The 57,671-nt window shown below is 47.0% G+C and carries 45 protein-coding genes (1 of these 45 cut by a window edge); 26 read left to right on the forward strand and 19 right to left on the reverse strand.

Annotated features, from left to right (window positions below; all coding sequences use genetic code 11):
• Positions 1-35: 35 nt before the first annotated feature.
• From SPI9445_RS0122220 to SPI9445_RS0122240, 4 genes are all read right to left on the reverse strand, one after another.
• Positions 36-272 carry a hypothetical protein gene (locus tag SPI9445_RS0122220; RefSeq protein WP_164674577.1) on the reverse strand — a complete coding sequence of 79 codons (237 nt, stop codon included), beginning with the start codon at positions 270-272 and terminating at the stop codon, positions 36-38.
• A 7-nt stretch (positions 273-279) separates the two neighbouring features.
• Positions 280-1,740, reverse strand: coding sequence for a PP2C family protein-serine/threonine phosphatase (locus SPI9445_RS0122225; protein WP_017306998.1), 1,461 nt, complete (start codon positions 1,738-1,740; stop codon positions 280-282).
• Positions 1,741-2,228: 488 nt separating this feature from the next.
• A complete protein-coding gene (rph, locus tag SPI9445_RS0122235) occupies positions 2,229-2,948 on the reverse strand; it encodes a ribonuclease PH (protein WP_017307000.1) in 720 nt (239 codons plus the stop codon).
• A 49-nt stretch (positions 2,949-2,997) separates the two neighbouring features.
• Complete coding sequence (locus SPI9445_RS0122240; RefSeq protein WP_017307001.1) at positions 2,998-3,570, reverse strand: adenylate kinase family protein; 573 nt, start codon at positions 3,568-3,570, stop codon at positions 2,998-3,000.
• 282 nt (positions 3,571-3,852) lie between these two features.
• Between SPI9445_RS0122240 and SPI9445_RS0122245 the strand changes: the two genes are divergently transcribed.
• From SPI9445_RS0122245 to ruvX, 3 genes are all read left to right on the forward strand, one after another.
• Positions 3,853-4,620 (forward strand): DsbA family protein, encoded by a 768-nt coding sequence (locus tag SPI9445_RS0122245; RefSeq protein ID WP_017307002.1) that lies wholly within the window; start codon positions 3,853-3,855, stop codon positions 4,618-4,620.
• A 107-nt stretch (positions 4,621-4,727) separates the two neighbouring features.
• Positions 4,728-4,961 carry a type II toxin-antitoxin system HicB family antitoxin gene (locus SPI9445_RS26625; protein ID WP_052646649.1) on the forward strand — a complete coding sequence of 78 codons (234 nt, stop codon included), beginning with the start codon at positions 4,728-4,730 and terminating at the stop codon, positions 4,959-4,961.
• 365 nt (positions 4,962-5,326) lie between these two features.
• Positions 5,327-5,746, forward strand: a complete 420-nt coding sequence (ruvX, locus tag SPI9445_RS0122260; RefSeq protein ID WP_017307005.1) for a Holliday junction resolvase RuvX — start codon at positions 5,327-5,329, stop codon at positions 5,744-5,746.
• A 15-nt stretch (positions 5,747-5,761) separates the two neighbouring features.
• Here ruvX and menB read toward each other — a convergent pair whose 3' ends face one another.
• A complete protein-coding gene (gene menB / locus SPI9445_RS0122265; RefSeq protein ID WP_017307006.1) occupies positions 5,762-6,595 on the reverse strand; it encodes a 1,4-dihydroxy-2-naphthoyl-CoA synthase in 834 nt (277 codons plus the stop codon).
• A 427-nt stretch (positions 6,596-7,022) separates the two neighbouring features.
• Here menB and SPI9445_RS0122275 point away from each other — a divergent pair, with 427 nt between their 5' ends.
• The 3 genes from SPI9445_RS0122275 (at position 7,023) to SPI9445_RS0122285 (ending at position 10,484) form a co-directional block, all read left to right on the forward strand.
• The gene (locus SPI9445_RS0122275) at positions 7,023-7,220 is read left to right on the forward strand and encodes a hypothetical protein (protein ID WP_017307008.1); all 198 of its coding nucleotides are present in this window, start codon (positions 7,023-7,025) and stop codon (positions 7,218-7,220) included.
• A gap of 241 nt (positions 7,221-7,461) precedes the next feature.
• A complete protein-coding gene (locus SPI9445_RS0122280; protein WP_017307009.1) occupies positions 7,462-9,768 on the forward strand; it encodes a CHASE2 domain-containing protein in 2,307 nt (768 codons plus the stop codon).
• A gap of 11 nt (positions 9,769-9,779) precedes the next feature.
• Positions 9,780-10,484: a DUF928 domain-containing protein gene (locus SPI9445_RS0122285; RefSeq protein WP_017307010.1), complete on the forward strand. Its 705-nt coding sequence runs from the start codon at positions 9,780-9,782 to the stop codon at positions 10,482-10,484.
• A 200-nt stretch (positions 10,485-10,684) separates the two neighbouring features.
• On the opposite strand, the gene SPI9445_RS26630 is transcribed toward SPI9445_RS0122285, so the two are convergent.
• Positions 10,685-13,231, reverse strand: coding sequence for a CHAT domain-containing protein (locus tag SPI9445_RS26630; protein ID WP_237747999.1), 2,547 nt, complete (start codon positions 13,229-13,231; stop codon positions 10,685-10,687).
• A 235-nt stretch (positions 13,232-13,466) separates the two neighbouring features.
• Between SPI9445_RS26630 and deoC the strand changes: the two genes are divergently transcribed.
• The 6 genes from deoC (at position 13,467) to SPI9445_RS0122320 (ending at position 25,081) form a co-directional block, all read left to right on the forward strand.
• A complete protein-coding gene (gene deoC, locus SPI9445_RS0122295) occupies positions 13,467-14,147 on the forward strand; it encodes a deoxyribose-phosphate aldolase (protein WP_017307012.1) in 681 nt (226 codons plus the stop codon).
• Positions 14,148-14,149: 2 nt separating this feature from the next.
• Positions 14,150-14,977 (forward strand): DNA repair protein RecO, encoded by an 828-nt coding sequence (gene recO, locus SPI9445_RS0122300; protein WP_017307013.1) that lies wholly within the window; start codon positions 14,150-14,152, stop codon positions 14,975-14,977.
• Positions 14,978-15,056: 79 nt separating this feature from the next.
• The gene (locus tag SPI9445_RS0122305) at positions 15,057-16,469 is read left to right on the forward strand and encodes an MFS transporter (protein ID WP_017307014.1); all 1,413 of its coding nucleotides are present in this window, start codon (positions 15,057-15,059) and stop codon (positions 16,467-16,469) included.
• Between the two features lie 68 nt (positions 16,470-16,537).
• Positions 16,538-17,698: a glycosyltransferase family 4 protein gene (locus SPI9445_RS0122310; protein WP_017307015.1), complete on the forward strand. Its 1,161-nt coding sequence runs from the start codon at positions 16,538-16,540 to the stop codon at positions 17,696-17,698.
• Positions 17,699-17,705: 7 nt separating this feature from the next.
• Positions 17,706-19,073, forward strand: a complete 1,368-nt coding sequence (locus SPI9445_RS0122315) for a pyridoxal phosphate-dependent decarboxylase family protein (RefSeq protein ID WP_017307016.1) — start codon at positions 17,706-17,708, stop codon at positions 19,071-19,073.
• Between the two features lie 593 nt (positions 19,074-19,666).
• Entirely contained in the window at positions 19,667-25,081 is a 5,415-nt protein-coding gene (locus SPI9445_RS0122320) for a trifunctional serine/threonine-protein kinase/ATP-binding protein/sensor histidine kinase (protein WP_017307017.1), read from the forward strand.
• 98 nt (positions 25,082-25,179) lie between these two features.
• Here SPI9445_RS0122320 and SPI9445_RS26635 read toward each other — a convergent pair whose 3' ends face one another.
• Positions 25,180-27,462 carry a PAS domain-containing sensor histidine kinase gene (locus SPI9445_RS26635; RefSeq protein ID WP_017307018.1) on the reverse strand — a complete coding sequence of 761 codons (2,283 nt, stop codon included), beginning with the start codon at positions 27,460-27,462 and terminating at the stop codon, positions 25,180-25,182.
• 84 nt (positions 27,463-27,546) lie between these two features.
• Here SPI9445_RS26635 and SPI9445_RS26640 point away from each other — a divergent pair, with 84 nt between their 5' ends.
• Both SPI9445_RS26640 and SPI9445_RS0122335 read left to right on the forward strand, forming a co-directional pair.
• Positions 27,547-28,653, forward strand: coding sequence for a patatin-like phospholipase family protein (locus tag SPI9445_RS26640; RefSeq protein WP_017307019.1), 1,107 nt, complete (start codon positions 27,547-27,549; stop codon positions 28,651-28,653).
• A gap of 17 nt (positions 28,654-28,670) precedes the next feature.
• Complete coding sequence (locus SPI9445_RS0122335; protein ID WP_017307020.1) at positions 28,671-30,821, forward strand: DNA phosphorothioation-associated putative methyltransferase; 2,151 nt, start codon at positions 28,671-28,673, stop codon at positions 30,819-30,821.
• A gap of 353 nt (positions 30,822-31,174) precedes the next feature.
• On the opposite strand, the gene ylqF is transcribed toward SPI9445_RS0122335, so the two are convergent.
• Complete coding sequence (ylqF, locus tag SPI9445_RS0122340) at positions 31,175-32,035, reverse strand: ribosome biogenesis GTPase YlqF (protein WP_017307021.1); 861 nt, start codon at positions 32,033-32,035, stop codon at positions 31,175-31,177.
• Positions 32,036-32,475: 440 nt separating this feature from the next.
• Here ylqF and SPI9445_RS0122345 point away from each other — a divergent pair, with 440 nt between their 5' ends.
• The 5 genes from SPI9445_RS0122345 (at position 32,476) to SPI9445_RS0122365 (ending at position 39,869) form a co-directional block, all read left to right on the forward strand.
• Positions 32,476-33,966, forward strand: coding sequence for an MBOAT family O-acyltransferase (locus SPI9445_RS0122345; RefSeq protein ID WP_017307022.1), 1,491 nt, complete (start codon positions 32,476-32,478; stop codon positions 33,964-33,966).
• A gap of 11 nt (positions 33,967-33,977) precedes the next feature.
• A complete protein-coding gene (locus tag SPI9445_RS0122350) occupies positions 33,978-34,940 on the forward strand; it encodes a hypothetical protein (RefSeq protein WP_017307023.1) in 963 nt (320 codons plus the stop codon).
• Between the two features lie 80 nt (positions 34,941-35,020).
• Complete coding sequence (gene proS / locus SPI9445_RS0122355; protein WP_026080014.1) at positions 35,021-36,832, forward strand: proline--tRNA ligase; 1,812 nt, start codon at positions 35,021-35,023, stop codon at positions 36,830-36,832.
• A gap of 244 nt (positions 36,833-37,076) precedes the next feature.
• Positions 37,077-39,005: a serine/threonine phosphatase gene (locus SPI9445_RS0122360; RefSeq protein WP_017307025.1), complete on the forward strand. Its 1,929-nt coding sequence runs from the start codon at positions 37,077-37,079 to the stop codon at positions 39,003-39,005.
• Between the two features lie 144 nt (positions 39,006-39,149).
• On the forward strand, positions 39,150-39,869 hold the full coding sequence (locus tag SPI9445_RS0122365; protein ID WP_017307026.1) for a Uma2 family endonuclease: 720 nt from the start codon (positions 39,150-39,152) through the stop codon (positions 39,867-39,869).
• 56 nt (positions 39,870-39,925) lie between these two features.
• Here SPI9445_RS0122365 and SPI9445_RS0122370 read toward each other — a convergent pair whose 3' ends face one another.
• Entirely contained in the window at positions 39,926-40,564 is a 639-nt protein-coding gene (locus SPI9445_RS0122370) for a beta-carboxysome protein CcmP (RefSeq protein WP_017307027.1), read from the reverse strand.
• Between the two features lie 162 nt (positions 40,565-40,726).
• Here SPI9445_RS0122370 and SPI9445_RS0122375 point away from each other — a divergent pair, with 162 nt between their 5' ends.
• Positions 40,727-42,931: a sensor histidine kinase gene (locus SPI9445_RS0122375; protein ID WP_017307028.1), complete on the forward strand. Its 2,205-nt coding sequence runs from the start codon at positions 40,727-40,729 to the stop codon at positions 42,929-42,931.
• Positions 42,932-43,364: 433 nt separating this feature from the next.
• Here SPI9445_RS0122375 and SPI9445_RS0122380 read toward each other — a convergent pair whose 3' ends face one another.
• The 3 genes from SPI9445_RS0122380 to SPI9445_RS0122390 form a co-directional block, all read right to left on the reverse strand.
• Positions 43,365-43,640, reverse strand: coding sequence for a hypothetical protein (locus tag SPI9445_RS0122380; protein WP_017307029.1), 276 nt, complete (start codon positions 43,638-43,640; stop codon positions 43,365-43,367).
• A 405-nt stretch (positions 43,641-44,045) separates the two neighbouring features.
• Positions 44,046-46,067 (reverse strand): hybrid sensor histidine kinase/response regulator, encoded by a 2,022-nt coding sequence (locus tag SPI9445_RS0122385; protein WP_017307030.1) that lies wholly within the window; start codon positions 46,065-46,067, stop codon positions 44,046-44,048.
• A gap of 174 nt (positions 46,068-46,241) precedes the next feature.
• Positions 46,242-46,787 (reverse strand): hypothetical protein, encoded by a 546-nt coding sequence (locus SPI9445_RS0122390; RefSeq protein WP_017307031.1) that lies wholly within the window; start codon positions 46,785-46,787, stop codon positions 46,242-46,244.
• 519 nt (positions 46,788-47,306) lie between these two features.
• On the opposite strand from SPI9445_RS0122390, the gene rnz reads away from it, so the two are divergent.
• From rnz to SPI9445_RS0122405, 3 genes are all read left to right on the forward strand, one after another.
• A complete protein-coding gene (gene rnz / locus SPI9445_RS26645) occupies positions 47,307-48,293 on the forward strand; it encodes a ribonuclease Z (RefSeq protein WP_052646688.1) in 987 nt (328 codons plus the stop codon).
• Positions 48,294-48,413: 120 nt separating this feature from the next.
• Entirely contained in the window at positions 48,414-49,199 is a 786-nt protein-coding gene (locus SPI9445_RS0122400; protein ID WP_017307033.1) for a polyprenol monophosphomannose synthase, read from the forward strand.
• 73 nt (positions 49,200-49,272) lie between these two features.
• The gene (locus SPI9445_RS0122405; RefSeq protein WP_017307034.1) at positions 49,273-50,235 is read left to right on the forward strand and encodes an aldo/keto reductase; all 963 of its coding nucleotides are present in this window, start codon (positions 49,273-49,275) and stop codon (positions 50,233-50,235) included.
• 17 nt (positions 50,236-50,252) lie between these two features.
• Here SPI9445_RS0122405 and SPI9445_RS31505 read toward each other — a convergent pair whose 3' ends face one another.
• The 4 genes from SPI9445_RS31505 to gltX form a co-directional block, all read right to left on the reverse strand.
• On the reverse strand, positions 50,253-50,444 hold the full coding sequence (locus SPI9445_RS31505; RefSeq protein ID WP_017307035.1) for a hypothetical protein: 192 nt from the start codon (positions 50,442-50,444) through the stop codon (positions 50,253-50,255).
• A gap of 3 nt (positions 50,445-50,447) precedes the next feature.
• On the reverse strand, positions 50,448-50,807 hold the full coding sequence (locus SPI9445_RS0122415; protein ID WP_017307036.1) for a slr1659 superfamily regulator: 360 nt from the start codon (positions 50,805-50,807) through the stop codon (positions 50,448-50,450).
• A 31-nt stretch (positions 50,808-50,838) separates the two neighbouring features.
• Positions 50,839-51,432, reverse strand: a complete 594-nt coding sequence (locus SPI9445_RS0122420; RefSeq protein WP_017307037.1) for a slr1658 family protein — start codon at positions 51,430-51,432, stop codon at positions 50,839-50,841.
• Between the two features lie 481 nt (positions 51,433-51,913).
• Entirely contained in the window at positions 51,914-53,362 is a 1,449-nt protein-coding gene (gene gltX / locus SPI9445_RS0122425; RefSeq protein WP_017307038.1) for a glutamate--tRNA ligase, read from the reverse strand.
• A gap of 184 nt (positions 53,363-53,546) precedes the next feature.
• Here gltX and SPI9445_RS0122430 point away from each other — a divergent pair, with 184 nt between their 5' ends.
• Together SPI9445_RS0122430 and SPI9445_RS0122435 are read left to right on the forward strand one after the other, a co-directional pair.
• Positions 53,547-54,599, forward strand: coding sequence for a hypothetical protein (locus SPI9445_RS0122430; protein ID WP_017307039.1), 1,053 nt, complete (start codon positions 53,547-53,549; stop codon positions 54,597-54,599).
• A gap of 120 nt (positions 54,600-54,719) precedes the next feature.
• On the forward strand, positions 54,720-55,967 hold the full coding sequence (locus tag SPI9445_RS0122435; RefSeq protein ID WP_017307040.1) for a PrsW family glutamic-type intramembrane protease: 1,248 nt from the start codon (positions 54,720-54,722) through the stop codon (positions 55,965-55,967).
• Between the two features lie 167 nt (positions 55,968-56,134).
• On the opposite strand, the gene SPI9445_RS0122440 is transcribed toward SPI9445_RS0122435, so the two are convergent.
• On the reverse strand, positions 56,135-56,353 hold the full coding sequence (locus SPI9445_RS0122440; protein ID WP_017307041.1) for a hypothetical protein: 219 nt from the start codon (positions 56,351-56,353) through the stop codon (positions 56,135-56,137).
• A 126-nt stretch (positions 56,354-56,479) separates the two neighbouring features.
• Here SPI9445_RS0122440 and SPI9445_RS32255 point away from each other — a divergent pair, with 126 nt between their 5' ends.
• Positions 56,480-56,596 carry a delta-aminolevulinic acid dehydratase gene (locus SPI9445_RS32255; protein ID WP_100227109.1) on the forward strand — a complete coding sequence of 39 codons (117 nt, stop codon included), beginning with the start codon at positions 56,480-56,482 and terminating at the stop codon, positions 56,594-56,596.
• A 200-nt stretch (positions 56,597-56,796) separates the two neighbouring features.
• Here the strand turns inward: SPI9445_RS32255 and rsmI are convergent, their stop codons facing one another.
• Entirely contained in the window at positions 56,797-57,642 is an 846-nt protein-coding gene (gene rsmI, locus SPI9445_RS0122445; protein WP_017307042.1) for a 16S rRNA (cytidine(1402)-2'-O)-methyltransferase, read from the reverse strand.
• 14 nt (positions 57,643-57,656) lie between these two features.
• On the reverse strand, positions 57,657-57,671 hold the 3' end of the coding sequence (locus SPI9445_RS0122450) for a glycoside hydrolase family 13 protein (protein ID WP_017307043.1). Its footprint extends 1,440 nt past the window's final position; the window shows 15 of its 1,455 coding nt (coding positions 1,441-1,455); the start codon falls outside the window, past its right edge — the gene reads right to left on this strand; it ends in the stop codon at positions 57,657-57,659.

Consider the following 57,671-nt stretch of genomic DNA (forward strand, 5'->3'; position numbering starts at 1 on the left):
GGGGAATAGTGGCTAGTGAATAGCCAAAAACTCTTTTATTTTAGGGAACAGGGAACAGGGAACAGAGGGGGAGAGTTCCCGGACTCCCGACTCCCGACTCCCGATTCCCGACTCCCGACTCCCGATTCCCGACTCCCGACTCCCGACTCCCGACTCCCGACTCCCGACTCCCGACTCCCGACTCCCGATTCCCGACTCCCGACTCCCGACTCCCGACTCCCGACTCCCGATTCCCGACTCCCGATTCCCCAACTCTTGGACTTATTCAGCAAGCCCTATCTAAAGGACTTGCATCACTACAACGGTCATATCATCCCCCCGAGGACTATCCTCCCCGCTAAACTCTTTGACCGCCTTAAACAGTTGATTCAGTAACGCTTGGGGCCGATAACCTTGGCGACAACACCATTCAAAGACCTGAATCAAACCCTCTTCATCAAAGCGATCGCCCTCTTGATTCACCGCATCCGTGAAACCATCGGTATAGTACATAATCGTGTCCCCAGATTCCAGTTGAATTTGTGCGTCCTCATAGTCAGAATTGGGTTCTAAACCAATTAACATTCCTTTGGTGTCTAATTTCAAAATCGACTGACTGGCCGCGTGCCACAACAACGGGGGATTGTGGGCGGCGTTGGTATAGGAAAGAACCCGGGTTTTGGGGTCGTATTCCGAGTAAAACAACGTCAAGAAACGATGAGAATTTTCCAAGTCCACATACATCACCTGATTTAAGTGTTGGACAATGGTAGAGGGAGAGTGACGGTTTAACACCTCCGCCCGCAACATTCCCCGAGTCATGGTCATAATTAGCCCGGCCGGTACCCCTTTCCCCATCACATCCCCAATCACAATACTCCAAGGCACCGAGGCCGCAGGTTGTCGCTCTTGGGGGTCAAATTGTTCGTAACTGGCCGGGATAAAATCATAGTAGTCTCCCCCCACCCGGTTAGCGGTCTTACAACTGGCCGCTAACTCCACCCCCTCAACAATGGGGCATTTACTGGGCAAGAGATGATCTTGAATTTCGGCGGCGATTTCTAATTCTCGGTCGAGACGTTCTTTTTTGCGGAGTTCGTTGGTCAGTTCATGATTCGCAATGGCAACGGCCGTCTGGTCTGCCACTAACTGGACTAATTTTTTCCGCGTCGTCGTCCAGATATACTCCTCATCTCGACTAAAGACATACAAACGTCCCCGCTCTTCATTTTTAATCAGGATGGGGGTACCAAATAACTGTATATCATCTTCTAGGGAGGCTTTTAACTGTTCATCTAAAAGGGAAGGATTGAAGTGAATGGCTTTTAAATCAGGGGTTTTGAGGCTGCCGGATGAATAACTGGCAATCACCGGGGCTTGACTCCCCTCAGCGGCCATTTGCTTGGTGACAGACTCTAACACCTGTCGGATATCCTGACAAGCGTGACCTTCTTGACAGTGTAACTGTTCTAGGCGCGCTTGGCCATTGGGTTTTAATAACACGAGGGCTCCGCCATCAGAATCAGTGACGCGGGCGGCCATAAGCGGCACAATTTCTAAAAACTGATTGAGATTGTTAAAACTGCGCAGGGCGAAGCCCAAGGAACTCAGGAGATTTTGAATTCGGTTTTGTTCCCGATGGAGACGGGAGACTAATTCCTTGAGGGCGGAAACGGGGGTCTTGTCAGCTTCTGTCTTGGCGGCAGAAGTTGTATCTGAGGAGGTGGAGGACTGGGGAGGAGGAAGGGGGGCTGCGGTCATGGGATCAGGCGTTGGCAAGATAAAATCAACAGAGCAAATATGGTGCGTTGGCGTAGCCTTCCCTAGGAAAGGAAAACCCGACCTAGGAATCACCTGAATGAAGATGATGGCACAAGACACCCAACTGAGTAGATAACGCTAAAACGTTCGAGAGCTAAGTAATATTCGGTTCAACTCAACGGGGTTCAGTCCGCAAAACGGCCATTGAAGCAGTGGTCTTTATTCCCAAGGCCATTTTAGCCCTGCCAAGGGAATGGTTTCTGTTTAAACCCTGTTAGCCCTTAGAAAATTCTTGATCCGTGGGTCAATGATAGAGCTAACGGTCTAACACTTGATAAATCCAGATTTGACCTATCAATTGAGCTAGATCGTTACTCAGGTTAGGAAGTTGTCCCATCATCCTTAACTGATTTAAATTCATTTGTCAAGCATTTGGATCTTTTGAGTCGGGGAGGATCGTTAATCAACGACGGATTCCTGATAATTGTTCACTGTTTGAGGGCTTGTTGTTGGAGAATTAATAAGTCTTGAATCCCGGTTTGTGCCATTTCAATGATTTGATTGAGTTGATCTCGGGTGAAACTCCCGGATTCTGCGGTGCCTTGTATTTCAATCAGGTCTAAGTTCCCGGTCATGACGATATTAAAATCTAAATCGGCGGTGACATCTTCGACATAATTAAGATCGAGGAAAATCTCTCCCTCAATGAGTCCTACGGAAACGGCGGCGACGGGGTAGCGAATGGGCGATCGCAGAATTTCCCCGCGCTCCATGAGTTTCTCAATGGCTAAGGCTAGGGCGACATAACTTCCGGTGATGGCTGTGGTTCTCGTCCCAGCATCGGCTTGAAGAACATCTGCATCTACGGTAATGGTGCGCTCCCCTAATAATTCTAAATCGAGGGCAGCGCGTAAACTGCGACCAATCAGACGCTGAATTTCTTGGGTGCGTCCTGATAATTTCAGGTATTCCCGGGCTTGGCGTTGGGGGGTGGCCCCCGGTAACATTCGGTATTCAGCCGTTAACCAGCCCTGATTACTGCCGAGGAGAAAGTTGGGAACACCAGGAGCAATGCTAATGGTACATAATACCTTTGTCTCTCCCGCATGGGCTAGAACAGAAGCCGTCGCAAAGCGGGTAAAATCACATTCAAAGCGAATGGGACGGAGTTGATGGGGAAGCCGACCATCGGGACGTTGCCAAGGCATAAATTTTGGGGATAATGAGGGCAGTTTCCCAATAGGATAAATTCCTTTGCTAACCTTTGGTTAACAGTTCAAGTTTTTGCAAGATTTCTTGGGTCACTTCCTCGACTGATTTTTCTGCATTGAGGATTAAGAGTTTTTGCCGACGACCATAGTATTCCAAGATGGGGATCGTCCGTTGATGGAATAAGCTAATCCGTTTATTGAGGATTTCTGGGCTATCGTCAGCGCGGGATCTGGCTAAAGAACGCTCTCGCATGGCTGTTTCATCGATTTTTAAATAAATCGCAGAATCGAGAAACTGTCCAAAGTCATCAAGGACAAAATCTAATTCTTCGGCTTGAAAAGCGGTGCGGGGATAACCTTCTAAAATCCAGCCTTTATGTTCTGTTCCTAAATCGGGCTGAAGGAAGCGCAGACGCATTAACTGAATCATTAATGGATCGGGAACTAATTCCCCTCGTTCCACATAGGGCTGGGCTTTCACCCCTAAAAAGGTTTGAGATGCGATCGCCTGTCGTAACACATCCCCCACCGAAATCCCTGCCAGTTGCAAGTGTTGACTCAAGTTGCGTAATTGAGTCCCCTTTCCCGATCCTGGGCCACCTAATAGAATTAATCTCATCGCCTTTTACTCCCTTCGTCGCTCAATCATCAGTAACCAATCCCGAGATATAGCCAGTCCCAATGAGACGTGAACTCTAGGGTTATTGTCCTATTTTGATGGCAGGCGAGCCTTTTTAGCACGACTCAGATAGGTTGGCTATAATTCCACTGTAAACGTTCACGAACCGTTCTTTTGCAAAGGTTTGATGAGGAATTGTGCAGGACAATCAAGTTTTGTGTGGGCTGTGGGGTGTGGGATAATTAGCTAAACCTGATTAACCCCCAATCCTCCGATTCTCCCATGATTCACACCCTACTGCGCCCCGTCTTGATCACCCTCCTAACCTTGTGTCTGTGGTTGAGTAACTTCGGCCTCCTTGTCCCCACATCAGCCGCTATGGCTGCCCAAATTGACTCCCAATTTGAAAGCAAAGTGCTAGAGGTCATCCGCCAAAACCCCGAAGTGATCATTGAATCCCTCCAAGTCTATCAAGCGCGGCAACAGGCTATTCAACAGCAACAACAGCAGGCGGTTTTAGACGGCATGAAAGCCAATCCTAGCGGAATTATTGGCTCATCACCGACCCGTGGGGCGGCGGAACAAGATGTCGTGATGGTGATGTTCTCTGACTTTCAATGTCCTTTTTGTGCAGAAGCTCATAAAACTCTAAAATCTTTTATCCGACAACATCAAGATCGGGTGACGTTTGTTTATAAACACCTCCCGCTTACCCAAATTCATGATCAAGCTTATCCGGCGGCTTTAGCGGCTTGGGCAGCCCATCAACAGGGGAAATTCTGGGACTATCATGATGCCCTGTTTGAACAACAAGATCAACTGGGAGAAGCGTTGTATATCAAGATAGCCCGTCGTTTGGGTTTAAATCTAGAACAGTTTAATGGCGATCGCAACAGTGAAGCCGCCGAACGTGCCATTGCAGAAGATGTCCAACTCGCCCAAAGTTTAGGACTACGCGGCACCCCCTTCTTTGCCATCAACGGAGAACCCATCCCCGGAGCCGTTTCCCTACAAGATTTTGAAGCTGTCCTAGCCCGAGTGCTAAATTGATCTAAATCTAGGAATCCGGCAAAAACAACCGATAGATATTCCCAAAACCCGGCGCTGTATGCCTATCAGCCTTGAGTAATTCACCCGGAATTCAAACGAGGTTTACTGTGAACATCAATTACATTCTCAGTCAATATATTGAGGAAGCAATGTCTCAAGCGACTTACGATAAACTCGAAGATGGTACGTTTGTCGCTCGTATTCCATCATGCAAAGGAGTGATCGCATTTGCCGCAACATTGCGGGAGTGTGATCAGCAATTGCGCTCCATCTTAGAAGACTGGATTTTAGTTGGGGTGAACTACCCCACCCTGCCTAGGCGCGAGGATGGAGCTTCCTGATTCAATGGGAAGTGCTTTCTATACCGAAATATAGCGAGTCTTATCTTCCCTCCCCAGGCAGAAGTCCTAGTTCCTAAGACCCAAATTTTCTCTTGCAACACAGCCCTTTTTAGCTTGGTTTTCGCTTTGGGAGTTAGTGGTCAAGTCCATCCCCTCCCTGCAAGCGAGGAAGGGGAATTCCGCAACATTTTTGTTAAAACTCGGCCACACTTTACCAATCATCAACAACATCGATCTAAATAGGGTCTGCTGAATAACACGCCTATGCTAGGCTCAACAAGGCAACAGGGAACTCTTAACAGGGAACAAATCACAGGACTATATTAAGTTGGGAGAACTGCCCACTCGCAAGCTAAAAAAAGATCATGAACAGAATTTCCGCGCTGGGTTTAGATGTTGGTAAACGGCGCATTGGTGTTGCTGGATGTGATGGACTGGGGTTAATTGCCACCGGACTAGAAACCATCGAACGGCGGAGTTTTACCGAAGATGTGGCGCGCTTTCAAGCCATTGTGCAAGAACGTCAAGTTCAGGTGTTAGTGGTGGGTTTGCCCTATAACAAAGAGGGAAACATCGGCTTTCAGGCCAAGCAAGTCCAAAAATATGCTCGGCGCTTAGGAGACGCTTTACAACTGCCCCTAGAGTTTGTGGATGAGCGTTTAACGTCCTATGAGGCAAAGGAAATGATGAAAGCCCAAAATCTCTCCCCCAGATATCACAAGGGCTTAGTAGACCGCAAAGCGGCGGCAATTATTCTCCAACAGTGGTTAGATTGTCGCCGCTAGTGGGGGGGTTTTCCCTCACGGCCGCCAAGGATACTGGCGAAAATCGGGGGGACGTTTTTCTAAAAAGGCCTGCTTGCCTTCGCTGCCTTCTTCGGTCATGTAATACAAAAGCGTGGCGTTGCCTGCTAACTCCTGTAATCCGGCCTGACCATCACAATCGGCATTAAAGGCGGCTTTGAGGCAACGAATGGCGATGGGGCTTTTCGTTAGGATTTCCTGCGCCCACTGGACTCCTTCTGCTTCCAGTTGCTCGACGGGGACAACAGTATTCACTAAGCCCATGTCTAGGGCTTGTTGGGCGTTGTACTGACGACAGAGAAACCAGATTTCTCGGGCTTTTTTCTGCCCCACAATGCGGGCTAAGTAGGACGCGCCAAATCCCCCGTCAAAACTGCCGACTTTGGGGCCGGTTTGCCCAAAAATGGCGTTATCGGCGGCAATGGTTAAATCACAGAGCAGGTGTAAAACATGACCCCCCCCAATGGCATAGCCTGCAACGAGGGCGATGACGACTTTCGGTAGGGAGCGAATTAAACGTTGTAGGTCAAGGACGTTTAGGCGGGGAACGCCTTGATCGTCAATATATCCGGCTTCTCCTCGGATGCTTTGATCTCCCCCGGAACAAAAGGCATATTTGCCATCGGTATGGGGGCCGGCTCCGGTCAATAAGACAACACCGATTTCGGGATCTTCACGGACATCACAAAACGCATCATAAAGCTCAAAAACCGTCTTGGGTCGGAACGCATTGCGTTTGTGGGGACGATTAATTGTAATTTTGGCGATGCCGTCGGTTTTGTGATACAAGATGTCGCTGTAATTTTTGGCAACTTGCCAGTCTATTTGCATCGATCGATCACTCAAGTTTTTTCGGGACAATGTTACTATACCAGTCCGATTTGAGTTATGGCTCAATGGACAAGGTTTTGGGCTATTGAACTGGGGGAAGAGAGGCCGGATCTGGCTGGGATGTGTATTTTTTTGTTTTTAAATATTAAGAAAAAATGAAGATTTGTCTAAAATAATTTAGGACTGGCTCAATTTTAGTCGCAGGATTAGCCAAGTGGCTAGAATTCTTGTTATAGTACTATGGGATCAATTAATTCTAGCTATTTTTGCAAACTCACACATTTTTAAAATAATCTTAATATTTTGCAAAAGTGGCGACTATCCTATTAGAAATCCGGGCAAAAACAGGGTGTATCCAGTTTTTGAACGGGGATAAACACGGCATTTTATAAACAAGTTTTGAGGTAGCGTTATGACGGGTGGTGTTATGACTCAGGTAGAAACAATCCGGTGTCCGAACTGTGGGAAGCCCGCAGAACGGCATTATTTGCTCAGACCGGATTTGGGGCAAGCTCAATTAGTGCAAACTCAATGTGGAGCTTGTGATTATTTATTGATCAGTTGTTCGGAAACGGGGCGGGTGTTAGAAGCCTATGCGCCGGGGATTGCTGCACATAATATCTAACTGTCTTTTGTCAAACTGAGGTCAAACAACGAAAACCCGTAGGCTGTGATGGCGTAACTTCGTGGAATTATCCGATAGTGACAGAAGAGAGCTAAGTCAACTGCCCCATCCCCTTGTGGATGGGGTTTTCCGGGTCATCTTGATAAATCCCCTGCTGTTGATTAACCTTTGCATCAAAATCCCGAGATTTGCCAGAGATTTAAGATAGAAGTCATGATCGGTAAGGGGGGCTAAGGTTACTATGGGAAGGCTCATCACGCTCAAACTGGATGGAAACCTAGAAGAACAGGGGTTTCGGGTCACGTTGGAGGTGGGGGAGGAACAACAGCGCCCTCAAGTGGAACGGGTGGGGTTTTTGCCGGGGGATTCTCAGTTAGCCCAATTAATTGACCAGCATTGGCTGGAAAAATATCGTCCTTTGGGGGCACCCTATGGGCGGAAATTGAAGGCTAAAACTATTGATTATGGGGGGTCAATTCAGGAGAAACGGGTAGCTTGTCAGGAGTCGGGGCAGAGTTTGCGCGATCGCCTCAATCAGTGGTTACAATCCCCCTCCTTTCTGCCGATCAGCCAAGAATTATTAGTGGCCTTCCGACAAGATCAACCCCTCCGTTTCCTCCTACGCACAGACGATCCGCACCTGCAAAAACTCCCCTGGCACCTCTGGCAGGTTTTAGCCCAATACTGCCCCACAGAACCCCTCTTTAGCCCCCTCAGTCTCACCTCCAGTCCACCGAGTCCCCCTCAACCCCGTTCTAAGCTGAAAATCCTCGTCATCTTAGGCCATCGGGAAGGGATTAATACCGACATCGACTATGACATTATCCAGAGTTTACCTAATGTAGATCCCCTGTTCTTAGTTGAACCCCGACGCAGTGCCATTAATGACCAACTCTGGGAACAGTCCTGGGATATTATCTTTTTTGCTGGACACAGTGAAACCGAGCGAGACACCGGAACCGGGAAAATTTATATTAACCCCCGTGAAAGTTTAACCATTGATGAGTTATGGTACGGCTTGAAAACTGCCGTTAATCAAGGGTTACAGTTAGCCATTTTTAACTCCTGTGATGGGTTAGGATTAGCCCGTCGTCTCAATGATCTATCTATCCCCCAAATGGTGGTCATGCGGGAGTTAGTACCGGATCAAGTCGCCCATGAATTCCTGAAATATTTCTTGGCCGCTTTTTCCGAGGGCAGACGCTTTGAACAAGCGGTACAAGTGGCCAGAGAGCGCCTACAGGGGTTAGAAAGCGAGTTTCCCTGTGCCAGTTGGTTGCCGATTGTCTATCAAAATCCCGGGGTAGATTCCCTAACGTGGGATAAACTCCTACGCACTCCCAGCGTCTCGAAACCCCCCCTTTGGAGATGGCAGTGGGTGGGGGTGAGTCTCCTTTGTACGGCCTTGGTGATGGGGGTGCGAGCTACTGGGGTATTGCAAGGATGGGAATGGGCGGCCTATGATCATCTATTGGTACAGCGCCCGGTGGAAGCGGGGGATTCCCGTTTATTGTTGGTGGGAGTGACGGAGGGGGATTTGAACCAATATGGGAATCCTTTACCGGATGATATTTTAAGCCAAGTTTTGAGTAAACTTAGCGCCCATCAACCGCGAGTGATGGGTTTAAATATTTACCGGGATCAACCTGTTGCTACTGGATACGAGGCACTGGTGACAGAGTTTAAACAACAGGATAACTTAATTACGAGTTGTGCTTTGGGGGATGAATACGGAAACGAGGCGATCGCACCCCCTCCCCACAGTCCTCCCAAACAAGTGGGGTACAATGACCTTGAATGGGATGGTAAACACAATGTAATCCGCCGGATTTTATTAGAGCGCAGCGCCCCCATCATCGCAGATTATTCCCCCTGTTCCAGTAACTTTTCCTTTGCGTTTCAAATCGTCCAAGAATACCTAACTCCACAAAACCTAGAGTTTTCCCTCAACTCCGAAAACCATTGGCAAGTAGGTAATCTTGTTTTACAACCGTTAGGTTCTCATAGCGGAGGATACCAAAATCATGACCCTCAAGGCTATCAATTGCTCATCAACTATCGAGCTACCCCCGAACTGGCTCAATCCATCTCAGTACAACAGCTTTTAGCAGGATCTTTTCAACCGGACTGGATCAGAGATCGTATTGTTTTAATTGGTGTCATTGCGTCTAGTAGTCGAGATGAAAATCAAACACCCTACGGCAATATGCGGAGTTTACATATACAAGCTCATCTTGTTAGTTCCCTCATTAGTGCAGTCCTAGATAAACGTCCTCTGTTGTGGGCTTTACCCTTCTGGGGGGATGTCATTTGGGTTGGATTTTGGTCAATTTTAGGCACAGGTTTAATGGTTTATAAAAAACATTACAAAATGTCTCAATTTGCTTATGGATTAACCCTCAGTTTAACCCTAGGGGTTATCTATGGTCTTTCTTGGGGAATCCTAGTAATAGGGGGAGGATGGTTGCCCTTGATTCCCGCTATTCTAGGTTATTTAACCAGTGGAATGATTATCGCCTTGCTTCCCTTCCCACAATTTGAAAAATAGGAAAAACTATCATGAAATTACTCAAACTTTCCCTAGTTTTGGTCTTACTGTCTTTTCTTTCGGACTCTGCTCTGAATGCCCAAATACTATACAGTCAAAACTCGTCTTCTTCTTCCTCATCTAATCGAGGAACCCCCCCAACAAGAAGAGGCCCTGGTGGTACTCGTCCCCCCGGTTCTCCCCTAGGAGACTGTCCCACTACCGAGCATGAAATTAGCGTAATTGCTCCACCCAACTTTCACGGAATTACTACAGTAGAACATCCGATTTTATGGGTTTATATTCCTTACACCCGCGACCAAATTCATGAGATTAACTTTCGCGTAGAAAATCGAGATCCTAATCCTCAAAATCGCAAAACAATTTACAGAAATACTATTACTTCTCTCGAACAATCTGGCATTATTGGCATTCCGTTATACCCTGAAACACCTTTTTTAAACAATCAAGTCTATGAGTGGGTTTTTGTCTTAAATTGTAGCGAAAAAAGACGCGGAATCCCCCATGATATCCGCTTAAATTCGTTGATAACAAAAATGCCAGTGACGGAGCCAAATACTGATTATTTTTCCTATGATATTGTCACCAACACAGTACAGGCAATTCTAGAGAATAACGGTACATTTGCCGATGATCCCACATGGCAAGCTCTGCTGAAAGAATTAGAATTAGAACACTTAATTGGAGAAAATGTCATCCTATTGTCCCCAGAATAACCCGTTATTCGTTCGTAGGTTGGGTGAAGCGTCAGCGCAACCCAACAATTAACTGTAGGTTAGGTAAAGCACCAGTGCAACCCAACAATTAACTGTAGGTTGGGTAAAGTATCAGCGCAACCCAACAATTGACAGTTTTTCTGTTTAACCCCAATTATGCTTTCTGACACACCCCACGGATAATTCAAACCACTTTAATCTTAATACCAGTTTCCCACTAAAATATAAGCAGCCCAATGAACAGGCGAATCATATTGCGCATGATTAATTAATTTTTGTTGGGCTAAATATAGAGCTTCGGCTTTAGTAATCTCAGGATTTTGTAACTGTCGATAAAATTCAGTCATTAACTCCCGAGTTGAAGCATCATTGACTTGCCACAAACTGGCTAAGGTTGTTTTTGCACCAGAACGCACGGCAATTCCCGCTAATCCCAGCGTCGCTCGATTGTCGCCAGTAGCGGTTTGACAGGCGCTCAGGGTGAGGATTTCTAACGGAGTGAGTCGCCGTTCAAAATTTGTTCTAATTAACGCTTGAAGGGTGTTTATTCTTAACAGTTCCTCATAGGTCATCACATAAGTATTTTCTAGGTTCGAGCTAAATTTTCCATGACTGGCAATATGAATGGCCGAAAACGATTCAGTCTCTAATACCTGTTGTAAAGCCTGCTTAGAAAATTCTGCGTTTAATAAGGTCTTAGCGGGAAAAATTGCCGCAATTTCTTCTAGTTCTTGCTCGACATTCTCCAAGACCCAAAATCGTTGATCTTCAATCCTTCTTTCCTCACTGACTCCTAACAACAAAACATTAAGCTTAGTTGTTGCAGCGCGCTGTAAGTCGAAAACATTAAGATTCGGTAAAATTGACAGACTATAAGGTTTTTGTCCTAAATACTCTTGGTGGTTAGTATCCCACAGTGCCGACATTGGTATATTTCTTAATGCCCCATCTAAAATGAAGACTAAATGTTTGAGATTGGGCTGTTTGTTTAATTCAGTTTCCCAAGGTCTAATTAGGGTTTCATAAAGATTAGTGCCTAAATCTATGATATCACTTACAGCCTCGTTTTTAATAAATAAATCTTGAAAATATAATGCTTTATCCTCAATCTCCTCTCGACTTTTATCAACCCAATAGGCTTTAAAGGGTTGCTGGGGAAACTTGACAATAATCACCATTTTATGCTTAAATAAAATGGGGTAGATTAGAGCCGTTTGGTCATCTAGATGATTCAAATTTTGTGTAATGGGAACTAGGGGCAAAATTCGGCATCTGAGAAAATTCTCTAATTCCACTAATTGCAATTGATCAATGGTTTCGAGGGCTTCTTTGATGTTTTCCTCCCCCGGATTGTCCTCCAGCAAAAGTTCTGCTAATCGGCGATAAATTGGCTCAATATTATCCCGAAAATCAAACTGAATATTAGGGTCAACGGGTAATAAAGTAGAACGGACTTGATCCAGTGTTTTCAGGGCGATTTTGTAGAGGGCGATCGCACGTTCGGGATGATCCTGTCGTTCCGCTAACCGCCCCAGTTGCCATTCCCAGCGATACCGCAAGTCGAGCGCCTGCCGATCTTCAGCAATCCTTAAAGCCTGTTGGGTCAAACGTTCCGCCTCACTATACTGTTGATTCCGTTCGTACAATTCCCCCAACTGTCCCAGCGCCGCCGACTCCAGCCGCAAATCCCCTAACTCCCGCGCCCTTTGTACCCCTTGCGCCAATTGCTGACCAATGATGACCCCTGTAGGAGTAGACTGGACAGGGGGAATAGCCCGACATCCTGGCACCCCCGACACCCGGTTTAACTCCTCCTGTAAACAGATTAAACTCTGGGCAAAATTTAACTGGGTTTCTAGACTGAAATGATTCGGGGGGAGTTGTGCCAATAAAGGAGCGAGGGAGGCTTGAATTTGTGCCGCTTCTGTCCACTGTTCGGCTGCAATTTGTAGACTTAACTGATTGAGTTGAGCTTGCACTTGTTCGAGGGGAGTTGTTGCCCGTTGAAACGCCTCCTGATAGGCATTGAGAGCCGATTCAACCTCCGCCTTTTCTTCCAAGGCGATCGCACGTTCCCACAAAACCCGTCTTGTATTCCCCAACTCCAACCAATTCCCGCTACTTCTCCCTTGTTCTAAAATCGCTTCAGACTGCCCCAACTCCCCCACCTGTCGCCACACCCGCCCCAAACTTTGCCGCCCCTGCTCCTTTAAATCCCCCTCCGGTAAGCCATCTAACACCCCCTCCACCCGCTTTAAAACCGCTTTCGCTTCCAAGGGAAACCCCAAAAACAGCAACCCTTGAGATTGATTGATTAAACTGCCTATCACCCCCTCCGAGTCTTCCACCCTTTCATAGGCCACCGTCGCCCTTTGCCACGCTCCTAGGGCTTGCTGAGGCCATCCGGTGAGCCAATAGAAGCGCCCCTGAGTATTGAACAACTTCGCCTCAACTGCCAGATTTTCTACAGTTTGTCCCTCCCCCGGCAAACGGCGAAACCCCTCCCTCAGTGCCTCTTCCGCCTCCTGCCACTGTCCCAACTCCTGATAGCCTAAAGACAGGTAATGATAAATCAGCGCTTGAGTGTTGCGAGTCTCTTGGGGGAGAGCTTGCCGCCATAATGTAATCGCCTCTGCTGGGTTTTGGGGATAGGCGATTAATCCCTGTTCAATCAGGGCAAAACTCCCCCCTTGAGCCATAGTGAGAGAGGGAGTCAGGCAACAGAGACAGAGAGAAAGAAGCGCCACAACGAAAAACCGAAAATTCAATTCTTACTCCTATTTTTTGCGAGTTCTTCAACAAGCCCCACCTAACTATATCTGAGCTTGCCGAGTCTGGTTCTCTGGGGAGGCAATCAGCGAAGAACCTGAGAACCGAGAATCCGCCGCTACATCCTACAAGCCCTTAGCGGCGGATAGTCGCTCCCGGCTACTGTAGAATGAATAGAAAATCCCCCAACCCAATACAACCCCCAAAAAAAGCATGGAACGCGGTTATTCCGAAATTGATTTAGCTGAGTATATAGATCATTCTGTACTACAACCCACAGCCACCCTAGAAGCGGTACAACAGGCCTGTGGGGAAGCGGTTCGCTATGATTTCCCGGCCGTCTGTGTTTATCCTTGGGCGGTGCGCACAGCGCGGGAAGCCCTACAAGGAAAAGCTCCTCAAGTTTGTGCGGTGATTGGCTTTCCCTCGGGAGCCACGACGAGAGCCACTAAAGTCTATGAAGCCCTCGAAGCGGTGGAAAATGGGGCGCGGGAATTGGATGTGGTGATTAATTTGGGCTGGTTAAAAGGGGGGGATACGGAACGCATTTATCAGGAAATGGCGGAAATTTGCGAGGAAAGTGGACAAACGGTTAAGGCGATTTTAGAAATGGCGGTGTTGACGGAGGGGGAAAAACGCCTTGCGGCGGAGGTTTGTTTAGAAGCGGGGGTGTCTTTCCTTAAAACCAGTACGGGCTGGTTTGGGGGGGCAACGGTGGCCGATGTGCGCTTGCTCAAGGAAATCAGCCGAGGACAGGTGGGGATTAAGGCATCGGGGGGGATTCGCACTCCTGGGCAGGCTCTAGAATTGATTCAGGCGGGGGCGACGCGCTTGGGAACCTCTCGGGGGGTGGACTTGCTGCGCCAACGGGAAGCGATCGCCTTTGAGGAGTGAGAATGAGTCGAACTTATAAGGCAACAGGCATTAATTTGAAGAGTTTGCCCTTGGGAGAATCCGATCGCCTCGTCACCATCCTAACCGCCGAATATGGGTTAGTGCAAGCGGTCGCCCCCGGATCGCGCAAACCCAAGTCCTCCCTACGGGGCAGGATTGAACCCTTTGTTGTCAATGAATTACTTTTGGTCAAAGGGCGATCGCTCGATAAAATCATCCAAGCCGAAACCCTCGAATCCTACCCCCGTCTTTGCCAAGATTTAGGCAAACTCGCCACCAGTCAATACTGGGCCGAAATGGTTCTAGCCGTTGGCCTGAGTGACCAACCCCAGGCCGAACTCTTGGAACTGCTCAAATTGCACCTGCAACGCCTCGATCAACTCCCCCATGATGTCCCCTCCCATAGCAGTGATTTCGCCGCCGTCTCCCTCCTCTGCTCCCTCACTCAGGGCGTTTTTCACCTGCTCACCCTAGCGGGTCTTGCCCCCCAAGTTCATGTACAACTCACCCCCGGCGAACGAGTGGGCTTTAGCTTTGAAGTGGGCGGCGTGGTTCCCCTCTCGGGCCCCCCACACCCCGCCTCCACCCATTGCCCGGAATACGACCTAATCACCCCGCCCCCCATGAACACCTTCCTCGGCGCCCAAGAACTCACCCTCCTCCAACACCTCGCCCAGATTGAACCCTGCAATCCCCACACCCTCAACGCCCTCAACAAAGCCCTCTGGCTCAAAATTGAGCAAACCTTGCGGAACTATACCCAATATCATTTAGGCAAGCCCATTCAATCGGCCGCATTAGTTGATACCTTATTCATAGTAGATTTTTAAAATTTCTTAGATTTTCTTAATTTCCTTTAATCCTTAAATCGCCATTATTTCATTTAGTAAAAGAGACAATCCCTTAGTGATGCAGTTGTTTGAACCTGAACAAGAAAAACGCCAATACCCCCCTTTTCCAACCCCGACCCCAGAAGCGTCCAACCCGCACCATCAGCCCCAGTCCGAGAGCCTCTCACCTGCCTTTAAGCGGGGATTTGGTCCAGTCTTAGAGAACCCCCGGTTTCTCGTCCTCTGGTTGGGTCAAGTCTTCTCCCAACTGGCCGATAAAATCTATCTGGTGCTAATGATTGCCCTGATTGCCAGTCGTTTCCAAGCACCAGACCAGCCCATTAGTGGCTGGGTGTCTGCCATTATGATCGCCTTCACCATTCCCGCCGTCCTTTTTGGCTCCCTTGCGGGGGTTTTTGTGGATCGGTGGCCCAAAAAAGATGTACTGGTTTTAAGCAATCTCCTACGGGGGGGAGCCGTTTTAGCCCTGCCCCCCCTCCTGTGGCTCTCCCGAGATTGGGGCTGGTTGTGGGGGGTTCCCGTGGGCTTTCTCCTGCTCCTTGTCGTCACCTTCTTTGTGTCCACCCTAACCCAATTTTTCGCCCCCGCCGAACAGGCCGCCCTGCCCCTGATTGTCAAACGACAAAGCCTCCTCCCGGCTAACTCCCTTTACACCACCACCATGATGGCGCTGTTAATCATTGGTTTTGCTGTCGGGGAACCGTTACTGGCGGCGATGGATCATCTGGGGACTCAGTTGGGCTGGTCTTTTGGCAAAGAATTATTAGTGGGGGGGGCCTATGCGATCGCCGGAATGATCCTGCTGTTACTCAAAACCGGAGAAAAGCGAGCCGCCCTAGAAATCCAACGCCCCCACGTCTTCCAAGACATTTGGGAGGGGATTCAGTACCTGCAAGCTCATCATCGCGTGCGCAATGCCCTCATCCAGTTAGTGATTCTCTTCTCCGTCTTTGCCGCCCTCGCCGTCCTGGCCGTCCCCCTCGCCGCCTCCATCCCCAGCCTCAAAGCCGAACAATTCGGCTTTCTCCTCGCCTCCGCCGGACTGGGAATGGGTCTAGGTGCCGCCTTCTTAGGCCACTGGGGGCAAGGATTCCGTAACGCTCAACTGAGTCTCTGGGGATCCGCTGGAATGGCACTCTCCCTCGTCGGCCTTTCCCTCTTCACCCATAACCTTGTTCTTGCCCTGCTCATGACCGGGTTTTTAGGCGTTTTCGCCGCCCTGATTGGCGTTCCCATGCAGACCACCATCCAAGCGGAAACCCCCGAAGAAATGCGCGGGAAAGTCTTTGGGCTCCAAAATAACGCCATTAACATCGCCCTCTCCCTCCCCCTCGCCCTGGCTGGAGTCGCGGAGTCCTTCTGGGGCTTACAAACCGTTTTATGGGTGTTAGCGGCCTTTGTCGTCTTGGGAGGGATCTTAACCTGGTATATTGCCCAAAAAGGGGCAATTGTACCGATATCTGGGAAATAATTGTATGATGTGAACGATCATCTCCGTCCGATTGTTTCCCCCATCAGTTGTTACTCCCTTATTTGTGAATGCACCATCACCATATCGCTTGGCTGGGGAAAAAATCCCCGTTTTGTGGCAACGTCACCTATGGTCGAGAAATCAGTAACGCCCTCCTAGAACGCGACCATCGGGTGAGTTTCCTCCACTTTGCCCAAGAGGAATCCCTCTCCGACAGTTGGGCGCATCATTCCGAGGTCGTGCTACCCTTCCTGTATAAATCCCAGATTTACACCATCCCTACCCTGAAGTCGAGTAAAGTATTAATGCGATCGCTCGCCGACCTCAAACCTGACCTCGTTCACGCCTCCCTCACCCTATCCCCCCTCGATTTCCGCCTACCGGAAATTTGCGCCGAATTAAACCTACCTCTGATTGCCACCTTTCACCCCCCCTTCGACAGCAAACTGCGCAATCTCAAATCTAGCGCCCAGTTTCTCACCTATCAGCTATACGCCCCCTGTTTAGCCAACTACGACCGGGTGATTGTCTTTTCCCAAGTCCAGAAAGACCTCCTCGTGCGTTTAGGAGTCCCTGACCCCAAAGTAGTCATCATCCCCAATGGTGTAGACGTGCAGAAATACTCCCCCGGCCCCTCCCGTTTTAAAACCCGACTAGGGGCCAAACGGTTATTTGTCTACATGGGACGCATCTCCACCGAGAAAAATGTAGAGGCCATGCTCAAAGCGTGGAAACTGGCGAATATGGGGCCGGATTGTAAATTAGTCATCGTGGGAGATGGCCCCCTCAGCACTGTGTTAAAACCCTTCTACACCCCAGAGGACGGCATTCTCTGGTATGGATTCGTTGCCGACGAGCAACAGCGCATTGAGATTTTACGCGCTGCCGATGCCTTTATTTTGCCCTCCTTAGTGGAAGGTTTATCCCTTTCCCTTCTAGAAGCGATGGCCTGCGGAGTGGCCTGCATTGCCACCGATGCCGGGGCCGATGCCGAAGTAATTGAAGACGGGGCCGGGGTCGTTATGAGTACCCAGGGCGTCACCACTCAGTTAAAAACCCTCCTCCCCCTCTTCCGGGACCAACCGGAATTAAGCGCATTACTGGGTCAAAAAGGCCGCAAACGGGTTTTAGAACGCTACACCCTCAGCCGCAATATTACCCAGTTAGAGCAACTCTATCAGGAGGTGTTAACGGAAACTCAGACCTTGACTTATACTCGCTGGGCTTAGTTTGCCAATGGTTTTAGACGAGGCCAGTTTAGCATTACTCCAAACCGCCCTTAAACGCTTAAATAAGGGCTTTAACACCCTGCCTGATGTAGAACATGATCTTGACCTAGAAGCCGTCGAGAATGTGCTGCTAGAGGTGGCTGGACGAATGCAGGATAACTACCCCTATCCTCATCCATTGTATGCGGGACAAATGTTAAAACCTCCCGCCCCTATAGCGCGTCTGGCCTATATGTTGTCTCTTTGGATTAACCCCAATAATCACGCGCTGGATGGGGGGAAAGCGAGTTCCGCCCTAGAGAAAGAGGCTGTAGCAGACTTGGCGAAAATGTTCGGTTGGGAGCGCCATTTAGGCCATTTATGCAGTGGGGGAACGGTGGCTAATTTAGAGGCTTTATGGGTCGCGAAAAACCTACATCCGAGTCAGAAAATTGTCGCATCTAACCAAGCCCATTATACTCATTCTCGCCTTTGTAGGGTTTTGGGGATTCCCTTTTTAGCCGTTCCCTGTAATTCTCGCGCTCAGATGGATGTAGGAGAGCTAAAACAGCTTTTGGAAACCGAAGAAATTGGGACGGTTGTTATTACTATGGGAACAACGGCTACGGGGTCGGTGGATCCATTAGCGGAAATTTTAGAGCTACAAAAAATCTACGGGTTTCGTCTTCATGCAGATGCTGCCTATGGGGGGTATTTTCGCTTAGTTGAAGATTTAGCCCCAGAGACGAAACAAGCCTTTGCGTGTCTTAATCAAGTGGATTCCATTGTCATTGACCCCCATAAGCACGGACTACAGCCCTATGGGTGCGGTTGTGTGTTGTTTCAAGATCCAACGGTGGGGCGTTTTTATCACCATGATTCCCCCTATACTTATTTTAGTTCAGATGAGTTACATTTAGGAGAAATTAGCCTCGAATGTTCTAGACCGGGATCGTCTGCGGTGGCACTGTGGGCGACTCAGAGGTTATTTCCCCTAGTTCCGGGGGGGGAGTTTGCGCGAGGTTTAAATCAGTCTTGTCAAGCGGCTAAGATTTTGTTTAATAAGCTGCAACAGGACTCTCGCTTTAGAGTTGTTTTTTCACCGGAGTTAGATATTGTCGTTTGGGCAGTTTATGGGGGAACGGCGGGTCAGTCTTCTCGGTTAGCGCAAGAGATTTTTAAGGCCGCTGCACGGGAAAATCTACACCTCGCTTTAGCTAATTTACCTAGATATTTATTGGAGTCGCAGGGAGTGGTGATGGAGTGGGATCAAGACTCTATCACTTGTTTACGATCTTGTTTAATGAAACCGGAACATTTGGCTTGGATTGAGCCGATTTGGGCAATTTTAGATCGGGTGACGGATGCTGTTTTAAAGGATGAAGGGGGAAGTTAGGGGAACAGGGAACGGGAAATAGAAGAAATTCAGGCTTTTGATTCACTAACTTTCTTTGGTGTCTTCGATTGGTTCTTAAGTCTGTTGAATTGGGTCTGAGATTTTGTGATAAATCTTAACGGTTACGGCTCGGAGTTGATGTTCCTGAAAGACCAACATAGCAAGGCAAATTGAGCAAAGGCTACAGGCTAGATTAAGAAATGTTATGGCATTGAGCAACGATGGAGCCGGCTTCGTTAATTGGAAAGGATTTAAGATAAAATTAAGGAATAAGGCCTATGGATGAATCTCTCTGAGCGAGGAAAAATCTTTGCTTGAAAATCAGGGAGATAAAAGACCTCAATATTGGCTTCAGGATTCTTTTTTACCTATAACTGGGTAAGTCTTGGGGCATTTTTTGGGTTGCGTTGTCGCTATCCCTAATTGAAAAATTGGGTGAATCTGGGGGTATTTGTTGGGTTGTGCTGTCACGATGCTTAACCTAAAAACTAGGTGCGTCTTGGGGGGATTCGGACATTAGGGAACATTGAAAAACGAGAACGATTAACTATTAATTATTTCTTCTGCACTTTTTGGTCATTTCTTAGGGTAATATGACGAACTTGACGAAAACATCCTCTGTGAACCCCCCCACTCTTAAGGGGTATACTATCCTTGAGTTATTATATTTAGGTTCTCGGACGGCTGTTTATCGGGGGGTGGAGGATGAGTCGCAGACTCCGGTAGTGATTAAGGTGTTGCGACGGGAATATCCGAGTTTTGGGGAGTTGGTACAGTTACGGAATCAATATGCGATCGCCCAAAATCTCCCGATTGCTGGTATTGTTCAACCCCTGCGCTTAGAATCCCTCGGAAATGGCTATGCTTTGGTGATGGAAGATGTGGGGGGAATCGCTTTAGGGGATTACTGTCAGCAAAAACGGTTAGGGGTGAGTGAGGTGTTAGACATTGCCATTCAAGTGGCCGAAATTCTCCATCATCTTCATCAACACCGCATTATTCATAAAGATATTAAACCCGCAAATCTGTTAATTCATCCTGAATCAAAAGAAATTAAATTAATTGATTTTAGTATTGCGTCTTTGTTGCCGAAAGAAACCCAAGAAATTCAAAGTCCCAATATTTTAGAAGGAACGTTAGCGTATATTGCACCGGAACAAACGGGACGCATGAATCGGGGAATTGATTATCGCACGGATTTTTATGGGTTGGGAGTAACTCTGTATGAATTACTGACGGGGAGGCTTCCCTTTACGGCTACCGATCCCCTAGAGTTAATTCACTACCATATTGCACAGCGGCCAACCCCAATCGAGGAGCTAAATCCGGCGGTTCCCTTGATGGTGGGTGCGATCGCCGCTAAACTGATGGCCAAGAATGCCGAAGATCGCTATCAAAGTGCCTTGGGGTTGAAATATGACCTTGAAGCGTGTTTAACCCAGTGGCAAACCTGCGGGGAAATTCAGGAGTTTTCCCTCGGCACTCGGGATTTAAGCGATCGCTTTCTCATCCCCGAAAAGCTCTATGGACGACAGGCAGAGGTTCAGACCCTTTTAGAAGCGTTTGATCGAGTCGCTCAAGGCACTGTAGAACTCATGCTTGTAGCAGGCTTTTCCGGTATTGGCAAAACGGCTGTTATCAATGAAGTTCATAAGCCCATTGTACGCCAACGGGGGTATTTTATCAAGGGTAAATTTGACCAATTTAATCGTCAGATTCCCCTCTCTGCTTTCATTCAAGCATTACAGGATTTAATGGGACAATTACTCTCTGAATCCGACAGTCAATTAGAGCAATGGAAAACTAAAATATTGTCAGCCTTGGGGGACAATGGACAGGTTTTGATTGAAGTTTTACCCGAATTAGAACAAGTCATTGGTTCACAGCCTGAAGTAACAGAACTTTCAGGAACGGCCGCTCAAAATCGCTTTAATTTACTCTTTCAACAGTTCATTTCTGTTTTTACCACCTCAGAACATCCCCTCGTTTTATTCTTAGATGATTTACAATGGGCAGATCCAGCCTCTTTACAACTGATTAAGCTCCTAATGAATGAACAGGGGTATTTACTCTTATTAGGTGCATATCGGGACAATGAGGTATTCCCGAGTCATCCTTTTATCGTAACCGTAGAAGAACTGAAAAAAGCCCAGAAAATCATACACACTTTAACCTTAGCACCCTTGAAATTTGAGAACGTCAATAATCTCGTCGCGGATACCCTTCACTGTTCCCAAGATTTAGCCAAACCCCTGACCGAATTAATTAACCAAAAAACCCGAGGTAATCCCTTTTTTACCACCCAATTTATCAAAGCTCTCCACGAAGATCACTATATTTCCTTTAACTACGACCAACGTTATTGGCAATGTGATCTAGAACAAGTCCACACCTTATCTTTAACCAATAATGTCGTTGAGTTCATGGCGCTACAGTTGCAAAAACTACCTGAAACCAGCCAAGAAATTCTGAAACTTGCCGCTTGTGTCGGCAATCAATTTGATTTAAATACCTTGGCGATTGTATCTCAAAAAACGCCCCATGAGGTAGCACTTGCGCTGTGGCAAGTTTTGCGGGAAGGATTTGTTATTCCCACCAGTCGCATCTATAAGTTCTTTCAAGGAGAACAGGATAAACAGATAGATTCTGGGGAATCAGTCAATCCCACCTATCGCTTTTTACATGATCGAGTTCAACAAGCCGCTTATTCTTTAATTCCTCGGGATCACAAACAAGTGACTCACCTTAAAATTGGGGAACTGCTACAAGAGAATTTAACCGAAATTGAACGAGACGAAAAGCTATTTGATATTGTGGGTCATTTAAATCTGGGTCAGGATTTAATAGAAGACTCAGACGGACGGGAAAAATTAGCTCGTTTTAATTTAGAAGCAGCCCAAAAAGCCCGCACATCAACCGCTTACAGCGCCGCTCTAGAGTTTGTCCAAATGGGGTTAAATTTATTAGATGAGCAAAGTTGGGAAACTCAATATGATTTAACCTTAAACCTCCATATTGTGGGGGCAGAAATTGCCTACTTAAATGGAAATTTAATCCAAATGGAGACGAGAATTGAAGCGGTTTTACACTCGACTCCAACCATATTAGATCGGGTGAAAGTTTATGAGATTAAGATTAATGCTCTCACCGCTCAAACTCGGATGTTAGATGCTGTTGACGTGGGTCGAAATGCCCTCGCACAATTAGGGATTGATTTACCCGAAGAACCAGATGAGACTAAAATTAAGCAAGCTCTTCAGAGATTAGGCACGAAATTAGAAGGTCAAAAAATTGAGGATTTGGCGCATCTTCCCGCCATGACAGATCCTCAAATGAGTGCCGTAATGAAAGTATTAGGAATGTTGTTTGCGCCTATTTTTCAAGGGGCGACTCATTTAATGCCTTTACTGACTTGTGAAATGGTGAGTCTTTCCCTAGAATTTGGCAATGCTCCGGCCTCCATTATTGGTTATGTGGCTCATGGGATGATGCTTTGTGCCTTTTTGGGAGACGTGGAGTTAGGCTACCGTTTTGGTCGCTTGGCTATGAGTTTGTTAGATAAACCCGAAAACCAGCCCTTTAAGTCTTGTATTTTGCTGTTATTTGGCAACTTTATTCATCATCATAAAGAGTCACTACCGGAAACCTTTCCTGTATTTAAGGAGGGAATGTTAGCGGGGATAGAAGTGGGAGATTTTGTCTATTATGGGTATAATGTCACGGTCAACTTTTCCCATCATTTCTTTGCGGGAATGCCCCTTAATGATTGGCAAGGAGAAATGGAGGAATATTGTACCTTTTTGGAGAAAATTAAACAGTATTCTGGTTTAAACTATGTTAGAATGGAACAGGAAGTCATCCAGAATTTACTCAAGTTTAGTTCAACTCCAGAGGTCTTACAAGGAAATGCCTATGATGAGGGGGTGATGTTAGAAAAACATCATCAAGAGCAGGAATTAACACCCATCGGTTTTCTCTATGTTTATAAGTTGCTTTTAGCCTATTTATTTGGACGCTATGACCAAGCGTTAGGGATTGTTGAGACGGTACAACCCTATATTATTGCTGTGACGGGAATGTTCCAAACTCCGGTTTTTCATTTCTATGCAGGCTTGACTTATTTACAACAGTATGCAAGGCAAGAGGAAGGCGAACAACAAGGGATTTTAGAGCAAGTCCAGCACCATCAACAAATATTAACCCGGTGGGCTTATTTTGCGCCGATGAATCATCAGCATAAGGTGGAGTTACTGGAGGCGGAAAAATGCCGGGTTTTGGGCAATAAAGCGGGGGCGATTGAGGGGTATGATCGGGCGATCGCACAAGCTCAAACTAATGGCTACCTGCACGAGGCCGCACTAGGCAATGAACTAGCGGCGGAATTTTATCTCGATTGGGGGAAAGAGGCGATCGCTCAAACCTACCTGACCCAAGCCTACTATAGTTATGTTCACTGGGGAGCAACGGCTAAAGTCGAACAGTTAGAGCAATGTTACCCCAGTTTGTTAGCCCCCATCTTACAAACCGTTCAGAGTCCCCTCTCAGCCACCGAAACCGTCTTTAGTACGACTCCTTTCTCTCACTTACCCACCCTAGGAGAACAGACTTCCACCTCCACCAGTATGGCTCAAACCCTTGATCTGACAACGGTTTTAAAGGCCTCTCAAACCCTATCCAGTGAGATTGAATTAGAGCAACTCCTCAGTACCCTTCTTCAAACGGTGCTAGAAAACGCGGGAGCCGATAAAGGGGTGTTATTAATGCCCCATGAGTCGAAATGGTATGTTGAAGGGGTGGCTCAATTGGGAGAATCTGCACGGGTGACACCTGTTCCCTTCGCTCAGAGTGTAGATGTTCCCCATCGTTTAATCCATAGTATTAAACGCAGTCTACAACCGACGGTGATTATGGATGCCACGGCTGACCCCAGTTTAGCGACCGATGCCTATATTCTCCAACAGCAGCCGAAGAGTGTGTTATGTACTCCCATTTTGCATCAAGGGAAACTGGTGGCCATCTTGTACTTAGAGAATCGTCTCACCGTTGGGGTCTTTACAGGCGATCGCGTGGAACTTCTGCGTTTCCTGTGTACCCAAGCCGCCATTAGCTTAGAAAACGCTCGTCTCTATCAACAAGCACAACAGGCCTTAAAAGACTTACAAGAGGCACAATTACAGATGGTGCAAAGTGAGAAAATGTCTGCACTAGGAAATTTAGTCGCTGGGATTGCCCACGAAATCAACAATCCTCTGGGGTTTATCTTAGGGAATGTCAAAGAAGCGATCGCCAACTTTACCGACATTAGCGACTATTTGCGACTCTATCAAGAAAAATACCCCCCAGAGGACGAGGCCATTAAAGCCAAGGGGGAAGAGGTAGAAATTGACTATTTACTGGAGGATTTCCCCAATTTATTGGCTTCAATGGTGACCGGGTGCGATCGCATACAAGAAATCAGCACCAGTTTACGCATTTTCTCCCGCGCTGATCATCAGAAAAAAATTCCCTTTAATCTCCATGACGGCCTCAATAGTACCCTCCTCATCCTCAAACATCGCCTCAAAGCCAACGCCTCTCGCCCCGCCATTGAAGTGATCCAAAACTACGGTCAAATCCCCCCCATTCGCTGTTTTCCCGGGGAATTAAACCAAGTGTTTATGAACATCTTAGCCAACGCCATTGATGCCCTAGAAGAAAATAGCCACAACAAAACCTTTGCCCAAATGGTCGCCCATCCCAATCAAATCATCATTCACACCACCCAACTAAACCACACCGTAAAGATTGCCATAGCCGACAATGGTCAAGGCATTGACGAAAGCGTAAAACCCCAAATCTTTAACCATTTATTCACCACCAAAGCCGTCGGCAAAGGAACAGGTTTAGGTTTAGCCATTGCCCGTCAAATTGTAGTAGAAAAACATCAAGGAGAGATCACCGTTAACTCCCAACCCGGTAAAGGAACAGAGTTTATCATTACCTTACCTTTTGATCCTGAACCGAAATAGGAAATAGGGGGAATAATAATTGATCAAAACTAGGGAACAGGTAATACTAATTGACTCCCTAATTTTTAATCACTATTCACCCCCTATTGTAAAGGTGTCTATTCTCTACATAAAGGTAACTCAATAACAAAACAACTCCCTTGCCCATAAACCGAAGAGCAAACAAGAGAACCCCCATGATTTTGAGTAACAATTTGATAGCTTGTAGCGAGTCCCATTCCCGTTCCTTTTCCCACAGGTTTAGTCGTAAAAAAGGGGTTAAAGATTTTAGCTTGTACTTCTGGAATCATCCCCACCCCATTATCTGCAATGCTAATCAAAACCCGATTATTTTCTCCCAACGTTGTGGTAATTGTAATCTGACCCTGATAGAATTCTTGCTCTCCCTCCTGTGAATTTTCTCGTTCAATAATCGCATCAATTCCATTCATTAATAGATCCATAAACACTTGATTTAATAAGCCGCCATAGCACTCCACAAGAGGTAAATCTCCATAACATTTAATCACTTCAATAGCAGAATTCTCAGCCCTACCACTGGTTTTATTTTGCAAAATAACTAGCGTGCTATCTAGATTTTCATGAAGATCAATCGCCTTAAACTCAGCCTCATCTAACTTAGAAAAGGTGCGTAATGAGCGAATAATATCTCGAATACGAGCCGCCCCAGTTTTCATTGACTCTAAAATTTTGGGCAAATCCGCTAAAATAAAATCCAAATCAATGGCTTCTATTTGCTCAAGAATAACTCGCTTCGGTTGAGGATAATTGTGTTGATAAAGGGCAATTAAATCCAGAAGATTATTAATATACTCCGCAATGTGGGCAACATTGCCATAAATAAAACTCACCGGGTTATTTATTTCATGAGCAATTCCGGCCACTAACTGCCCCAAACTCGACATTTTTTCTACTTGGATTAATTGAGTTTGTGCCTGTTGAAGTTCTTGATAAGCTTGCTCTAATTTAATTGTTTTGGCTTGAGATTCTTGATACAATTGGGCTTGATAAATAGCAATAGCTACCTGATCGCCAATCCGTTGAAGTAACTCAATTTCATCTTCTTGCCAAGGTTTATCCCTGCCGACTCTACCTAATTCAAAGCCGCCAATTTGTCCACCAGCAGTATGAATGGGCAGAATTAGATAAAAATCAATCCCCACTTCCTCGCAAAATTCAGTCAAGCCGATTTCTTCAGAAGTATGACGATTAAATTGATGAATTTTTTCATCAAAAATATGAGCAGCAACTAAAGGAAAATCTTCCATTTTATAACAGCCTAGCCAACTGGGCAAATTCAGCTTTTTCTGCTCTTTGACTAGCTCCCACATGGGAGGGTTAGATTCAGGACGATACCAGCCAAAAGCACAAACATCTACATTTAATTCTGTGACAATTGCCTTGACAGCATTTTGTAAAATTCTATCCAAATCTAGAGAATTTCGGATTTCTACACTAATTTTATTTAATAATTTTGTTCGATTGACTAACGCTTCTAAAGTCGCTTCTGTGGCAAGACGTTCTGTAATATCGCGTGCCGCCGCATAGGTTAATTTCCCATAGGGGACTGATGACCATTCAATAGCACGATATTCGCCATTTTTCGCCCGATAACGGTTGACAAAACGGAGAACCGTATGATCTGCGTCTAAATCTGCCATTGCTGCTAATGTAGCCTCTATATCATCAGGATGGACTAATTCTAAAAAAGGCTTGCCTTCTAGTTCAGCGAGAGAATACCCTAACATGGTTTCCCAAGCTCGATTCAGACGACGAAAACGCCCCTGATTGTCAGCAATACAAAGTAGCTCCAAACTAATATTAAAAAACTGTTCTAGTTCTAATTCTGCGGTTTCCTGTTTAGGTTCAATTGGGGGTTGAGGTGAGTGTTTTTGAACGTTCAGTGCTTGGGTTTCGGCTTCATCGAAAACCTGCACGGTAATATCGCGTAAAATCGACAAATGAAGATGAGGTAAAAAATGGGCTGTGGCGCGATATTGAACAGTCCGAATTTCCCCATCGTCACGAATTAAAAAAAACTCCCCTTGGGCTTCTCCTTGATTCAGAAACTTTTGCCAAACTTGCTTAAAGTTAAAGTCTTGGGTGGCAAAGTCGCCAATAGAACGTCCGATTAAATCATAGGGAGGCATTTTTAACAGTTGACAAGCGGCAGGATTGGCGGCTCGATATTGCCCTTGATCATCGGCAATCAGGATAGCATCAAAGGCTTGGGTAAAGAGGGTTTTGAGAGCAGGATGATCCAGTTCGAGGGGGAGAAAATCTACTCCTGACACCCCTGTAGAAACAGATTCAGGATGGAGCGCTAAGTTGCGATCGCAGCACTGGGGGAATTGCGTCCAGATTTGGCGAGGAAAGAGCATAGAATCGCGATCTCCAAGGGATCTATCTTTCCCATCCTAGCGGAAAATAGAAGAGATGAATGATCGATCAAAGAGGGTGTTAACGTGACCTATCGCATTTTGAGCCTAGATGGAGGCGGAATCCGAGGCGTTTTATCGGCTCAACTGTTAGTACAAGTTGAGAAGGTGGTGCAACGGGAGAAAGGGCAAAAACTGCATGAGTATTTTGACTTAATCACCGGAACATCTAGTGGTTCTATTGTCGCCACCGGAATCGCCGTCGGCAAAACAGCGCGGCAAGTGGTGGATCTCTTCCGCAACGACGGCAAGCGGATTTTTCCCTACTCCGGAGCGATGGGTTACTTGTCTCCCCAACGGTTTAGTTTAATCTGGGAATATGGTATATCTGCGCCGAAATTCTCCCATTCGGGCTTTACGGCCGTCTTACAGGAGGCTTTTGAGGAAAAAACCCTGAGCCAACAGGGAGAACAGCCCAAACTGCTGGTAACATCCTATGATACGATTACCCGTCAACCCATTGTCTTCAAAAGTTGGCGCGAGAATGAATGGTATTCTGATGTTCCCCTGTGGACGGCTTGCCTCTGTTCCAGTTCCGCGCCGACCCTCTTCCCGGCCTATTATTTAGACTATGGGGGGCGGGTGTGTTCCGCCATTGATGGGGGAGTTGGGGCAACCAATCCCATTACTTGTGCGATCGCCGAAGCCCTACGTTTTGGCGTTCCCATCGCCGATTTGCGTATCCTCTCCGTCGGCGCAGGTCGTGCCAGCAAAGGCTTTAGCTACACAGAAACCCGCAGTTGGGGCGTATTGCAATGGGCCGGACATATGTTAGATTTACTGCTGAACGCCCCCTTAGACGTTAATGAATATGTAGCCCGGCAAATTATCGCCAGTATCCCCGACAGTCACCCCCACTATCTCCGTCTACAGCCCCTCCTATCCACCAGTGAATTCCTGAGACTCTTAGACTTTGACCCCGTTTATAAAAACCTCTTACAGGAGAAACTCAAAGATCATCCCCTAAAAATTACTGACAGCATTGATGATGCCAGCGAGATCAATCAATCACTGCTCACCGTCCTAGCCGATTGTTATGTCAAATATGGTACATTGGCCGTGCGAGACGAAGATAAAGACATCCTCTCCGCCTCGGTCAAAGAACGGATTGAACAATTTGTTCAATCGAGTTAAAACGCTCTTAAACTGCCATGCAGCCCGACTCCGAGCAATTTCGCCAACTGGTTCAAAAGTGCCAAGAGAGTCCCATTGGAAAGCATCTCCCGGGGGCGCTCTATGTCCATCAGAGCGCTCTATCCGCCCTTGCCCCCCAATTGCAAGATTACGAACAACAAGCCCGCACCCTTGCCCCCCAAAGCCACCAAGCCACCCTGATTAAATTTAACTACGACCGCCCCACCCTCTCCTACCTGTTTTATCCCGACTTTGACCAAGACCCCCACCCCGCCCTACAAGGTAGCATTCAGGTCAATCTGGCGGAAGAAACCGTGCAGTATCGGGACTATAGCACCTCAGAAAACCCCCCCATCCTCCACCGCAAGGAAACCTTTGTCACCCCCGAATATCCCCACTATGCCCTTTTTTTGGAGTTGACCCGACGGGAGGAAAACCTAGGTCTACTCGATGATCCACGCTTTATCGGCACCCAACGGGAATGGAACAAACGCCTGCAAAGCTATGGCGTGATTCTAGAAGGTCATTCCCTGCTACGCCATGCCAATCGTCTCCCCTTGGGTGAATTTCCGCGCATCCAACGCCATAAAGCCGCCATGGTGAGGAAAACCCTCTCCCGCCCCGTGCGAGCCGCCTTAGAGGCCGAATTATTCAGCCCAGAGACAACGTTTTTTGACTATGGCTGTGGTTATGGCAGTGATTTAGAATTTATCGCCCAAAAAGGCTATGTTAGTTCCGGCTGGGATCCCTACTATCGCCCCGATACCCCCCGCACTCCCGCCCAGATCGTGAATTTGGGCTATGTGATTAATGTGATTGAAGACCCCCAAGAACGACGGGAAGCCCTGATCAAGGCGTGGGAGTTGACCCAACACGTGTTAATTGTCGCCGCTCAGGTCTTGATTCAGGATAACTTAGACGGACAACTGGCCTATGGGGATGGCATTATTACCCGTCGGAATACCTTCCAAAAGTATTACGAACAGGAAGAACTCAAGATTTATATAGACCAAGTGCTAGGGGTGGATGCCATTCCCGTGGCCTTGGGGATTTATTTTGTCTTTCGGGACGAAGAACAGGCGGAAATTTTCCGGGCGGCTCGTTTTCGTTCTCGGGCGACGACTCCTCGGGTACGTCTTCAGGTCAAAAAATTTGAGGATTATGCAGCCTTGCTCACCCCCTTAATGACCTTTATTACCCAACGGGGGCGTTTACCTGTTAAAGGGGAATTAGCCCAAGAAGAGGAAATCTTAGCCGAGTTTGGCACCTTCCGCCGAGCCTTTAGTTTGGTACTTCAAGCAACAGATGAGGCCGAATGGGAGGCGATCGCCGAAAAACGCCGCCAAGACCTCAAACTCTATCTCGCCCTAACCCACTTCGGCAAGCGCCCCAAAGCCCAAGACTTCTCCCCCACCGTTAAAGAAGACTTTAAAGCCCTCTTTGGTAGTTATAAACAGGCCTGTCTTTTAGCCGACATGATGCTGTTTAGTGTCGGCGACCTAGAAAACCTCGCTGACCTTTGCCAACAGAGTCCCATCGGCAAAAAACACCGTCAAGCCTTCTGGATACACATTAGCGCCTTGGAAACCCTAGACCCCCTCCTGCGACTCTATGAAGGCTGTGCTAGTCGCACCATCGGGCGCTTAGAGTCCGCCACCGTGATTAAATTCCACCTCAATCAACCGAAAATTTCCTATCTCGACTATCCCTATTTTGATCAAGATCCCCACCCCGCCCTCCATGCCACAATGCAAATTGATCTGCGGGATCTCCATGTGTCTTACTGGGAAGCCGATCCCGAAAATCCGCCCCTCTTACACCGCAAAGAACAACTCCTCGCCCCCGATTATCCCCATTACGCCAAATTTGCCCGTTTAAGCCAACAGGAAGAAGATCGGGGCTTGTTTGATCAGCCCAAAGCCATTCGTACCCGTCAAGATTGGTTAAAACAGATGGCTCAACAGGGAGTGATGTTGAAAAATTATCGCCTGACTTGGCGGGAGGATATCGATCCCTATCGTTTGAAAGTGTTACAGGCCGCCTTACGTCGTCGTCAAAAACAACGGAGGAAGCAGGGGAGTAGGGGAGCAGGGGAGCAGGGGGGCAGGGGGGCAGGGGAGCAGGGGAGCAGGGGAGCAGGGAGAGGGGGAATAGTGGCTAGTGAATAGCCGAAACTCTTTTATTTTAGGGAACGGGGAACGGGAAGGGGGAGGTAATAGGTAGGGCTTGCTGAATAAGTCCGAGAGTTGGGGAATCGGGAGTCGGGAGTCGGGAGTCGGGAGTCGTGCCAGTTTTAGATGATCTGTTCCCTGTTAAGAGTTCCCTGTTCCCTTGTTGAGCCTAGCATAGGCGTGTTATTCAGCAGACCCTAGGTAATAAGTAGTAAGTCTTAATTCCCTGTCTCCCTCTCTCCCCCTCCCCCCGACTCCCTAGGGCGCAAGCATTGCGCCCCTACGCCGATTCCCGATTCCCGATTCCCATTCCCCGTTCCCCATTCCCCGTTCCCTGTTCCCTAGCCCAGTTATTCACCAAGCCCTATATAGGGGGGAAACTCCAAAGGAATCGCCCCTAATGCACCCTTACGAAAATCATTTAAAAACAATACCGCCACTCGTTCCAAATCCCCCCGATACTGTTGATGAGCTAAAGTGTAAAGATACTCCTCCCCGGTAGAAGAACCGATTTCTAGCCCATAACGAGAAGACAATACTTCCGCAAAATCCAACTCCTGCAATAAATCCACCAAAGCGGCCGCGACGCGGTGATTATCATAACTCGCCTCCCCAATATCCTCACAAATCGCCAACTTCACCGCATCCCCTTGATTTTCCAAACGCCAAGGAATCACCCCCGGCGCGTCTAACAATTCAATATCATCAGAAATTCTCACCCATTGTAACTGTCGCGTCACCCCAGCCCGTCTCGCACTTTTAACCGCTTTTTTTCCCACAAAACGGTTAATTAACGCCGATTTTCCCACATTCGGTAAACCAATCACCACCGCCCGCACAGGGCGCGGCATCATGCCTCTCTCCCGTCGTCTCTGATTCACCCCCTCCCCAAACTGTCTCGCGGCCTTAATTATCTCCTTGACTCCTTTCCCGGCCTTGGCATTGGTAAAATACACCCTCTCCCCTTGGGACTCAAACCATTTTTGCCAAGGGCTATATAAATCACTGGGAATCATATCCATGCGATTTAACAGCAATAGACGCGGTTTAGTATTAATCCAATCCTTCACTTGGGGATGTTGGGAGGATAAGGGAATGCGGGCATCTAATACCTCGAACACCACATCAACATTTTTCAGTTGTTCTTTCAGTTGGCGTTCTGCCTTGGCAATATGTCCGGGATACCATTGAATGGCAGGCGTAAAAGTCATAATTCATGTATGGGGCTTCTTGGTCTAGTTTACTAGGATTCTTCCCCCTAGAGTCAGGGAATTTTTGAGTGCAACTTTTCCCCCTTGACCCGCCCTGAATTCTAGGTTACAACCAGAGGAGTGAATCTGCATTACTAGCCGATACAAGCGGGTTAATCTATCTTAAAACCATCACGAAGTTTTAAGAAAAGGTTGCCATTATAAGTTCAACCCTAAAGTTTTAGGAGATTAGTCTTTCACACCACCCCTGTTTTCACCTTTTAAGCGGTCACGCTTTTAAGGAATTGGTTCGGGATTTGGGAACAGTTCAAGTAGGTGGTTATCAAGCGTAGCTGAGATGCACTGACCACAGATAAAGGTTTGCTATTGGTTCTCCTATTCCTAAAAAGATGTGCTTTGAATACAAAATAACCGAGGTCAGTCTACGCCTATAACACATTATGAACTTTGTATCCTTGATTTTTCCTTTTTTCTTAATCATTGTCTTCGCGCTTTACTGGCATCTCAAGACCCAAACTCAACGGAATCTATTATTACTCATTGCCAGTTATATTTTCTATGGGTGGTGGGATGCGCGATTTTGTATCCTGATTCTCGCCTCTTCCTTGTTAGACTTTTTTATTGGCTTAAATTTAAAGACGAATCAAAACCCGAAACAGCGCCGCTATCTGTTAGGAGCTAGTTTACTCTTTAACCTAGGAATGTTGGGGCTTTTTAAATATTTCAACTTTTTTGTGGATAACTTGATTAACGTTTTCGCCAGTTTTGGAGTTAATCTTAACAGTCCATCCCTTTATATTATTTTACCTGTCGGGATTAGTTTTTACACCTTCCAGACTCTCAGCTATACCCTAGATATTTATCGAGGAAAGTTAGAACCAACTCACTCGTTATTAGAATTTTTAACGTTTGTTTCCTTTTTCCCCCAATTGGTGGCGGGGCCGATTGAACGGGCGACTCATTTACTGCCCCAGTTTGCGGTTCAGCAGTCTTTTGATTATAGAAAAGCGCGGTTAGGATGTCAATTAATCCTTTGGGGTTTATTTAAAAAGGTGGCTATTGCTGACCCTTTGGGGGCGCAGTTTGTCAATCCGGTTTATAATCAAATCCACACGGCAACGGGGGCTGAGATTGTTTTAGCGACGGTGGCTTTTGCCTTCCAGATTTATGGCGACTTTTCGGGCTATTCTAGTATCGCTATCGGTACGGCTAAGTTGTTTAATATTGACCTCTGTCAGAACTTTAATAAACCGTATCTATCCCCCAATATTAACGAGTTTTGGCGACGTTGGCATATTTCCTTATATGAATGGTTTAAGGATTATGTTTATATTCCACTTGGGGGCAGTCGAGGGACGATGCTGCAAGGGATGCGGAATATTGTCATTACCTTTGGTTTAAGTGGATTGTGGCACGGGGCGCGTTGGACTTTTGTCTGCTGGGGAATTTTAAACGGTTTGGCTTTGATTCCTCAGTTTGTCGTGCAATATTGGCAACGTCGGCGGGGATTTAAGGGGAAAATTTCAGCCCGTGAGGTTAGATTTTTACCGCCTTTTGTGGGTCAAGTTTTGGGGATTTTAATAACCTTTAGTTTTGTCTGTTTGACTTGGATCTTTTTTCGGGCTGAAAGTCTCTCTCAAGCCATACAAGCGCTGGGTGTTATTGTGCAAAGTTTCGCCTATCCGTCCCAATGGCTACAGGATGGCTATGGTTTAATCGTGAGGGGAGATACCCGTTCTAATTTTATCTCGTTAGCTTGTCTGTTTATTTTGTTAGTTTGTGAAGTTTGTGATGAGTATTGGCCGCAGTTGAAAGGGAGAATTTTTAATACACCGTTTAAACTGCATTGGCTGATTTATTCTTTGGGCTTTTGGATTATTTTAGTGCAAACTCGCGTGATCTCGTCTGATTTTATTTACTTTCAGTTTTAGGGGTGAATACCATGCTTAAAAAGTTCTGGGTGCGTTGTAGCTTATTTTTGATGATACAAGCGATTCCTTTGATGATGTTTAGTTCCTTGGCTTTAAAGGATGGCTATGGTAGTCCGGGACTGGAGTTAGAATATCTACGGAAGCAGTCGGCACAACATCCCTCACCTCGTATTATTTTAATGGGTGATTCTAGTGTGACGTTTGGCTTATCTGCCCAAGAGGTTCAGGTTAACTTGAAACAGCGCGCCTTGAATTTAGGCTATTATGCGAATACGGGGGCGGATTTTACGGTTTCTGATGCGAAATGGAATGCGCGACGGGGTGATACGGTGATTTTATCTTGGAGTGCGGGGTTTTATCGCACGACTCAGAGCCAACTTCCGGGGTATTTTGCTTTAACGTTTTTACTGCGCTATCCTGAAGCATTTTTACTGAATCCTTGGCAGTATTCTAAGCAATTGTTAGATCATGGTCAACAAGGATTAGGGATGATGTTGGCTTATGGGATTAATCGTTTGTTTAAGGGGAAAAAAGCCGTCTCTCCTGTGGTGGAAGGGGAGGAAATTATGGCTGTTGGGAGTCGTATTGTGAACGGAGATATAATGCTAGATTGTGGGAGAGAACCGTTTGATTTGACGGGGTTTCCTCCAGCGTATGGGGAGATTTGGACAGAACATCATGAGGCTCATATTACCCTGATTAAAAGTGCTATTGATGCTTTAGAGTTACAAGGGATGCGGGTTTATTATTTGTTTCCTCCGGTATCGGAAAGTGCTTGGGCTGGGAGTGAGGCGATCGCACAACAAATTGAACAGCACCTGCGAGACACCCACCACCCCTACATTCTAGGCTCTCCCCAAGACTTCGTATATCCTGATGATTGGTTTTATGATACGGAGAATCACCTCAATTGCCAAGGACGTGAGGCACGGACAAAGCAGTTGATTGATCTGTTGAAACAGATTGAAGTCTGAACCCAAAAGTTTCTAGAGTAATGTCTACGGTGCGCTGATATTCTAGATCGATGGAGGATCAATCTTAAGGAAAGAAAACCATGCGACTGTCACAGATGCTCTTTGTTACCCTGCGTGAAGACCCCAAGGACGCAGAAATCCCGAGTCATAAACTGTTGGTGCGGGCGGGGTATATTCGACGCATTGGAAGCGGGGTGTATGCCTATTTACCCCTAATGTGGCGAGTGTTGCGCAAGGTTTCCCAAATTGTGCGGGAGGAAATGGATCGCACGGGAGCCCAAGAATGTCTATTACCACAGTTGCAGCCCTCGGAGTTGTGGAAGGAGTCGGGACGGTGGGATACTTACACTAAGGCTGAGGGGATTATGTTTGCTTTTGAGGATCGCCAAAACCGGGAGGTGGCACTGGGTCCGACCCATGAGGAGGTGATCACGGCGATCGCAAAAGATATGATCCGTTCCCATCGTCAACTGCCCCTGCATTTATACCAAATTCAAAGCAAGTTCCGCGACGAAATTCGCCCCCGTTTTGGTTTGATGCGCGGTCGGGAATTTATCATGAAGGATGGTTACTCTTTCCATACCGATGAGGACAGCCTCAAACAAACCTATCGGGATATGGATCAAGCCTACCGGAATATGTTCTCGCGCTGTGGTCTGGAATTTGTGGCCGTAGATGCGGATTCGGGAGCCATTGGTGGGTCAGGATCTCAGGAGTTTATGGTGTTGGCTGAAGCGGGGGAGGATGAGGTGTTATACACCGAAGATGGTCAGTATGCGGCCAATGTGGAAAAAGCGGTGTCTCTGCCTCCCGATGCCGTGCCTTCTCCCTTTACCCAGTACGAGAAACGGGAAACGCCCAATACTCCCACCATTGCCACCCTAGCGGAATTTGCCCAATGTTCCCCGACGGCGGTTTTGAAAAATGTTCTCTATCAGGCCATTTACGACACGGGATTACAGGTGTTGGTGTTGGTCAGTATTCGGGGAGATCAGGATGTTAATGGGGTGAAATTACAAAATGAGTTAGTGAAACGGGCGGCACAGTTTGGGGCGAAAGGGATTTTAAGCTTAGAAGTGCCGGATGAAGAAGCCCAGAAAAAATGGGCGGCGAAACCGTTACCCTTGGGCTATATTGCCCCAGATTTGGGGGATGAATATATTGGGAAAACGGCTGATATTCACCCGAAATTCCTGCGTCTGGTGGATGAAACGGCGGTAAACCTCAAAAACTTCGTCACCGGGGGGAATGAGCCGGGATATCACGTTTTTGGGGCAAATTGGGGCAAACCGTTCAAGTTACCGGCCCTGGTGGTGGATGTACGGACGGCAATGGCAGGCGATCGCGCTGTTCATGATCCCACTCAGGTTTTAAAGTCAGCGCGAGGGATTGAGGTAGGGCATATTTTCCAACTCGGCACCAAGTATTCTCAAGCGATGGGCGCGACTTACACCAGCGAAAATGGCGAGGAAATCCCCCTCTGGATGGGCTGTTATGGTGTGGGGGTGTCTCGTCTAGCCCAGTCTGCTGTAGAACAATCCTATGATAAAGATGGCATTATCTGGCCCGTTGCCATTGCCCCCTACCATGCCATTGTGATTGTCCCCAATGTGAATGATACGGAAGCGTTAGGGGTGGCCGAGACGCTCTATGAGGCCTTAAATCAAGGGGGGGTAGAAACCCTGTTAGATGACCGCAATGAACGCGCTGGGGTGAAGTTTAAGGACGCGGACTTAATTGGTATTCCCTATCGGATTGTCACGGGGCGATCGCTTAAAAATGGCAAAGTGGAAGTCGTGAAGCGGGCGACCAAAGAAACCCAAGAAATCGCCCTAGAGGAGTTAGTCCCCACCCTACAGCAATGGGTGCAGGACGCTTTGAGTCGGGAATAGGGAGTCGGGAGTCGGGAGTCGGGAATAGGGAGTCGGGAGTCGGGAGTCGGGAATAGGGAGTCGGGAGTCGGGAGTCGGGAGTCGGGAGTCGGGAATAGGTAATAGGTGATAGGGAATAATTATCAATTCTCCCCTGCTCCCCCTCTCCCCCTCCCCCCCGTTCCCCGTTCCCTGTTCCCCGTTCCCTATTACCTATTACTGAGCGATGTGTCAAAATAACTAATAGAGTTGAGGAAGTTCCCCTATGCTGGTTTGTCCTGAATGCCAATCGAAAAACCCGACACAAAATAAGTATTGCCAAAAATGTGGAACTTCCCTCACCGTTAGGGATTGTGAGGAATGCGGGGAACCCGTAGGGTGGGAAGAAAGCACCTGTCCCCATTGCGGCGCCTCTGCGGTGAAACCTATCCTCGCGTTAATTCTGCCGAAAACCCCCTTAGACCCTTCAGAATCCCACGAAACCGAGGAGTCCGATCTCCCCGAGGTGGCAGCATTAGACCCAAACCAGCGTTATCACATTTACAGCTATTCCTCCCTCTCCCCTCCTCCCTCCTACGGTCAGGGCTGTAGTGTACAGGTGTGGGACTCTCAACCCCTCGTAGAGTCCTATTTAAGTTCTCAACTGAGTGCAACAGCAGCCCTTGACCCCAACGCAGTCCTAACCGATTCATCGGAGTCTCAGGAGGAAGGATTACAACAAACGGGAGTCCCTGCCCTTGCCATTCCCTACCAATTACTCAAAGATCGTTTCTCTCCCATTATTCCCCGTCTCTATGATGCTTGGGACACCCCAGAACAAACAGTAGTCTTGCTCGAAGATCGTCAAGAGTATCACGGGTTAACTCAATGTTGGGAAGATCCAGATATTCCCCTATTGCAAGTTTTGTCTTGGTTAGATCAACTGGCGCACTTGTGGCAAGATTTAGCCCCTGTGGGGTACTGCCAAAGTTTATTAGAAGCGAGTAATTTACGGGTCGATGAGGATGGGGTGCTGTGTTTACAGCAACTCTATCCCGATGACCCAGAACATCCACCGGAATTGAGCGCTTTGGGTCAGTTGTGGCAGCGCTTTTTTAGTCAAACGGGACGCACCCTCTACGGGCCGTTAGCGGACTTGTTGGGTGGGTTGATGGAAGGCAAGATTACGGTAGTGGAAGATGTGCGATCGCGCTTACGAGAATTTGCCCGTCAACAAGAAGCCCCCTACGACGATCAGGAGAATAACCCAGAAGCGGATCCCTCCGACGTAGAAGAACAGGAGATGATGGCCGCTGCCCATGACGAAAAAATGATCTATGCTACCCAGGGGGAAGATGTACCTACTATTGTCCTCCCCATGCAGTTACTCAGCCTCAGCGCATCGGGTTTAACCCATGTGGGGGGGCGAGATCATAATGAAGACACCTTTGGCATTGAAACCTTGATCCACAACACAGAAAACCCCCTAGGCAAAACCCTACAAGCGAAAGGGGTTTATATTGTTTGTGATGGCATGGGGGGACACGCGGCCGGAGAAGTGGCTAGTGCGATGGCGGTTGAATCCCTACAATACTATTTTCGCGAACATTGGACCGACCCAACAATACTACCCGATGAGGAAACGATCCGTCAGGCTATCCTAACGACCAATGAAAAGATTTACACGGTTAACCTAGAAAATTCCCGGTCTGGGAGTGGTCGCATGGGGACAACTTTGGTGATGGTGTTAATACAGGATCGGAATGTTGCGATCGCCCATGTAGGAGATAGTCGCGTTTATCAAATCACCCGCAAACAAGGCATTGAACAATTAACCCGAGATCATGAAGTCGGACAACGGGAGATATTACGCGGGGTAGATCCTGAAGATGCCTACGCTCGTCCTGATGCCTTCCAACTCACCCAAGCACTGGGTCCCCGAGAAAATGATTTTGTCAAACCCGATATTTTGTTCCTAGAAATTCACGAAGATACCCTCTTTTTACTCTGTTCTGATGGTTTATCTGATGGGGATTTGTTAGAAAAACACTATGAAGACTACTTAACCCCCCTCATCAGTTCTCGGGCTAATTTAGAGGAAGGATTGTATGATTTAGTCCGTTTCGCCAATATCGAAAACGGTCATGATAACATCACCGGGGTTGTGGTTCGGGTCAAATTACGTCCCAATTTAGATGGTACGTCGGTGATGTGATGTAAACCGTAAGAGTAGACCATTCCTAGAGTGCATCAGACCTCACCAATATGTTCTGAAAGCTGGGGTTTTCCGTCTGACGCACCCTCTAGATTTAGTCATTCTCACGTTCAAAAAATTATTACGTTTGCAGGGACATAATTCATGGTTCAAACACCTATCCCACCTCACATTCTTTACCCAGATTCCGATGGTCAACCCATGGCAGAAAACACCCTACAGTATGATTGGATTGTCCGTCTAGTTAGTAATCTGAGACGTTTATTTGTCAATCAACAAGTCTTTGTCGCGGGGGATTTACTATGGTATCCCGTACAGGTGGATAAACCCCCCGCTCCGGCTCAAGCACCCGATGCTATGGTAGTGTTTGGTCGTCCTCCCGGATATCGTGGCAGTTATAAACAATGGGAGGAAGATAATATTGCCCCTCAAGTGGTGTTTGAAATTCTTTCCCCAAGTAACACCCGCAGCGAGATGTTAGCCAAGCAAACATTCTATCAAAAACATGGGGTGCTAGAGATGTTTTTTTATGACCCAGAATCCTATGATTTTTGGGGATTTGTGCGGGAGGAGGAGGGGGAGGATTTTGTTTTAATTACCCCCCTCCATCTACCTTGGACATCACCCCGTTTACAAATCCGCTTTGAATTGGGTGCAGAAGGGTTAAGGATTTTCTATCCCAATGGGGAACACTTTAAAGATCCCGGGGAGTTTATGGAGGAACGGGATTTAATTCAGCAGGAACGGGATCAAATTCAACAGGAACGGGATCAAATTCAACAGGAACGGGATCAAATTCAGCAGGAACGCGATCGCGCTTTAGCTAAATTACGAGAATTAGGGATTGATCCAGACGCGCTGTAATCCTTTTCTGTGTAAGTGAATCGTGAATTGCCAAAACTCTTATTCCCTTGCCAATTTTACTCATTTTTTTGGTCAGGATGAGGTCGTCCCGACACACTTTCCAATGCGCCAATCAGAGCGCGAGAAGCCGCTAAAATATCCCGTTCTTCTCCCCCCAAATACAACCGCCCAAAACTCCCAATCGCCGAGACTTGTAAAATATTGATTGAGGCCGCTTTTTCCGCTTCATTGGCCGCTAAAGCCGCATAGGCGGCAGGTTGCACTTCCAACACATAAAGGGTCTGTCCTGCTAGAATTAGCTGACCGCGACGACTGCGATTAATTAACTGGGCTTGGTGTGCGTCCAAATTGCGGATAATTTGACTCGAAATAATTCGGGGTTTAAGGCGATCGCGTTCTGACACCCCCAGAGTATCTAAAATCGCTTGTCCTGCTGTTCGCGTTTCCCCCTGACTCGGAGAATGTATCTCTAATAATCCATACAAACGTTCTACAAATTGTACCCCCGGACGGACGGCCGTTGCTTTTAATGCCACATCCGTAATGCGGTTAATCTCAATGCCCGGAGAAATTTCAATCCAGAGGGAAGTGTCGCCCGGGAGGGGGAGAAAACCAAGAGCAACGGTTCCAATATAAGCAGCGTGTTGGGGTTGTAGATTATCAAGAAAAACGTAACTGCGTAGATCAATGCCCAAAACTTATTTCTCCGTCGGTGGGATTGTGAAGGCAAGGATATTATATAGCGTTTCCTCCCCCAGTCCGTTAAGAACCCCCGAAACTACGCTCTACTAGGGGGGCGGCAGATCACACACGACAAAAGCTATAGTAGGGATACCTTGCTCAATGGACCAATCGTGATGCAGACTTCTCCTATTTTCTTATCCTTGCGCCGCAAGATTCGCCTCAGTTGGGTTTTGACCGTTCCTTTAGTGGTACAAGTAACATTAGCGGTCACATTAACCGGGTGGTTAGCCATTCGCAACACTCAGGAAGCGGTGCGAGATTTAGCCAATCAACTCAGTGCGGAACGAATGGCACGGGTGGAAGAATATTTAATTAATTACTTAAACACACCTCATCGAGTCAACCAAATCAACATCAATGCTATCCGGAGGGGACAATTAGATATTCAAGATCCTTCAAGTCGCGAGCAGCAATTTTACGATCTATTAACCCTATTTCCAGAAATCGGTAATATTGCCTTCGCGGGAGTAGATGGCAGTTTTACGGCTGTTCAATATGAGGATGAGACTCGTTCTGAACGGGTTGTACAAGTGGCCGATTTATTAACCCAATCCATGATTACTTACGGTTTGGATGAAATGGGTCGCAGAACCTCACTCCTCTCCAGTCGTGCTAATTTTGATGTGAGAACCCGGGAGTGGTATCAAGAAACCCTACAACAGACAAACCAAGAGCAACCCCAAGCCGTTTGGAATCCCGTTTTTAACTTATTTGGCAATCCCCGGATTCTAGTGCTTCCGGTTAGTGAACTCCTGTATGACAATGGGGAGTTCATTGGCATGGTGAGCGCTCGTTTATATTTGTCTGATGTAGACGAGTTTTTAGCTCAATTGGACTTAGGACAAGGGGGAAAGGTTTTTATTCTGGAACAGGATGGCTCTTTAGTGGCTAGTTCTATCCCCGATACAGTAACCGTAGAAACCCCTACAGGACGACAACGAGTTAAAGCAGAGGATTCCAGTCATGCGTTAATGCAAGAAGTGGGTTTATCCCTCGGAGATCGCCTTTCTACTCTTGATTCTAGCCCATCCCCATCTGCACTGGATTTAACGATTGATCACGAGGAACATTTTATCCAGATTTTACCCTTTGCTGAGGAACCAGGATTAGATTGGTTTATTGTGGTGGCTGTGCCGAAATCGGAGGTTTTGGGACAAATTCAAGCAAACAGTCGTAATACTATTTTGCTCTGTGTTGCGGGGTTAATTTTAGCCATTGGGTTTGGTTGGTATATGGCGCGACGTATTGCCCAGCCTATTTTAGCACTGAGTCAAACCAGTTTGGCGATCGCAGAAGATACCCAATCCCTTAAAAATCCTGAAAATCAAGGATTGCAGCCTTTGCCATCCTCTCAAATTCAAGAACTCGATCGGGTGGCTCACTCTTTCAACCAAATGACAACTATTTTACAGGATGCCTTTCAGCGTTTAGAAAATACGAACAGTGAGCTAGAACAACGAGTCACGGAACGAACTTCAGAATTAACTCAAGCGTTAGCGAATTTAAAAACAGCCCAAATGCAGTTAATTCAATCTGAAAAAATGTCGAGTTTAGAACAATTAGTCGGGGGAATCGCCCATGAAATCAATAACCCAGTTAATTTCATCTATGGCAACATTCAACACACTGAAGAATATGCTAACTCTTTGCTTTCTATCATCCAAGAATACCAAAATACCTATCCTACCCCCCCCGCAGAACTATTAGAGCATTTAGAAGATGCAGATTTAGATTTTGTTCAGGAAGATTTACCCAAACTGTTGTATTCTATGCGGGTCGGTTCTGAGCGGATTAAAACTATTGTTGCGGCTTTGCGTATTTTTGCCCGCTTGGATGAAACTGGGTTTAAACCTACTCAGTTACAAGAAGGGTTAGATAGCACATTAGCAATTCTCAAAAATCAGCTAAGAGCTAATGCAAAACGCCCCGAAATTCAGATTATTAAAGATTACCAGCCGATTCCTCAGATTGAATGTGATCCGGGACAAATTAATCAGGTTTTTCTGCAAATCATTACCAATGCTATAGAGGCTTTCAATGAATTAGAAATAACAAATCCTACATTGTGGATTAACACCTTGGCAGCAGAGCAAGAGGTTATAATTCAAATTGCAGATAATGGAGGGGGAATTCCAGAAGAGATTAAAGGAAAAATCTTTGATCCCTTTTTCACGACAAAACCTGTCGGTCATGGGACAGGTCTAGGGTTAGCGATTAGCTATCAAATTGTAGTCGAACAGCATAGCGGCTCTATAATGGTAGATTCTACTTCGGCTCAAGGAACAAAATTTACGATCATTTTACCCAAAATAACCTAGGATCATCTTCCTCAATCTGACTTGACTATAGGGGACAAACTCGGTGAATTTTGACGTTTTTATTGGGGGGGGTAAAAGCTTGATAGAGTAAGTTTCAGCGAAATAAGAAACGGATAAATAATGATTGGCTAGTACGAAAGTTTGTTAGTTATTTCCCTTGTGTTGATAGGGAGGATCTCCCCCATTGTGTTGTTTTTAACAAAAATGTTGCGGAATTCCCCTTCCTCGCTTGCAGGGACCGGATGGACTTGACCACTAACTCCCAAAGCGAAAACCAAGCTAAAAAGGGCTGTGTTGCAAGAGAAAAATTGGGTCTTAGGAACTAGGACTTCTGCCTGGGGAGGGAAGATAAGACTCGCTATATTTCGGTATAGAAAGCACTTCCCATTGAATCAGGAAGCTCCATCCTCGCGCCTCGGCAGGGTGGGGTAGTTCACGCCACCTGTGCCATGACTTCCTGAAAGAGTTTTTCTCGGGATTCCTGACGAACCCAGCCATCCATCACGGCTTTTTGTAAGTCGGTGTAAGCTCTCAGTTCTTCAACTCCGTAGTTTGTGGTTTGCAGGAGTTGACGCAGTTTTTCTTCTGCGCTGGTGCTTAAAAACCCCGTCTGGAGTGCATGAGTGACAATGTAGTTGATGGAAGTCGTGGATCTGCATCCTTGAAAAGTACTGTGATGAGGTTGCAGGAGGACAGATAGATTATTCATGATGTTTGGGGTAAAAGGTTTGTGATTGGTCAAAAAGGTAGATCATGAGTTCTTTTTTCCGTAATAACATCAGGGGTTATCCTGTGTTTTCCACGAACTCAATCAGAATCCCCCTAATATAGCCTAATTGTTTTTACGGAGTAATAGAAAATTTACTTATTTTATTGTAAAGAAATGATGAAGAAAAAAGGGAGCAAAATGGCAAAAAAATAAGGCTTTAAACTATTAAAGCCTTAATGGATATAACTTCCAGTCTTTATAAAGATTTTGTTGAGGTCTTTTTTTTTTACCGTATTATTACGGTATTTAAGCACCTTCTACCCTGAAACTGCTTTTCTTTCAGTGTAGTTTTTTACCAATAGTTAAAACATCGGTATTTTGCCTTATGTTTCCTCATTTTTTGGCTTAACTAGGGCTTGCTAAATGACGGGGGAGGGTGACACAAAACACTGAACCTTGTCCGAGTTGACTCTCTACGGTGATGGTTCCGCCCATTAAGTCAACGAGGGATTTGGTAATGGTTAATCCTAAACCTGTGCCGGAATATTTGCGGGTGGTGGTTTGGTCTACTTGCCGGAATTCATCAAAGATGTAGGCCTGTTGGTCTGGGGCGATGCCGATGCCGGAATCTTGTACCAAAATCTGGATATGGTGGGGGGGGATTTCTTGGAGGGTGATGGTGATTTGTCCGGTTTCTGTGAATTTGAGGGCGTTGGAGAGGAGGTTAATCAGGATTTGACGCAGGCGATCGCGATCATTTAAAATTTTGCCGTCTTTGAGTTGGGATTCTAGGCACAGAGGCAATTGTTTTTCATCGGCTAAGGGGCGCAAACTATCCAATGTTGTGGCGGCTAATTGCTCTAAGTTGAGGATTTCGGGTTTTAAGATCAGGTGATGGGCTTCAATTTTTGATAAATCCAGAATGTCGTTAATTAAGGTGAGTAAGTTTTTCCCGTTGTTATGAATACTTTCAATCATCTGGATTTGTCGCCGGGTCAGGGTGCCGGAGCGTTGGCGTAACAAAACTTGAGAAAAGCCAATAATGGCATTCATGGGAGTGCGTAATTCATGGGACATCATGGCTAAAAATTGCGCTTTCATGCGGGCGGCCTCTTGCGCTTCTTTATATAAACGGGCGTTTTCTATGGCTAGGGCGGCACGGTAAGCTAAATCTTCGATGAACTCTAATTCTTCTTGGTTGTAGTGACGACTGGACTCGCCCCAGACACAGAGAATGGAGCCTAAAATCCGTTCTCGGGTACGCAGGGGAACGCAGATATAGGAGGAGAATTTTAACTGAGTTAAGAGGTCTTGTTGTTGGGGACTGACAGACAATTTACTGAGCAGAGGGGGGGAGACTTCAAAACAGGCGACAGATTGCCCGGTTTGAAAGACTTGGGTGGTTTGGGGGGTGCGATTGTCCCCTTGTAGTTGCCAGACGAGGGTTTCTTGTTCTGGGTGAACATGAGCAACGGCGATGAGATGGGGCGATTTATTGGGTTCAGCGAGGTTAATCGTACACCAATCGGCGAGGTGAGGAACAATCAGATGGGCGAGGTTTTTCAGGGTGGTTTGATAGTCGAGGGTGGCGGACAGGAGGGTAGTGGCGGAGGCTAAAAAGCGCGATCGCTCTTCGGTGCGTTTGCGTTCTGTGATATCACTCACCACCCCGGATAAACGGAAAGGGGTTCCGGTGCGATCGCGTTGGGCTTTTCCCCGCACGGTACAGTAATGATATTCCCCGCTTTGGTGACGAATACGAAACTCTAAAGCAAATTCCGCCCTTCCCTTGAGATGTTCCTGCACTAAATGCAGGAGATGGGGTCGATCATCAGGATGGAGGAGTTTTAAAATCAATTTGGGCGTAATCACCACCGCCTCGGGAGAAAAGCCCACAATAGCCAATAAACGGTCATTGCCGTAGATCGTCTGACGCTGTAAATCCCAATCCCAAATCCCATCATGGGACCCTTCCACCACTAAACGATAGCGTTCCTCACTTTCTAAGAGTCTTTGATTGGCTTCTTGGGCTTCTTGTTCAGCAGAATAAACTCGTACTGCACTTAATAAACTACGGCATAAGGTGTCCGGGGAAACTTTATTTTTGGAGAGATAATCGGAAGCCCCGGCTTTCATCAACTCTACGGCAATTTGTTCATCCCCTTGCCCCGTCAGTGCAATCAGGGGGATTTTAATTTGGCGATCGCGAATGGTCCGAATTAAATCCAGTCCGTTCCCATCCGGTAGACGATAATCCAAAAACACACAATCAAATCTTGTCCGAGTTAATTGTTCTAATGCCCCCTGACAAGTTTCCGTCTCTACCATGACAAAATCTACCTCAGCCTTGTTTAAAGCCCGTCGGACAGCCATACGGTCTATTTCGTCATCTTCCACCACCAAAATAGTCAGGGGTTCATCAATCATGGTTTATCAAGACTGCCGGGAAAACCCCATCCCCTTGTGGGTGGGGCAGTTGACAACAATTCCCATATTGGCGAGGTACAGAGTCTCTCCTTTGAGGGAACAGGGAATACCGGATCTGGGAACAGAGCAAGACTGAAAAACGCTCTATTTCAGTCACGCCCTCCCCCTTCTTGATCACGAAGAAAGGGGAGGAGTTGATTCTAGTGCCATGCTTTTCCCCGGATCTTCCCCCATATTGGCCTCAGAATTCTCCTGTTGTTTACTCCGTCGATATTGACGTGCAAGCTCCATTGTACTGGGCAAAACCCCCACTAAACTGGCTAGCAATTCATCCTCTAAACCATCGGTAATGGTCGCCCCAAAATAACGCTCCATCATCGCTAAAATCAAACTGGCTCGCTTTAAAGGTACTCCTTGTTTAACCACTTTTTGTGTCGCACTCAGCCATTGTTGACGATGGAGAAAAGCGTCTTTTTTTTGCTCAAAGGATTCTAAATAAGTCAGCGCCACTTTTCCCAAAGGAACCAAGCGAGAACAATCGAGATCCACAATTCCCCCCACCATTGCCCCCGGCCCGACTATTTCCGCATAGTGGGTATGACAAATAATCAGGGCATTACCGGGAGTCGCTTGGACATAAAACAACTGTCCACTCTTTAATTGACCTAAAACCTGAGTGGGGGGAAAAAGCGGATTCCGTGTTAGAGCTTGCTTAGACATATCGACCTGGGGAAGCAATAAAGGAAGTTATATTTTGGAAACAAGATGGAGGAACGATAGCTAAAAACGGAACTATCTACAAGGGTGAAAAGTCTAAGTCAGAAGAAGCGAAATTTATTGCCCCTTCTTTGAGCCTATCTTATATCCCAATCCTATGGCAAGCTTCTTGAGTTTCAGGATGTCATAACAATCACCTTTAGGGATTAATGCAGACGTTTGACCCTTTTTGTCTAGACTTTTTTCTCTATCTTTATTTTAATCAAATCAGCCCCTCTGTGCCGTTGGCAAATTCTACGAACTTTTGGCGAATAAGATGTATTATAAATTACATTAAATATCCGTTAAAGTTCTGAGGGTTCAGAGGGGGATAATAGAGGGTATTGATTACTTCAACAGGGGAGGATATTTTTTCGTACAGAAAAAAAAATCGAAGTTTTCCACCCGGAGTAGAGTTATTCAGCAAGCCTTAAGTAGGATAAGGTGGTAGATAGTATTTGTTTCAATCCTAAACATTCACTTGTGGAAATTACGTTTTTAGGTACCAGTTCCGGCGTTCCCACGCGATCGCGCAATGTGTCCAGTATTGCCCTCCGCTTACCCCAACGGGCGGAAGTGTGGCTCTTTGACTGTGGCGAAGGCACCCAACATCAATTTCTTCGCAGCGACCTGAAAACCTCCCAAATCCGCCGTATTTTCATTACCCATATGCACGGCGACCATATTTATGGTCTGATGGGTCTAATTGCCAGTATTGGGCTCGCTGGCACCGGACACACCCTAGATATTTATGGCCCATCTGCCCTAGCCGATTACATCAAAACCTCCGCCCGTTGTTCTCATCTCGATATTGCCCGACGGGTGAAAATTCATCGGGTAGAAACTGGGCTAGTCTATGAAGATGCAGAATTTACCGTTAAAGCCCAAAAATTAGAACATCGCGTCACCGCCCACGGCTACCGAGTTACAGAAAAAGATAAACCCGGGCGCTTTGATGTCGAACAAGCCCAAGCCCTTGGCATCCCCCCCGGCCCTATTTATGGGGAACTCAAACAGGGCAAAACCATCACCTTAGACAATGGGCGTATCATTAACGGTCAAACCTTATGCAGTGAACCGGAAAAGGGGCGCAGTGTCGTTTACTGTACAGATACTGTATTTTGTGACGGCTCCGTAGAATTAGCCCGAGGGGCTGATGTTCTCATTCACGAGGCCACCTTTGCTCACCAAGACGCTCAATTTGCCTTTGAACGTTTACACTCCACCTCAACAATGGCCGCACAGGTGGCGCTATTAGCCGGAGTCCAAGAATTAATCATGACCCACTTTAGCCCCCGGTACAACCCAGCCAATGAGTTGACATTAAAGGATTTATTGGCAGAAGCCCGGGCGATTTTCCCCAACACTAGGTTAGCCCATGACTTTTTTTGTTACGCATTACCCCGCCATCGTGGGGGATTGAACAAACCAAGCGACGCGTTGCCTCACCTCGGAACAGATGGAGCTTGAGGCGTTGTGGGGCCTTAAGGATATAACATAAGGGCTGACATTCTCGCCGCCGTGAACGGACGGTAATTCCCAAACCTCCTTGTAGGATTCCGCAACTTTAGCCAATCGTCGCCATACTCTATGATCAAATGTATTCTAGGCACGGGTGTATTAGAACCAGTCCCGACTGGAGCATGGGTTATTCCCAACTCTCCGAGGGGGGATCTCTTTCTCTCCCTAGTGATTCCCACTTACAACGAACGCCCGAATGTTCGCCCTTTAATTTCAAAATTAGTGCGAGTTCTCGATCGGGTGCTTCCCGAGAACTATGAACTGATTGTGGTGGATGATGACAGTCCAGATAAAACTTGGGCGATCGCCTTAGAATTGACGGCCTGTTATCCTCAATTGCGCGTCTTACGTCGTTTGGAGGAACGAGGACTGGCCTCGGCGGTATTGCGCGGTTGGCAAGTCGCCCGAGGAGAGGTTTTAGGGGTGATTGATGGGGATCTACAACACCCCCCAGAAACCTTGCTGGCTTTGCTGAAGGTGATGGAACATCATCATGATTTAGCGATCGCCAGTCGTCACCTCCCCACCGGAGGCGTTCAAGATTGGAGCCTGACTCGACGTGTCCTTTCTCGGGGGGCAAAGTGGCTCAGTTTCTCCGTCTTGCCCCAACTCAAGCAGTCCGTTACCGATCCCCTCAGTGGGTACTTTCTCGTCCGTCGTCATACCCTGTTAAACATTGCCTTTCAACCTGTTGGCTATAAAATCCTCTTAGAAATTCTCAGTCGCACTTCCCCCCGGAGTATCTGTGAAGTGGGCTATATTTTTCGCAAACGCTACGCGGGATTAAGCAAAGTTAGAGTCCAGCATTTCTGGATTTACTTACAACACCTTTTACAGCTAACTCAGGTCAGGTGAATTACTCCACTTCACTGGCCCGATGGGGAATTCCCGCTACATTGGTTAAAAACGGATCATTGAGCATTGACACATGAAAACGCGCCAACTTGGAACTTCAGATATTCAAATTACCCCCATTCTGATGGGAACCTGGCAGGCTGGGAAACGGATGTGGGCGGGCATTGAAGACGAAGAGACGATCAAAGCCATTCGAGCGGCCTTTGAAGCCGGAATGACCACTATTGACACCGCAGAGGTCTATGGGGAGGGGCATTCTGAGCGCATGGTAGCCCAAGCGCTGGGGGATGTGCGCGATCGCGCTGTCTACGCCTCTAAAGTCTTCTCCACCCATCTGGCCTATGATCAGGTCATTGCTGCCTGTGAACGCTCTCTCACTAATCTACAAACCGACTATATCGATTTGTACCAAATCCACTGGCCCGCCGGAACCTGGAACACCCCCCTTGTTCCCCTTGAAGAAACCATGAACGCCCTCAACACCCTAAAAGAACAGGGCAAAATCCGCGCTATTGGAGTCTCTAATTTCTCCCTCCCCCAACTCGAAGAAGCCGCACAATACGGCCGCATTGAGAGTTTACAGCCCCCCTATTCCCTCTTTTGGCGACAAATTGAAGGGGAACAAATGCCCTATTGTGTGGATAATCAGATCACGATTCTGGCTTATTCTTCCTTAGCGCAAGGCTTTTTAACCGGGAAATTCGGACGAGATCATCAATTTGTCGAGGGAGATCATCGTTACCAGAACAAACTCTTTGCACCGGAACACTATGGGCGAGTGCAGGATGCTTTAGACCAATTAAGACCCATTGCGGCTCGGTATGATTGTAGTCTGGCACAGTTGGCGCTGGCTTGGTTAATGGCTCAACCTCAAACTTGTGCGATCGCCGGAGCGCGTTATGCTAGCCAAGCTGTAGATAATGCCCAGGCCGCAGCGATTGAACTTTCCGAGGCCGATTTAGCCCTGATTAGCGACATCGGCGAAACCGTCGCCGCCCCCTTCCGACAAGAGCGAGTCCTCTGGACTTTTGCTTAATACCCAACCTTGACAAGTTAAGACCCCAAGTTAGAAGTTAAGGGAACGGGGAATAGGGAACAGGAGAGCAGGGGAGCAGGGGGAGCAGGGGAGCAGGGGAGCAGGGGAGCAGGGGAGAGGCAATCTCCCGACTCCCGACTCCCGACTCCCGACTCCCGACTCCCGACTCCCGATTCCCGACTCCCGACTCCCGACTCCCGACTCCCCATTCCCTATTCCCCAGATTCTTCCATCACTAACTGTAAACTGGGTAAAAACTTCTGTAAATTGGAAAGGGATTTTTTTTGCCAAGGGATATCATCAGATCCGATCACAATTAATTGGGTATCTGACTTTCTCATTCCAATCACAAATTTAGACAACATACTAATCCCGGAACTGTTGAGAAAATACAATTCTTTCAAGTCTAAAATCACTTGTTCTAAATCTTGGCTGACCACATCTTCTAATAACTGTTTAATCGGCTCATAATCTTTTGAACCACTCAAACTCAGTTCTCCATAAAATGCAATTGTGCTTGTTTTTTCATCATACAAAACACGGTAATCATCCCCAAACACTTCCGAATTCATCTCTATTCCTCCTCTCAAAGCGCCGCCAAAACTATTCTATGGTAACTTGTGCCATTGTGGTTACAGAACAAAGATTAGGCTGCTCGGGAATATCTTGGAAGTACCAGCCTAATCTTGCTTTATAATCATTAATAATCGTCAGCAATCCCACACCAGATTGATCTTCCTTTTCCAAGCTTTCTTCAATTTTCTGAATATAAAGTTCTTCTGTATCGGCAGAAAGTAACTGTTGAATCCAGTCTTGAAAAGGTTCAACCTTATCCCGTTGAATCACATTAGTTGCAAAAATGACGGCGGTAATCGATTCCTTCTCAATAAAATGAATACCAAAACGAATTGTATAGTTCAGATTATCCGGCTCATCATGAAATTTGACCGCATTTTCTAGTAGTTCATTGGCGATGTAACTCACAGCGGCTTTTCCCTCTTTTAGTCGTCGTTGATGGGACTTATCATGGTTTTCTGATCCTAAAAAAGTAGAAAAATAGTTGGCGACAAAATAAGCAGAGAGGCGATTATTTCGCCAACGTTCTTGAATTGTTTTAGAACTGGGTTTAAAGTTCAACTCTAAAGAATCATGATCTGGAGGGAATGTATTAAGAAAGTGACCCAAAATTTTCAACATATTCTTATACTATCACTTAATCACAAAAACAATAACGAAAGCAGACTCTAATATTGCCTACTGACATCCTCCTACACTGAATCAGAGATTACAGTGTGGGATTCCCAATTCAACCCGTCAAAGGAAATAATACAACGTTGAACAGAAATAGCGACCTATTCCCCCACCTCGCAGATGGGGAGAGCTTAATCAGATCCTAGGTATCAGCAAAACAAAAAAAAGCAGAGAACGCCTTTGATTACATCCCTCATCGCTTAGGAGGGAGTAACAGGAAATTCCGGGGTGAGTCAGATCATGCCTTTAGGAATTCCCTTCAAAGTGGTTCTCTTTGGTGCTTGTCTAGAGTCAGTTTTTCTTGTAATCTTCTCTTCACTCTAGCCTATCATTGTGAAGATTTTGTGAAAATTTCCCATAATTGCTAGAAAATTTGACCAAAAACCCAGTTGTGCTATGACCCAAAATGTGATACAAGACTCGGGAATTATAGGGATTTGAGGGCTTGGGTTAAACGGCTTTTATCCCAACCTTTTTGGTGTAATAACACCCAAGCTTGAATTAAATCCGGGCCTTGGACTTCACCCGTTAGCCCAGCCCGCAGGGACTTCATCACCAGACCTTTTTTGACCTTTTGCGCCTTTGTCACCTGATTAATCAGGGATTTTGCCGCCTCCGGGGTCAAGTTTTCCGCCCCCTCCAACCCACTTAAAACCGCTTGGAGAATCTCCCTCGCCCCGTCGAGTTTTAACTGTTCTTGGGCGGCCTCGTTGAGGGTGATGGAGTCACCAAAGAGTAAGCACGCTTCGGCTACAGCATCGGTTAAACGGGTTAAACTGTGGGCAACTAAGGCCGCTAATTCCACCAACCAATCCCGATCCGCCACTGGATCAAAGGCATAACCTGCCCCTTGCCATTGGGGAATCAGTAAATCTACCAACTGATCGGGGGGCATATTGTGCAGATACTGACTATTAATCCAGTCCAGTTTTTGCCAGTCAAATTTAGCCCCAGCCTTGCTCACTCGATCTAGCTCAAACTGTTGGGCGGCCTCGCTGAGGGAGAAAATTTCTGGGCTACCTTCTGGGGGAGTCCAGCCTAGGAGTGTCATATAGTTGGCGATCGCGTCCGGTAAAAACCCCATCCCTTGAAAATCGGAAATCGAAGTCACCCCATCCCGTTTAGACAATTTGCGCCCCTCCTGATTCAAAATCAAAGGCGTATGAGCAAACACCGGCACCGTCCCCCCTAATGCCTCATAGAGTAGAATCTGCTTGGCTGTATTCGCGATATGATCCTCCCCCCGAATCACATGGGAAATCTGCATATCGATATCATCCACCACCACCGCCAAATTATAGAGCGGTTGACCAAACACCTCATCCCCCTCGGGAGTGCGAGCAATCACCATATCGCCCCCCAAATCGCGCCCCTTCCAAACCACTTGGCCCCGAATCTGATCCGACCAAATAATCTCCCGCTCATCCTCAATTTTAAAGCGGATCACAGGTTTACGTCCCTCGGCCACAAAAGCCGCCTCTTGTTCCGCCTTTAAGTTCCGATGGCGGTTATCATAGCGCGGTGCCTCTTGCCGGGCTTTTTGCGCCTCCCGCATCGTTTCCAACTCCTCGGGCGTACAATAACAACGGTAGGCTAACCCCCGATCTAATAAAGTTTGTACCGCCTCCCGATAGCGTTCAATGCGTTGGGACTGATAAAAAGGCCCCTCATCCCAATTCAAACCTAACCATTTCAAGCCCTCTAGAATATTTTCCGTAAATTCCGCCTTTGAGCGTTCCGTATCCGTATCTTCAATCCGGACAATAAACTGTCCACCCTGACGACGGGCAAATAACCAGTTAAAAACGGCTGTACGGGCTGTTCCAATATGAAAATTGCCCGTTGGACTCGGAGCAATGCGCACTCTAACGGTCACAATCAAAATCCTCAAATCGTGCAGAACCCTTAATTATAGCCCACTCTGAAAACAGTTGACCGTTAGAGTTCCTTCCTAGGGGTCTTCACCCCCCAGCCCGCTATGGATCAAAATTCCTACGGCAAACGGGAGAAGTCGGTATACTAACAGAGGCAAAAGCCTGTACAACGCACAGAGTATTCCTATGAACTTACCCACCTTATTAAATGTTGCGATTGGTTTAGTTTTTATTTATTTAACCCTGAGTTTATTTGTCTCGGCGTTAGAAGAGTTTCTAGCCGGTTTATTAAAAGCCCGGGCAAAGAACTTAAGAGATGGCATTATTAACCTGCTAGAAGGAAGGGGAGCAGAAGGGGAGATGATGGGTAAATTATATCATCATCCTTTAATTCGCTCTTTGAGCCAAGGACGGATTAAAAACAAATTACAGCAAATCCTGCCCTCTCCTTCTTATATTCCGTCTGATGTATTTTCTACGGCTTTGTTAGAGGTTTTGAAGCGAGAATATAATATTGACTTTGACTATTCCGATAATATTCAATCTTTTGTTGATAAATTAGAACAACATAAACAAGCTGAAACTTCTCCCCGCAAACGTTATCTGATTAATAATATTGCCGCCTTAGCTAGACAAGCGGAATCGAGACTGACCACGACAGAATTAAAGGTTAGACATCTGCATCAAGAAATATCTAAGTGGTTTGATCAATCTATGGAACGAGCTTCTGGAAGCTATAAACGTCAAGCTAAGTTATGGGCTTTTATCTTAGGACTTGGGGTTTCCGTCATCTTTAATGCTGACACATTCTATATGATCCATCGTCTCAGTAGTGACCAAGAATTACGCATAGCTGTTAACGCTTTAACGACCCGGCTTATTGAAGAACAAAATTGTCGGGATGTAAGTTGTTTTGAGCAGCTTTCCTTAGACGAGATGTTAAGTCTTCCCATTGGTTGGTCTTCTTTTCCTCCTCCTAATGTTCAGGTTAAGGAACAGAAGCAGACTGTATGGGATAATAATGTACCGGATAATAATACTAGGACCCAAGAGCAATCATCGGGATCATTCGGTAAGTTTTCCCGACAAGTTTGGGCTTGGTTCAGAATGATGTTAGGCTGGGTGGTGACAGCATTAGCTTTAGCAATGGGTGCGCCCTTTTGGTTTGATGTTTTAAACAAGTTTATTAATGTGCGCAATGTTGGACGAAAACCCCCTAGAATCGATTTAGAGGAATGAGATGGGCTGAATTTTCAGGTTGAATCTCACTCAAATCTAGGGGACTTCTTGAGAAATTTCTGTTAGAATTACGTCAGTTTGTCTCTTGTTTATTCCGTTTCGAGTCAAAGGTTAACCATAGTGCAAGCCATTTTGCGCCAAGTTTCGGGTCATAGTCCTTTTACGGCCTATCCTCTGACTCCTGCTCAAGAGGTTGTTTTAGGTCGTGACCCCACCTGTCAGATTATTTTAGACTCAGATTTGTATATTGGCGTGTCTCGTCGTCACTTTGCCTTGCGTTATGTGGGCAAGCATTGGGAAGTTCATGACCTCGGGAGTGCCAATGGGACTTATCTGAACGGAAAACGCCTCAAATCGGCCGCTATTTTGCAACCGGGCGATCGCATTTCCTTGGCCAAAGACCTCATTGAATTCGTCTTTGAACTCCCTCCCCCACCCCCCCCAGAGATTCTCACCCTGTCCCAACTCTTCCCCATTTTCTCCACGGCCAAAGACCTCCCCCACAAGGCCTATCTCCTCCCGGCCATCATCACGATTAGCTGTGTGGTGTTGATGTTCCTAACCATTGGTTATCCCATTGCCTTTAATCTTCTCCTCTCCACCTACCTCGCTGGGATTGCCTTTTACTACATTTATCAACTCTGTGGCAAACCTAAACCCGGTTGGGTTCTCCTCTCCTCTTCCCTCATCACCATTCTCCTCATTATCAGTCCAGCCCTTAAACTCTTCTCGTTTGTTTTCCGCGTCCTCCTCCCCGGCAGCATCCCCCAAGATCCCAGCAGTATCCCCCCCTTAGATTTATTCGTGCGAATGTTTTTCGGGGCTGGTCTGATGGAAGAATTACTCAAAGCCGTTCCGATCTTTTTGGCACTTTGGCTGGGTAAATGCCTTAAAGCCCCTTGGAATCATCGGGTTGGTGTCATTGAACCCCTCGACGGTATCCTGTTAGGGACATCCTCGGCCATTGGTTTCACCCTGATTGAAACCTTGGGTCAATATATCCCCGACTTAATGCAGAGTACCACCCTCCAAGGGGGAGAAGCAGCCGGACAACTCCTCAGTTTACAACTCCTCATTCCCCGGATTTTAGGCCTAATTGCGGGTCATGTGGCCTATAGTGGTTATTTTGGCTATTCCATTGGTTTAAGTGTCCTTAAGCCCAGCAAATGCGCCTCTATTCTGCTCACGGGCTACCTGACGGCCTCGATTCTCCACACTCTCTGGAACACGGCAGGATTTTTTAGTCCTTTCTTTTTAGCGGTGGTGGGAACGCTTTCCTATGCTTTCTTGGCGGCGGCTATCCTGAAGGCTCGGCAACTCTCCCCCACTCGTCAGTATAATTTTGCTACGCGCCTATCGGAGGATTAGTTGGGGTTTGCTGAGAAGGTTCGGGAATCGGGTGTCGGCACTTCGACTTCGCTCAGTGACCGGAGTCGGGAATCGGGAGTCGGGTGTCGGGAATAGTTAATAATTATCAACTCCCCTGCTCCCCCTCTCCCCCTGTTCCCTGTTCCCCGTTCCCTGTTCCCTATCCCCTAGTGAGCGCCAATTTCTTCGGCAGACCGTTCTAACATGGCTTCATGGCGAAGTTCTTCCTGTTGGCGTTCCTGTGCCATGTGGACTCGCGCTTGTTCTTCGGTTAACCCATCATTGGCCGACTCTTCCGTAGCCCGTTCTAACATGGCTTCCTGTACATGGTTTTGGTGCTTGCGTTCGCGAACCATTAATTTCCGAGCTTCTTCTTGGGTACTCATAGGGGTCTGCCTTAAGAATTTATCAAAGTTTTATCTTTTTTTAATCTGGCATATTTTTTTAAAAATGGTAGTGAAAGTTACCGATTGCTTAATAAACTGTAAAATTTAATACAAAAAATAAAACTCATGACCCTAACACTTATTGACTCTCACAGTTGGCACACTTGGATAGACCTGTTCTGTACCCTCTTGTTTGCTCTGACGGTGATTTGGGCTTTCTGGTTTGCCTCCCGCATGGATTAGTCTGTTGATTCCCCTCTGATTGGGGCATTATCCCCAAACTCGACGCAAATTTATCCCCGCCCTTTAGGGGGAGGGGGAGAGAAAAAAGCAGGTTATTTGTAGGTTGGGTGGAGCGCAGCGCAACCCAACACCCCCCTCTTCCCATTGAGAAGCCGGGTTTTCGAGTCTCATTGCGTCCATATCTTGCTCTTTGAATATTCTCAAACGTTGCTACATATTTCTAACGCTAACTGATAAATAGCGCGGCGGGGGCGGCCTGTGTCTTGGGCAAGTTGCCGACTGGCTTGAGAGCGAGTTAAACCTTGGGCGAGGAGTGCTTCTAAGGCCTGTTTTAACTCCCCTTCAGATAATTCTAACCTCGTGCTTTCCCTTGCTCCCCCTAGGATGAGGGTAAATTCTCCTTTAGGGCTTTGGTGGGTGTAGTGAGCGATCGCATCTCCCAAAGTCCCGCGCCAAAATTCCTCGTAACGTTTGGTCAATTCCCGCGCTAACACCACCGGGCGATCTACACCCAAAACCTCGGCCAGATCCTGTAAGGTTTGCTGGAGACGGTGGGGGGCCTCGTAGAAAATCAGGGTGCGTGTTTCTGAGGGCAATTGTAGGAGGCGATCGCGCCGTTCCTTGCCCTTCGTTGGTAAAAACCCCTCAAACACAAAGCGTTCCGTCGGTAAACCTGAACAAACTAACGCCGTAATTCCCGCCGTCACCCCCGGAATAGGAATCACCTCAATTCCCCCATCAATACAACCTTTCACCAACTCATAACCGGGATCGGAAATTCCCGGCATCCCCGCATCTGTCACCAAAGCAAGATCCGCCCCCTGTTGTAAACGTTGCAACAGTTCCCCCAAACGCTGGCTTTTGTTGTGTTCGTAATAACTAATTTGAGGGGTGGTGATTTGGAAGTGCTGGAGTAGCTTTCCCGTGTGGCGGGTGTCTTCCGATGCGATCGCCTCCACCTCCTGCAACACCCGCACCGCCCGCCAAGTCATATCCTCCAAATTCCCAATCGGCGTTCCCACCACATACAATTTCCCCGCACCCATACCCCCATCCTCCCCTAAACTTGTTGCAC

Source organism: Spirulina subsalsa PCC 9445 (assembly GCF_000314005.1).
Lineage (GTDB): Bacteria > Cyanobacteriota > Cyanobacteriia > Cyanobacteriales > Spirulinaceae > Spirulina_A > Spirulina_A subsalsa.

Excerpts from the sequence above, each read along its gene's own strand:
- ylqF (WP_017307021.1), bottom strand. The coding sequence starts at position 32,035 with ATGACTTTTACGCCTGCCATTCAATGGTATCCCGGACATATTGCCAAG.
- SPI9445_RS0122385 (WP_017307030.1), bottom strand. The coding sequence starts at position 46,067 with ATGATTGATGAACCCCTGACTATTTTGGTGGTGGAAGATGACGAAATA.
- SPI9445_RS0122430 (WP_017307039.1), top strand. The coding sequence starts at position 53,547 with ATGAACTTACCCACCTTATTAAATGTTGCGATTGGTTTAGTTTTTATT.
- SPI9445_RS0122420 (WP_017307037.1), bottom strand. The coding sequence starts at position 51,432 with ATGTTGAAAATTTTGGGTCACTTTCTTAATACATTCCCTCCAGATCAT.
- SPI9445_RS0122275 (WP_017307008.1), top strand. The coding sequence starts at position 7,023 with ATGACTCAGGTAGAAACAATCCGGTGTCCGAACTGTGGGAAGCCCGCA.
- ruvX (WP_017307005.1), top strand. The coding sequence starts at position 5,327 with ATGAACAGAATTTCCGCGCTGGGTTTAGATGTTGGTAAACGGCGCATT.
- SPI9445_RS0122245 (WP_017307002.1), top strand. The coding sequence starts at position 3,853 with ATGATTCACACCCTACTGCGCCCCGTCTTGATCACCCTCCTAACCTTG.
- SPI9445_RS32255 (WP_100227109.1), top strand. The coding sequence starts at position 56,480 with ATGACCCTAACACTTATTGACTCTCACAGTTGGCACACTTGGATAGAC.
- SPI9445_RS0122335 (WP_017307020.1), top strand. The coding sequence starts at position 28,671 with ATGCAGCCCGACTCCGAGCAATTTCGCCAACTGGTTCAAAAGTGCCAA.
- SPI9445_RS0122225 (WP_017306998.1), bottom strand. The coding sequence starts at position 1,740 with ATGACCGCAGCCCCCCTTCCTCCTCCCCAGTCCTCCACCTCCTCAGAT.
- SPI9445_RS0122360 (WP_017307025.1), top strand. The coding sequence starts at position 37,077 with ATGCTGGTTTGTCCTGAATGCCAATCGAAAAACCCGACACAAAATAAG.
- SPI9445_RS0122350 (WP_017307023.1), top strand. The coding sequence starts at position 33,978 with ATGCTTAAAAAGTTCTGGGTGCGTTGTAGCTTATTTTTGATGATACAA.
- SPI9445_RS0122380 (WP_017307029.1), bottom strand. The coding sequence starts at position 43,640 with ATGAATAATCTATCTGTCCTCCTGCAACCTCATCACAGTACTTTTCAA.
- SPI9445_RS0122440 (WP_017307041.1), bottom strand. The coding sequence starts at position 56,353 with ATGAGTACCCAAGAAGAAGCTCGGAAATTAATGGTTCGCGAACGCAAG.
- deoC (WP_017307012.1), top strand. The coding sequence starts at position 13,467 with ATGGAACGCGGTTATTCCGAAATTGATTTAGCTGAGTATATAGATCAT.
- rph (WP_017307000.1), bottom strand. The coding sequence starts at position 2,948 with ATGCCTTGGCAACGTCCCGATGGTCGGCTTCCCCATCAACTCCGTCCC.
- rsmI (WP_017307042.1), bottom strand. The coding sequence starts at position 57,642 with ATGGGTGCGGGGAAATTGTATGTGGTGGGAACGCCGATTGGGAATTTG.
- SPI9445_RS0122280 (WP_017307009.1), top strand. The coding sequence starts at position 7,462 with ATGGGAAGGCTCATCACGCTCAAACTGGATGGAAACCTAGAAGAACAG.
- menB (WP_017307006.1), bottom strand. The coding sequence starts at position 6,595 with ATGCAAATAGACTGGCAAGTTGCCAAAAATTACAGCGACATCTTGTAT.
- SPI9445_RS0122315 (WP_017307016.1), top strand. The coding sequence starts at position 17,706 with ATGGTTTTAGACGAGGCCAGTTTAGCATTACTCCAAACCGCCCTTAAA.
- SPI9445_RS0122305 (WP_017307014.1), top strand. The coding sequence starts at position 15,057 with ATGCAGTTGTTTGAACCTGAACAAGAAAAACGCCAATACCCCCCTTTT.
- SPI9445_RS0122320 (WP_017307017.1), top strand. The coding sequence starts at position 19,667 with ATGACGAACTTGACGAAAACATCCTCTGTGAACCCCCCCACTCTTAAG.
- SPI9445_RS0122365 (WP_017307026.1), top strand. The coding sequence starts at position 39,150 with ATGGTTCAAACACCTATCCCACCTCACATTCTTTACCCAGATTCCGAT.
- SPI9445_RS0122415 (WP_017307036.1), bottom strand. The coding sequence starts at position 50,807 with ATGAATTCGGAAGTGTTTGGGGATGATTACCGTGTTTTGTATGATGAA.
- SPI9445_RS0122405 (WP_017307034.1), top strand. The coding sequence starts at position 49,273 with ATGAAAACGCGCCAACTTGGAACTTCAGATATTCAAATTACCCCCATT.
- SPI9445_RS0122400 (WP_017307033.1), top strand. The coding sequence starts at position 48,414 with ATGATCAAATGTATTCTAGGCACGGGTGTATTAGAACCAGTCCCGACT.
- SPI9445_RS0122390 (WP_017307031.1), bottom strand. The coding sequence starts at position 46,787 with ATGTCTAAGCAAGCTCTAACACGGAATCCGCTTTTTCCCCCCACTCAG.
- recO (WP_017307013.1), top strand. The coding sequence starts at position 14,150 with ATGAGTCGAACTTATAAGGCAACAGGCATTAATTTGAAGAGTTTGCCC.
- SPI9445_RS26635 (WP_017307018.1), bottom strand. The coding sequence starts at position 27,462 with ATGCTCTTTCCTCGCCAAATCTGGACGCAATTCCCCCAGTGCTGCGAT.
- proS (WP_026080014.1), top strand. The coding sequence starts at position 35,021 with ATGCGACTGTCACAGATGCTCTTTGTTACCCTGCGTGAAGACCCCAAG.
- SPI9445_RS31505 (WP_017307035.1), bottom strand. The coding sequence starts at position 50,444 with ATGGGGAGTCGGGAGTCGGGAGTCGGGAGTCGGGAATCGGGAGTCGGG.
- SPI9445_RS0122310 (WP_017307015.1), top strand. The coding sequence starts at position 16,538 with ATGCACCATCACCATATCGCTTGGCTGGGGAAAAAATCCCCGTTTTGT.
- SPI9445_RS0122285 (WP_017307010.1), top strand. The coding sequence starts at position 9,780 with ATGAAATTACTCAAACTTTCCCTAGTTTTGGTCTTACTGTCTTTTCTT.
- SPI9445_RS0122375 (WP_017307028.1), top strand. The coding sequence starts at position 40,727 with ATGCAGACTTCTCCTATTTTCTTATCCTTGCGCCGCAAGATTCGCCTC.
- SPI9445_RS0122240 (WP_017307001.1), bottom strand. The coding sequence starts at position 3,570 with ATGAGATTAATTCTATTAGGTGGCCCAGGATCGGGAAAGGGGACTCAA.
- SPI9445_RS0122345 (WP_017307022.1), top strand. The coding sequence starts at position 32,476 with ATGAACTTTGTATCCTTGATTTTTCCTTTTTTCTTAATCATTGTCTTC.